The sequence below is a fragment of the Mycolicibacterium wolinskyi genome, assembly GCF_002101965.1.
GTDB classification, from domain to species: domain Bacteria; phylum Actinomycetota; class Actinomycetes; order Mycobacteriales; family Mycobacteriaceae; genus Mycobacterium; species Mycobacterium wolinskyi.
On the sequence record NZ_LQQA01000023.1, the window covers coordinates 113634 to 170015 of the forward strand.

General features: G+C 67.3%; 54 protein-coding genes and 1 pseudogene (2 of these 55 running past the window's edge). 31 read left to right on the forward strand and 24 right to left on the reverse strand.

The window, feature by feature from the left end:
* From AWC31_RS20450 to AWC31_RS20460, 3 genes are all read left to right on the forward strand, one after another.
* A protein-coding gene (locus AWC31_RS20450) for a magnesium transporter CorA family protein (RefSeq protein WP_157894391.1) crosses the window boundary here: on the forward strand, window positions 1-629 show its 3' portion. Its footprint begins 307 nt before the window's first position; 629 of the gene's 936 nt are visible here — the last part of the coding sequence; its start codon lies off the left edge, out of view; the stop codon is at window positions 627-629.
* A gap of 89 nt (window positions 630-718) precedes the next feature.
* Entirely contained in the window at window positions 719-1921 is a 1203-nt protein-coding gene (locus tag AWC31_RS20455) for an NAD(P)-dependent malic enzyme (RefSeq protein ID WP_067850868.1), read from the forward strand.
* Window positions 1922-1929: 8 nt separating this feature from the next.
* Window positions 1930-2763: a glycine betaine ABC transporter substrate-binding protein gene (locus tag AWC31_RS20460; protein ID WP_085145849.1), complete on the forward strand. Its 834-nt coding sequence runs from the start codon at window positions 1930-1932 to the stop codon at window positions 2761-2763.
* Between the two features lie 98 nt (window positions 2764-2861).
* Here AWC31_RS20460 and AWC31_RS20465 read toward each other — a convergent pair whose 3' ends face one another.
* The gene (locus AWC31_RS20465; RefSeq protein WP_085145850.1) at window positions 2862-3686 is read right to left on the reverse strand and encodes an SDR family NAD(P)-dependent oxidoreductase; all 825 of its coding nucleotides are present in this window, start codon (window positions 3684-3686) and stop codon (window positions 2862-2864) included.
* A gap of 85 nt (window positions 3687-3771) precedes the next feature.
* The gene (locus AWC31_RS20470) at window positions 3772-4038 is read right to left on the reverse strand and encodes a helix-turn-helix domain-containing protein (RefSeq protein ID WP_067850877.1); all 267 of its coding nucleotides are present in this window, start codon (window positions 4036-4038) and stop codon (window positions 3772-3774) included.
* Window positions 4039-4104: 66 nt separating this feature from the next.
* On the opposite strand from AWC31_RS20470, the gene map reads away from it, so the two are divergent.
* On the forward strand, window positions 4105-4866 hold the full coding sequence (map, locus tag AWC31_RS20475; protein WP_085145851.1) for a type I methionyl aminopeptidase: 762 nt from the start codon (window positions 4105-4107) through the stop codon (window positions 4864-4866).
* Here the strand turns inward: map and AWC31_RS20480 are convergent, their stop codons facing one another.
* From AWC31_RS20480 to AWC31_RS20490, 3 genes are all read right to left on the reverse strand, one after another.
* Entirely contained in the window at window positions 4867-6171 is a 1305-nt protein-coding gene (locus tag AWC31_RS20480; protein ID WP_085145852.1) for an MFS transporter, read from the reverse strand.
* Between the two features lie 139 nt (window positions 6172-6310).
* Window positions 6311-10012: a multifunctional oxoglutarate decarboxylase/oxoglutarate dehydrogenase thiamine pyrophosphate-binding subunit/dihydrolipoyllysine-residue succinyltransferase subunit gene (locus AWC31_RS20485; protein ID WP_085145853.1), complete on the reverse strand. Its 3702-nt coding sequence runs from the start codon at window positions 10010-10012 to the stop codon at window positions 6311-6313.
* A 172-nt stretch (window positions 10013-10184) separates the two neighbouring features.
* Window positions 10185-10943 (reverse strand): hypothetical protein, encoded by a 759-nt coding sequence (locus tag AWC31_RS20490; RefSeq protein WP_067850883.1) that lies wholly within the window; start codon window positions 10941-10943, stop codon window positions 10185-10187.
* A gap of 157 nt (window positions 10944-11100) precedes the next feature.
* Here AWC31_RS20490 and AWC31_RS20495 point away from each other — a divergent pair, with 157 nt between their 5' ends.
* Together AWC31_RS20495 and AWC31_RS20500 are read left to right on the forward strand one after the other, a co-directional pair.
* Window positions 11101-12390, forward strand: coding sequence for a multidrug effflux MFS transporter (locus tag AWC31_RS20495; protein WP_085145854.1), 1290 nt, complete (start codon window positions 11101-11103; stop codon window positions 12388-12390).
* A 103-nt stretch (window positions 12391-12493) separates the two neighbouring features.
* Window positions 12494-14341: an MFS transporter gene (locus tag AWC31_RS20500; RefSeq protein ID WP_085145855.1), complete on the forward strand. Its 1848-nt coding sequence runs from the start codon at window positions 12494-12496 to the stop codon at window positions 14339-14341.
* A gap of 19 nt (window positions 14342-14360) precedes the next feature.
* Here the strand turns inward: AWC31_RS20500 and AWC31_RS20505 are convergent, their stop codons facing one another.
* The 3 genes from AWC31_RS20505 to AWC31_RS20515 are packed head-to-tail and all read right to left on the reverse strand — an operon-like array spanning window position 14361 to window position 19713.
* Window positions 14361-15713, reverse strand: a complete 1353-nt coding sequence (locus AWC31_RS20505; protein WP_085145856.1) for an FAD-binding oxidoreductase — start codon at window positions 15711-15713, stop codon at window positions 14361-14363.
* Window positions 15710-19120, reverse strand: a complete 3411-nt coding sequence (locus AWC31_RS20510; RefSeq protein ID WP_085145857.1) for a TM0106 family RecB-like putative nuclease — start codon at window positions 19118-19120, stop codon at window positions 15710-15712. Before AWC31_RS20510 ends, AWC31_RS20505 begins: the two co-directional genes overlap by 4 nt.
* Window positions 19121-19179: 59 nt before the next feature.
* Window positions 19180-19713, reverse strand: coding sequence for an LppP/LprE family lipoprotein (locus AWC31_RS20515; RefSeq protein WP_085145960.1), 534 nt, complete (start codon window positions 19711-19713; stop codon window positions 19180-19182).
* Between the two features lie 160 nt (window positions 19714-19873).
* Between AWC31_RS20515 and AWC31_RS20520 the strand changes: the two genes are divergently transcribed.
* Genes AWC31_RS20520 through AWC31_RS20530 form a run of 3 tightly spaced genes read left to right on the forward strand, consistent with a single transcriptional unit; the run spans window position 19874 to window position 23544 of the window.
* The gene (locus AWC31_RS20520) at window positions 19874-21616 is read left to right on the forward strand and encodes a DEAD/DEAH box helicase (protein WP_085145858.1); all 1743 of its coding nucleotides are present in this window, start codon (window positions 19874-19876) and stop codon (window positions 21614-21616) included.
* Window positions 21613-22773 carry an acyltransferase family protein gene (locus AWC31_RS20525; protein ID WP_085145859.1) on the forward strand — a complete coding sequence of 387 codons (1161 nt, stop codon included), beginning with the start codon at window positions 21613-21615 and terminating at the stop codon, window positions 22771-22773. The genes AWC31_RS20520 and AWC31_RS20525 overlap by 4 nt, the downstream gene beginning before the upstream one ends.
* Window positions 22774-22833: 60 nt before the next feature.
* Window positions 22834-23544, forward strand: coding sequence for a siderophore-interacting protein (locus tag AWC31_RS20530; RefSeq protein ID WP_085145860.1), 711 nt, complete (start codon window positions 22834-22836; stop codon window positions 23542-23544).
* Here AWC31_RS20530 and AWC31_RS20535 read toward each other — a convergent pair.
* On the reverse strand, window positions 23529-24113 hold the full coding sequence (locus AWC31_RS20535; protein WP_085145861.1) for a TetR/AcrR family transcriptional regulator: 585 nt from the start codon (window positions 24111-24113) through the stop codon (window positions 23529-23531). The two genes, AWC31_RS20530 and AWC31_RS20535, sit on opposite strands and share 16 nt — an antisense overlap.
* Window positions 24113-25363 carry a cytochrome P450 gene (locus tag AWC31_RS20540; RefSeq protein ID WP_085145862.1) on the reverse strand — a complete coding sequence of 417 codons (1251 nt, stop codon included), beginning with the start codon at window positions 25361-25363 and terminating at the stop codon, window positions 24113-24115. Before AWC31_RS20540 ends, AWC31_RS20535 begins: the two co-directional genes overlap by 1 nt.
* A gap of 79 nt (window positions 25364-25442) precedes the next feature.
* Between AWC31_RS20540 and AWC31_RS20545 the strand changes: the two genes are divergently transcribed.
* A complete protein-coding gene (locus AWC31_RS20545; protein WP_234816930.1) occupies window positions 25443-26315 on the forward strand; it encodes a rhomboid family intramembrane serine protease in 873 nt (290 codons plus the stop codon).
* On the opposite strand, the gene AWC31_RS20550 is transcribed toward AWC31_RS20545, so the two are convergent.
* A complete protein-coding gene (locus tag AWC31_RS20550) occupies window positions 26312-27679 on the reverse strand; it encodes an FAD-binding oxidoreductase (RefSeq protein WP_085145863.1) in 1368 nt (455 codons plus the stop codon). The two genes, AWC31_RS20545 and AWC31_RS20550, sit on opposite strands and share 4 nt — an antisense overlap.
* Window positions 27680-27742: 63 nt before the next feature.
* On the opposite strand from AWC31_RS20550, the gene AWC31_RS20555 reads away from it, so the two are divergent.
* Entirely contained in the window at window positions 27743-29236 is a 1494-nt protein-coding gene (locus AWC31_RS20555; protein WP_085145864.1) for a CHAD domain-containing protein, read from the forward strand.
* Window positions 29233-29964 carry a ParA family protein gene (locus tag AWC31_RS20560; protein WP_085145865.1) on the forward strand — a complete coding sequence of 244 codons (732 nt, stop codon included), beginning with the start codon at window positions 29233-29235 and terminating at the stop codon, window positions 29962-29964. Before AWC31_RS20555 ends, AWC31_RS20560 begins: the two co-directional genes overlap by 4 nt.
* Here AWC31_RS20560 and tap read toward each other — a convergent pair.
* On the reverse strand, window positions 29961-31181 hold the full coding sequence (gene tap, locus AWC31_RS20565; protein ID WP_067850913.1) for a multidrug efflux MFS transporter Tap: 1221 nt from the start codon (window positions 31179-31181) through the stop codon (window positions 29961-29963). The two genes, AWC31_RS20560 and tap, sit on opposite strands and share 4 nt — an antisense overlap.
* A gap of 70 nt (window positions 31182-31251) precedes the next feature.
* On the opposite strand from tap, the gene AWC31_RS20570 reads away from it, so the two are divergent.
* Together AWC31_RS20570 and AWC31_RS20575 are read left to right on the forward strand one after the other, a co-directional pair.
* Entirely contained in the window at window positions 31252-32094 is an 843-nt protein-coding gene (locus AWC31_RS20570; RefSeq protein ID WP_085145866.1) for a uracil-DNA glycosylase, read from the forward strand.
* A 13-nt stretch (window positions 32095-32107) separates the two neighbouring features.
* On the forward strand, window positions 32108-33157 hold the full coding sequence (locus tag AWC31_RS20575; protein ID WP_067850917.1) for an LLM class flavin-dependent oxidoreductase: 1050 nt from the start codon (window positions 32108-32110) through the stop codon (window positions 33155-33157).
* Here the strand turns inward: AWC31_RS20575 and AWC31_RS20580 are convergent.
* Genes AWC31_RS20580 through AWC31_RS20590 form a run of 3 tightly spaced genes read right to left on the reverse strand, consistent with a single transcriptional unit; the run spans window position 33154 to window position 35088 of the window.
* Entirely contained in the window at window positions 33154-33597 is a 444-nt protein-coding gene (locus AWC31_RS20580; protein ID WP_067850919.1) for a nitroreductase family deazaflavin-dependent oxidoreductase, read from the reverse strand. The genes AWC31_RS20575 and AWC31_RS20580 overlap by 4 nt on opposite strands.
* Before the next feature lie 4 nt (window positions 33598-33601).
* Complete coding sequence (locus AWC31_RS20585; RefSeq protein ID WP_067850921.1) at window positions 33602-34039, reverse strand: HIT family protein; 438 nt, start codon at window positions 34037-34039, stop codon at window positions 33602-33604.
* Window positions 34040-34068: 29 nt separating this feature from the next.
* Window positions 34069-35088, reverse strand: a complete 1020-nt coding sequence (locus AWC31_RS20590; RefSeq protein ID WP_085145962.1) for a LacI family DNA-binding transcriptional regulator — start codon at window positions 35086-35088, stop codon at window positions 34069-34071.
* A 142-nt stretch (window positions 35089-35230) separates the two neighbouring features.
* Between AWC31_RS20590 and AWC31_RS20595 the strand changes: the two genes are divergently transcribed.
* The 5 genes from AWC31_RS20595 to AWC31_RS20615 are packed head-to-tail and all read left to right on the forward strand — an operon-like array spanning window position 35231 to window position 39180.
* Window positions 35231-35635 carry a RidA family protein gene (locus AWC31_RS20595; protein ID WP_067850924.1) on the forward strand — a complete coding sequence of 135 codons (405 nt, stop codon included), beginning with the start codon at window positions 35231-35233 and terminating at the stop codon, window positions 35633-35635.
* Window positions 35619-36866: an MFS transporter gene (locus tag AWC31_RS20600; protein WP_085145867.1), complete on the forward strand. Its 1248-nt coding sequence runs from the start codon at window positions 35619-35621 to the stop codon at window positions 36864-36866. Before AWC31_RS20595 ends, AWC31_RS20600 begins: the two co-directional genes overlap by 17 nt.
* Complete coding sequence (locus AWC31_RS20605; RefSeq protein WP_085145868.1) at window positions 36863-37558, forward strand: fumarylacetoacetate hydrolase family protein; 696 nt, start codon at window positions 36863-36865, stop codon at window positions 37556-37558. Before AWC31_RS20600 ends, AWC31_RS20605 begins: the two co-directional genes overlap by 4 nt.
* Before the next feature lie 10 nt (window positions 37559-37568).
* Complete coding sequence (locus AWC31_RS20610) at window positions 37569-38459, forward strand: polysaccharide deacetylase family protein (protein ID WP_085145869.1); 891 nt, start codon at window positions 37569-37571, stop codon at window positions 38457-38459.
* Window positions 38446-39180, forward strand: a complete 735-nt coding sequence (locus AWC31_RS20615) for a sulfite exporter TauE/SafE family protein (RefSeq protein ID WP_085145870.1) — start codon at window positions 38446-38448, stop codon at window positions 39178-39180. The genes AWC31_RS20610 and AWC31_RS20615 overlap by 14 nt, the downstream gene beginning before the upstream one ends.
* Here the strand turns inward: AWC31_RS20615 and AWC31_RS20620 are convergent.
* Complete coding sequence (locus tag AWC31_RS20620; protein WP_085145871.1) at window positions 39177-39644, reverse strand: VOC family protein; 468 nt, start codon at window positions 39642-39644, stop codon at window positions 39177-39179. The two genes, AWC31_RS20615 and AWC31_RS20620, sit on opposite strands and share 4 nt — an antisense overlap.
* 26 nt (window positions 39645-39670) lie before the next feature.
* Between AWC31_RS20620 and AWC31_RS20625 the strand changes: the two genes are divergently transcribed.
* Window positions 39671-40495: a helix-turn-helix domain-containing protein gene (locus AWC31_RS20625; RefSeq protein ID WP_085145872.1), complete on the forward strand. Its 825-nt coding sequence runs from the start codon at window positions 39671-39673 to the stop codon at window positions 40493-40495.
* 8 nt (window positions 40496-40503) lie between these two features.
* Here the strand turns inward: AWC31_RS20625 and AWC31_RS37195 are convergent, their stop codons facing one another.
* Both AWC31_RS37195 and AWC31_RS20630 read right to left on the reverse strand, forming a co-directional pair.
* Window positions 40504-40686, reverse strand: coding sequence for a hypothetical protein (locus AWC31_RS37195; RefSeq protein ID WP_133060195.1), 183 nt, complete (start codon window positions 40684-40686; stop codon window positions 40504-40506).
* Between the two features lie 126 nt (window positions 40687-40812).
* Window positions 40813-41229, reverse strand: a complete 417-nt coding sequence (locus AWC31_RS20630; RefSeq protein ID WP_085145873.1) for a DoxX family protein — start codon at window positions 41227-41229, stop codon at window positions 40813-40815.
* Window positions 41230-41491: 262 nt separating this feature from the next.
* Between AWC31_RS20630 and AWC31_RS20635 the strand changes: the two genes are divergently transcribed.
* Together AWC31_RS20635 and AWC31_RS20640 are read left to right on the forward strand one after the other, a co-directional pair.
* Window positions 41492-42205 carry a response regulator transcription factor gene (locus AWC31_RS20635; RefSeq protein ID WP_165766008.1) on the forward strand — a complete coding sequence of 238 codons (714 nt, stop codon included), beginning with the start codon at window positions 41492-41494 and terminating at the stop codon, window positions 42203-42205.
* 65 nt (window positions 42206-42270) lie between these two features.
* Window positions 42271-43746, forward strand: coding sequence for a sensor histidine kinase (locus AWC31_RS20640; RefSeq protein WP_165766009.1), 1476 nt, complete (start codon window positions 42271-42273; stop codon window positions 43744-43746).
* 137 nt (window positions 43747-43883) lie between these two features.
* Here AWC31_RS20640 and AWC31_RS37905 read toward each other — a convergent pair.
* A pseudogene (locus tag AWC31_RS37905) lies at window positions 43884-44366 on the reverse strand (transposase); the annotation flags it as partial.
* A gap of 204 nt (window positions 44367-44570) precedes the next feature.
* Between AWC31_RS37905 and AWC31_RS20645 the strand changes: the two are divergent.
* Together AWC31_RS20645 and AWC31_RS20650 are read left to right on the forward strand one after the other, a co-directional pair.
* Window positions 44571-44861 carry a hypothetical protein gene (locus tag AWC31_RS20645; protein WP_085145875.1) on the forward strand — a complete coding sequence of 97 codons (291 nt, stop codon included), beginning with the start codon at window positions 44571-44573 and terminating at the stop codon, window positions 44859-44861.
* A 32-nt stretch (window positions 44862-44893) separates the two neighbouring features.
* Window positions 44894-45160, forward strand: a complete 267-nt coding sequence (locus AWC31_RS20650; protein WP_085145876.1) for a ribosomal protein L7/L12 — start codon at window positions 44894-44896, stop codon at window positions 45158-45160.
* Here the strand turns inward: AWC31_RS20650 and AWC31_RS20655 are convergent.
* The 3 genes from AWC31_RS20655 to AWC31_RS20665 form a co-directional block, all read right to left on the reverse strand.
* The gene (locus AWC31_RS20655) at window positions 45157-45645 is read right to left on the reverse strand and encodes a DNA-deoxyinosine glycosylase (RefSeq protein WP_085145877.1); all 489 of its coding nucleotides are present in this window, start codon (window positions 45643-45645) and stop codon (window positions 45157-45159) included. The genes AWC31_RS20650 and AWC31_RS20655 overlap by 4 nt on opposite strands.
* Window positions 45638-46345: a polysaccharide deacetylase family protein gene (locus AWC31_RS20660; RefSeq protein ID WP_085145878.1), complete on the reverse strand. Its 708-nt coding sequence runs from the start codon at window positions 46343-46345 to the stop codon at window positions 45638-45640. The genes AWC31_RS20655 and AWC31_RS20660 overlap by 8 nt, the downstream gene beginning before the upstream one ends.
* A 285-nt stretch (window positions 46346-46630) precedes the next feature.
* On the reverse strand, window positions 46631-48460 hold the full coding sequence (locus AWC31_RS20665; RefSeq protein WP_085145879.1) for a flavin-containing monooxygenase: 1830 nt from the start codon (window positions 48458-48460) through the stop codon (window positions 46631-46633).
* Window positions 48461-48600: 140 nt separating this feature from the next.
* On the opposite strand from AWC31_RS20665, the gene AWC31_RS20670 reads away from it, so the two are divergent.
* The 5 genes from AWC31_RS20670 (at window position 48601) to AWC31_RS20690 (ending at window position 53611) form a co-directional block, all read left to right on the forward strand.
* Window positions 48601-49647, forward strand: a complete 1047-nt coding sequence (locus AWC31_RS20670) for a 2,3-butanediol dehydrogenase (RefSeq protein ID WP_085145880.1) — start codon at window positions 48601-48603, stop codon at window positions 49645-49647.
* Window positions 49648-49671: 24 nt separating this feature from the next.
* A complete protein-coding gene (locus tag AWC31_RS20675) occupies window positions 49672-50451 on the forward strand; it encodes an acetoin reductase (RefSeq protein ID WP_067850951.1) in 780 nt (259 codons plus the stop codon).
* A 44-nt stretch (window positions 50452-50495) separates the two neighbouring features.
* Complete coding sequence (locus AWC31_RS20680; RefSeq protein WP_165766010.1) at window positions 50496-51779, forward strand: GAF domain-containing protein; 1284 nt, start codon at window positions 50496-50498, stop codon at window positions 51777-51779.
* A 4-nt stretch (window positions 51780-51783) separates the two neighbouring features.
* On the forward strand, window positions 51784-52899 hold the full coding sequence (locus AWC31_RS20685) for an adenylate/guanylate cyclase domain-containing protein (RefSeq protein WP_085145882.1): 1116 nt from the start codon (window positions 51784-51786) through the stop codon (window positions 52897-52899).
* Between the two features lie 64 nt (window positions 52900-52963).
* A complete protein-coding gene (locus AWC31_RS20690; protein ID WP_085145883.1) occupies window positions 52964-53611 on the forward strand; it encodes a DUF305 domain-containing protein in 648 nt (215 codons plus the stop codon).
* Here AWC31_RS20690 and AWC31_RS20695 read toward each other — a convergent pair.
* Both AWC31_RS20695 and AWC31_RS20700 read right to left on the reverse strand, forming a co-directional pair.
* Complete coding sequence (locus tag AWC31_RS20695; RefSeq protein WP_085145884.1) at window positions 53608-54708, reverse strand: HAMP domain-containing sensor histidine kinase; 1101 nt, start codon at window positions 54706-54708, stop codon at window positions 53608-53610. The genes AWC31_RS20690 and AWC31_RS20695 overlap by 4 nt on opposite strands.
* Window positions 54705-55421, reverse strand: a complete 717-nt coding sequence (locus AWC31_RS20700; protein WP_067850961.1) for a response regulator — start codon at window positions 55419-55421, stop codon at window positions 54705-54707. The genes AWC31_RS20695 and AWC31_RS20700 overlap by 4 nt, the downstream gene beginning before the upstream one ends.
* A 75-nt stretch (window positions 55422-55496) precedes the next feature.
* Here AWC31_RS20700 and AWC31_RS20705 point away from each other — a divergent pair, with 75 nt between their 5' ends.
* Together AWC31_RS20705 and AWC31_RS20710 are read left to right on the forward strand one after the other, a co-directional pair.
* A complete protein-coding gene (locus tag AWC31_RS20705; RefSeq protein WP_067850963.1) occupies window positions 55497-55703 on the forward strand; it encodes a heavy-metal-associated domain-containing protein in 207 nt (68 codons plus the stop codon).
* Window positions 55704-55711: 8 nt separating this feature from the next.
* Window positions 55712-56382: the 5' portion of a DUF8832 domain-containing protein gene (locus tag AWC31_RS20710; RefSeq protein ID WP_085145885.1), read on the forward strand. Its footprint extends 211 nt past the window's final position; only the first 671 of its 882 coding nucleotides appear in the window; its start codon is at window positions 55712-55714; its stop codon lies beyond the right edge, outside the window.

The following is a 56382-nucleotide window of genomic DNA, read 5'->3' on the forward strand; positions in this document are numbered from 1 at the left end:
GGCGCCAGCCCGAGCTGGCCGAGTCCGCTTACGGGGTGATGTATGCGTTGCTGTGGGCGCTCAACGAAGCGTCCGAGCGGGTGATCGAGTACGCGAGCGATGCCCTCGAGGCGATGAACGACGAAATCGAAATGGCCACGGAAGGCTATGACGCCAAGGGGCGGGAGATCGGCGTCGGCGACATGCGCGGCGTCCTGTCACGCATGAACGAGGCCGAGGAGATCGTTTCGCGCACCCAGGAATCCCAGCTGTTGCTGGCTCGCGCGGCCCGGCACCTGATGGCCGAAACGCCGAAGGAGGCAACGAGCCTCGACGCGCTGATCGGCATTCTGTTGGCCGACATCGACGGGGTTAAGGAACATGCCGGATTCGAACACGACAAGGTCCGCTACCTCCAGCAGTCGGTCATGACGTGGCTCGACGTCAAGCAGAACCAGATCGTGAAGGTGTTCACCATCATCACGGCGGTTTTCTTGCCTCCCACGTTGATCGCGACGTTCTACGGGATGAACTTCACCTGGATGCCGGAACTGGAGTGGCAGCACGGTTTCCTGGTCACGACGCTGTTCACCTTGGTGGCGGCGGTGATCCCGCTCGCCTACATCAAGCAGAAGGGCTGGCTGCGCTGATTTGCCGAGGTCATGTCACGGGCGTAAAGCACCGCTCACCAACGGGGAACCCGCCCCTGTGAGATCTGGCCTTGAAGTACCCTGACGCCGTGTCGGAATCCACAGTCGCTTCCTCGCGTGAGCGCGAGTCAGAGGTGCGCACCCCGCAAGTAGTCGTCGAAGACGCCGAGATCTTCGCTGCTCACGAAGGCGGAAAACTCTCGGTCGAATTGAAGTCGCCGCTGGATACCCAGCGGGCATTGTCGATCGCCTACACACCCGGGGTCGCCCAGGTGAGCCGGGCCATCGCCACCGACCACACCCTGGCCGCCAAGTACACGTGGGCCAACCGCCTGGTGGCGGTGGTCAGTGACGGCAGCGCGGTGCTCGGCCTCGGCGACATCGGCGCGGCCGCGTCGCTGCCCGTCATGGAGGGCAAGAGCGCGCTGTTCAAGACGTTCGGCGGGCTGGACTCGATCCCGATCGTGCTCGACACCAAGGATCCCGACGAGATCGTCGAGACCCTCGTCCGGCTGCGGCCGACATTCGGTGCGGTGAACCTCGAGGACATCTCGGCACCGCGCTGCTTCGAGATCGAGCGCCGCGTCATCGAGGCGCTGGACTGCCCGGTCATGCATGACGACCAGCACGGCACCGCGATCGTCGTGCTCGCCGCGCTGCTCGGCGCCACCAAGGTGCTCAAGCGCGACATGCACGAGTTGCGGGTCGTGGTCTCTGGGGCCGGCGCGGCCGGCGTGGCGTGCACCAACATCCTCCTGGCCAAGGGCATCACCGACATCACGGTCTTGGATTCGCAGGGCATCGTGTCGACGGGCCGCGACGGCCTCAATCCGTTCAAGGCCGAGTTGGCGGGGCGGACCAATCCGCGCGGGCTGACCGGAGGCATGGCCGAGGCGCTCAAGGATGCCGACGTCTTCCTCGGGGTGTCGGCCGGTCTGGTGCCCGAGGAGCTCATCGCGACGATGGCGCCCAACTGCATCGTGTTCGCGCTGTCGAATCCGGATCCCGAGATCCACCCGGATGCGGCCCGCAAGTACGCGTCCGTCGTCGCGACCGGTCGCAGCGACTTCCCGAACCAGATCAACAATGTGCTGGCGTTCCCCGGGGTGTTCCGCGGTGCGCTCGACGCGGGTGCCCGCCGCATCACCGAGAAGATGAAAGTGGCCGCGGCCGAGGCGATCTTCTCGGTCGTCGGCGACGACCTGGCCGTCGATCACATCGTGCCGAGCGCGCTCGATCCCCGCGTCGGTCCGGCTGTCGCCGCCGCGGTCGCGGCGGCATCCGAATCCTGAGTCGGCGCATGCGCCGCACCCTGGCGTTGGCGCTGTTGGCGCTACTGATCTCGGGTTGCGGTGCAAATCCGGCCCCGGCCGCGATGGCGGTCGGGGCGGCCCCCGGCCCGGAGTCCGCCGTCATCGGCCATCTCTATGCGGCCGCACTTCGGTATTACGGAACCCCCGCCCAGGTCATCGACACCGACAAGGCGATGGGTGCCCTGGATTCCGGTTCGGTCACGGTGCTGCCCGGGTTCACCGGCCGGTTCCTGACGGCGTTGGATCCCGCGGCCACCGCGCGGGCCGACGAACAGGTGTACCGCGATCTGGTGTCGGCGCTGCCGGAAGGCATCGCGGCCGGTGACTACACCATGTCGGCACAGGACAAGCCCGCCGTCGTCGTGACCGAGGCGACCGCAGCGCAGTGGGACGGCACAGACCTCGCGGCGTTGCGGCGCAACTGTGCGGCGGTTCGCCCCGGCTCGGTCGCCGGTGCGCGGGTGCCCGCCTCCGTAGGCTCGTGCGAGCTGCCCAAGACGCGGGAATTCCCCGACGACGAGAGCCTGTTCGCCGCGCTGCGCGCCGGGAAGATCAACGCGGCCTGGTCGACCACGGCCGACCCGGCCATCCCCTCCGAGCTCGTGGTGCTCGCCGACGAGACCGCACTCATCCGGGCCGAGAACCTGGTGCCGCTCTACCGCCGCAACGAGCTCGACGAGCGCCAGATCCTGGCGCTCAACGAGATCGCCGGCGTGCTCGACACCGGATCCCTGGCCGACATGCGCCGCCAAGTCGCCGAGGGCGCCGACCCCGGCGCGGTCGCCGACGCGTTCCTACAGGCCAACCCGCTCGGCCACTGAGTCCCCTTGCACCGCGAGCGACCGTGTCTGTACGCCGACACGCCGCAAAACGTGTACGTCAGCGGTCGCTCGTCAGGCTTGAGGGACCCTGCGCGCTCCTAGCGCGGCATCGTCTTGCCGACGACGGACTGGAACAGCCGCTGGTAGCCCGATCCGGTGATCCGCACGATGACGTCGAGGACCTTGGCGTCCGGGCCCACGAGCACGCGTGCCTTGTTCTTGCGCACGCCGTCGAGAATGATCGTCGCGGCCCGCTGCGGGCTCGTATTGGCGAGTTTTTTGTCGAAGGTCTCTGCCAGTTCCTTGGGGTCGAGCCCCTCGGCGGCGGTGGCGTTGCGCGCGATCGCGGTCTTGATGCCGCCGGGATGCACGCAGGTCACCTTGACCGGGTGCTTGGCCAGTGCCATCTCCTGGCGCAGCGCTTCGGTGAAGCCGCGCACGGCGAACTTGGCCGAGTTGTAGGCGGCCTGACCGGGGACCGAGAAGATCCCGAACAGGCTGGAGACGTTGATGACATGGCCGTCGCCGGAGGCGATGAGATGCGGCAGGAACGCTTTCGTGCCGTTGACGACACCCCAGAAGTCGACGTCCATGACGCGCTCGATGTCCTTGAACTGACTGACCTCGACGTCGCCGGTGAACGCGATACCCGCGTTGTTGTAGATCTGGTTGACCTTGCCGAAGTGTTCCTTGACGGCGTCGGCGTAGAGCAGGAACGCCTCCCGCTCGGTGACATCGAGCCGGTCGGCCTTCACCGGGGCGCCGATCGCCTTGAGGCGCTCCTCGGTTGCCGCGAGCCCCTCGGTGTCGACGTCGCTGATGGCCACCTTCGCACCTGACCGGCCCAGCTCGATGGCCAGTGCCTGACCGATACCCGATCCAGCACCGGTGACGACGGCGACCTTTCCGGCGAAGCCCTCCATACCCACACTCCTCGTGTCCGTTGGTTGGCACCGAGATTAGCCGGTACCCGCGGTCTCGCGTACGGGGCCCTGCCTCAGCCGTCCGTTAGCTCGCGACCGCGGGTGCGCCCGCGTCGGACCAGGCGTCGGCGAGCGCCTGCAGGTCGATCCCGAGCGCCGCGCTGAGGCCGACCACCGTGCCGAACGCGGGGGAGGGCAGTCGCCCGGTCTCGATCTTGCGCAAGGTCTCCGGCGATATACCCGCCTGCGCGGCGACGTCGTCGAGGGTGCGCGATCCGCGGGCGTCCCGCAGCGTCTTGCCCAGTCGACGGCCTGCGGCGATCTGTTCGGGGGTGAGCGGGGTGCGGACCACGTGACCACCGTAGCCGTTGGTATATAAATACCGCTAGTGTTGGTATTTAAATACCGAGGAGGAAACGTGATCGAGCTGAAAACCGCCGACGAGATCGAACGCATGCGGGTGACCGGGGCATTCGTCGCCGAAGTGCTCACCGAACTGAGCGGCATCGCCGGCATCGGGGTGAATCTGCTCGACCTCGAACGGCACGCACGCGGCATGATCGAACGCCGCGGCGCGGTGTCCTGCTATTGGGATTACCACCCGTCGTTCGGCTCGGGCCCGTTCCGCAACGTCATCTGCCTTTCGGTGAACGACGCTGTGCTGCATGGCCTTCCGCACGACTATCAACTACGCGACGGGGACGTGTTGACGATGGACTTCGCGGTGTCGATCGACGGCTGGGTGGCCGACGCCGCCCGCACCGTCATCGTCGGAACCCCCGCGCCGGAAGACGCCCGGCTCGTGCGGGCCACCGAGGAGGCCTTGGCCGCGGGCACCGCGGCCGCGCAGCCCGGCGGCCGGCTCGGCGACATCTCGGCGGCGATCGGCGCCGTCGCCGCCGACTACGGATATCCCGTCAACCTCGAATTCGGCGGCCACGGCCTGGGCCGCACGATGCACGAGGACCCGCACGTGCCCAACAAGGGCCGCGCGGGCCGCGGCATGCGGTTACGTCCGGGTATGACGCTCGCGCTCGAACCGTGGTTCGCGCGCACGACCGACCGCATCGTGTTCGATCGGGACGGGTGGACGATCCGCTCGGCCGACGGATCGCGCACCGCCCACACTGAGAACACCGTCGCGATCACCGAGGGCGGCCCGCTGATCCTCACGCAGTGATCAATGCTCGGGGCGTAACAACAACGTCGCGACGACGCTGATCGCGGCGGTACCCGCCAGGTAGGCGCACGCGTACCACGGCGTGCCGCCGCCGGCGGCGATCAGCGCGGTCAGGATCAGCGGCGTCAGGCCCGACGCGTACACGCCCGACAACTGGTAGACCGTGGACAAACCCGTGTAGCGGCTGCGGGTGGGGAACAGCGATGCATACAGCGTGCCCTGGGCACCGTAGAACCACGCGTGAATCACGCCGAACGCCAACAGCATTCCGATGGCATAGGCCGCGATGCTGCCGGTGTTGAACAACGCGAACGCCGGAAACACGATCAGGCCGTAGGCCGCGATACCGGTCGCGTACACCGTTTTCGGGCTGAACCGATCGGCGAGCAGACCCGACACGGGCAGCAGTACCGCCATCAGCAACGCCGCGACGGTGACCACGACGAGCACCGGCACCTTGCCAAGATGCAGTGTGGCAGTGGCGTAGGAGATGGTGAACACGCCCCAGGTGTTGAACGCCGCACCCTCGCCCCAGCGCGACAACAGGCCGAGGACGGTCGAGCGCAGCACGGGCGGTTTGAAGATGTCACGCACCGGAACGGCTGACCTGTCGTCCTCTTGGCGGACCTTTTCGAACGCGGGCGTCTCGGCAACCCGGAAGCGCACGACCACACCGAAGATCACCAGTGCGATGCTGATCAGGAAGGCGATGCGCCAGCCGTAGGACTGAAAGTCCTCGGCGGACAACGCAAGTTGCAGCACCACGAACACGCCGGTGCCGAGTGCCAGGCCGAGCGCGAGCCCCACCTGCGGGATGCTGCCGAACAACCCGCGCCGGTTGCGGGGGCTGTGCTCGACGGCCAGCAGCACCGCGCCCGCCCACTCGCCGCCGAGCGCGAAGCCCTGCACGACGCGCAACAGCAGCAGCAGAATCGGTGCCAGCACGCCGATCTGGGCGGCCGTGGGTAGCACGCCCATCAACGCCGTCGCGGCGCCCATCAGCAGCATCGTGAGCGCGAGGGTTTTCTTGCGGCCGATTCGGTCACCGATGTGGCCGAACACGAAACCGCCGATGGGCCGCACGACGAAACCCACGGCGAACGTCGCGAACGCGAGCATGGTCCCGACGAACGAGCTCTGATCGGGGAAGAACGCGTGGTTGAAGACGAGGCTCGCGGCCGTCGCGTACAGGAAGAAGTCGTACCACTCGATCGTGGTGCCGACCAGGCTCGCCAGTACCGCGGTACGTACGGTCTTGTCCGACGTGGGTGTCGCCGCGGGTTCGGCGACCTGGGTCAAAGTCACCCTAAATGGGTAGCCGCCGAACCGTGACGTGCCCAGTATTGCGCGCGCGGTGATTCGAACCCGCGCCGCGAGCGACCGCTAAAAGCCCGATGTTGACGGCGTGTCGACGTACAGACACGGTCGCTCGCGGTGCAAGGGGTTAGGCGAACGCCTCGTCGATGATCTCCTGCTGTTCGACCGCGTGCACCTTCGACGAACCCGAGGACGGGGCGCTCATGGCGCGCCGTGAGATGCGCTTGATGCCCGTGAAGTAGTCGGGCAGCACCTCGGGCAGCGTGAGCCCGACGGACGGCCAGGCGCCCTGGTTGGCCGGCTCCTCCTGCACCCAGAACTTCTCGGTGACATTCGGGTACCGGTCCAGCGTCTCGGCGAGCCGGCGCCGCGGCAGCGGTGCGAGCTGTTCGATGCGGACGATCGCGATGTCCTCGCGGTTGTCCTTGGCCTTGCGGGCCGCGAGCTCGTAGTAGAGCTTGCCGCTGGTCAGCAGGAGCCGGGTGACCTTGTTGCGGTCGCCGTCGCCGTCGGTGTAGGTCGACTCCTCCAGGACTGACCGGAACTTGTTCTCGGTGAAGTCGCGGATGTCGGAGACCGCAGCCTTGTTGCGCAGCATGGACTTCGGCGTGAACACGATCAGCGGACGCTGGATGCCGTCGAGGCCGTGGCGGCGCAGCAGGTGGAAGTAGTTCGCCGGGGTCGACGGCACGGCGATGGTCATCGAGCCCTCGGCCCACAGCTGCAGGAAGCGCTCGATACGGCCCGACGTGTGGTCGGGGCCCTGCCCCTCATGGCCGTGCGGCAGCAACAGCACCACATCCGACAACTGGCCCCACTTGGCCTCACCCGAGCTGATGAACTCGTCGATGATCGACTGCGCACCGTTGACGAAGTCGCCGAACTGCGCCTCCCACAGCACCATGGCGTCGGGGTTGCCCACCGAGTAGCCGTACTCGAAGCCCACGGCCGCGAACTCCGACAACGCGGAGTTGTACACCAGGAACTTGCCACCGGTCGGCGTGCCGTCGGAGTTGGTGGCCAGCAGCTGCAGCGGGGTGAACTCCTCGCCGGTCTTGCGGTCGACGATCACGGCGTGGCGCTGCGTGAACGTGCCGCGCTGGGTGTCCTGACCGCTCAGCCGCACGAGCTTGCCCTCGGCCACGAGCGACCCGAGTGCCAGCAGTTCGGCGAACGCCCAGTCGATCTTGCCCTCGTAGGCCATCTCGCGACGCTTCTCCAGCACCGGCTTGACGCGCGGGTGCACCGTGAAGCCCTCGGGCAGCGCGAGATGCGCGTCGCCGATGCGAGCCAGCAGTGACTTGTCCACCGCGGTCGAGAGCCGTTGCGGGATCTGCTGATCGGCCTCGACCGATTCGCTCGGCTCGATCGCGTGCTTCTCCAGCTCACGAACCTCGTTGAACACCCGCTCGAGCTGACCCTGGTAGTCGCGCAGGGCGTCCTCGGCTTCCTTCATCGAGATGTCGCCACGGCCGATCAGCGCTTCGGTGTAGGCCTTGCGCGAGCCCCGCTTGGTGTCGATGACGTCGTACATGTACGGCTGGGTCATCGACGGGTCGTCGCCCTCGTTGTGTCCGCGGCGGCGGTAGCACAGCATGTCGATGATGACGTCCTTCTTGAACGCCTGACGGAAATCGACGGCGAGGCGGGCCACCCACGCGCACGCCTCGGGATCGTCACCGTTGACGTGGAAGATCGGCGCGCCGATCATCTTCGCCACGTCGGTGCAGTACTCGCTGGAGCGGGAATCCGTTGGCGCCGTGGTGAACCCGATCTGGTTGTTGACGACGATGTGGATCGTGCCGCCGGTGCGGTAGCCGTCGAGCAGCGCGAGGTTCAGCGTCTCGGCCACCACGCCCTGGCCCGCGAAGGCCGCGTCGCCGTGCAGCATGAGCGGCACCACGGAGAACTTGGGCGAGCCGCCGGCCTCTTCACCGGTGTCGAGCAGGTCCTGCTTGGCGCGGACGAGGCCCTCCAGCACCGGGTCGACGGCTTCCAGGTGCGACGGGTTGGCCGTCAGCGACACCTGAATGTCGTTGTCGCCGAACATCTGGATGTAATTGCCGGACGCCCCGAGGTGGTACTTCACGTCACCCGAGCCGTGCGCCTGCGACGGATTGAGGTTGCCCTCGAACTCCGAGAAGATCTGGCTGTAGGGCTTGCCGACGATGTTGGCCAGCACGTTCAACCGGCCGCGGTGCGGCATCGCGATGACGACCTCGTCGAGCGCGTGCTCGGCGCACTGGTCGATCACGGCGTCCATCATCGGGATGACGGTCTCCGCGCCTTCGAGCGAGAAACGCTTCTGCCCAACGTATTTCGTCTGCAGGAAGGTCTCGAACGCCTCGGCCGCATTGAGCTTGGACAGGATGTACTTCTGCTGTGCGACGGTCGGCTTGTCGTGCTTGACCTCGATCCGTTCCTGCAGCCACTTCTGCTGCTCGGGTTCGAGGATGTGGGTGTACTCGACGCCGACGTGGCGGCAGTATGCGTCGCGCAGCACCGACAGGACGTCGCGCAGCTTCTTGTACTCGGCGCCGGCGAACCCGTCGACCTTGAACTCGCGGTCGAGGTCCCACAGCGTCAGACCGTGCGTCAACACGTCGAGGTCGGGGTGGCTGCGGAACCGGGTGTTGTCGAGGCGCAGCGGGTCGATGTCGGCCATCAGGTGACCGCGGTTGCGGTATGCCGCAATCAGTTCGATGACGCGCGGGTTCTTGTGCTCGATCGAATCCGGGTTGTCGACGCGCCAGCGCACCGGCTCGTACGGGATGCCCAGTTCGCGGAAGATCTCGTCGAAGAATTCGTCGTCGAGCAGCAGCTGGTGGATGGTCCGCAGGAAGTCGCCCGACTCCGCTCCCTGGATGATCCGGTGGTCATAGGTCGAGGTCAGGGTGATGAGCTTGCCGATGCCGAGCTCGGCGATGCGCTCCTCGCTCGCGCCCTGGAACTCGGCCGGGTACTCCATGGCACCGGCGCCGATGATCGCGCCCTGGCCGGCCATGAGCCGCGGCACCGAGTGCACCGTGCCGAGCGTGCCGGGGTTGGTCAGCGAGATCGTCACGCCCGAGAAGTCCTCGGCGGTGAGCTTGCCGTCGCGGGCGCGCCGCACGATGTCCTCGTAGGCCGCGATGAACTGGCCGAAACGCATTGTCTCGCAACGCTTGATGGCCGCCACCACGAGTGAGCGGTTGCCGTCCTTGCCGGGCAGGTCGATCGCGAGGCCGAGGTTGGTGTGAGCCGGCGTGACGGCATTGGGCTTGCCGTTGATCTCGGCGAAGTGCCGGTTCATGTTCGGGAACTTCTTGACCGCCTGCACGATCGCGTAGCCGAGCAGGTGGGTGAAGCTGATCTTGCCGCCGCGCGTGCGCTTGAGGTGGTTGTTGATGACGACGCGGTTGTCGATCATCAACTTGGCCGGGATCGCGCGGACGCTCGTCGCGGTCGGCACCTCCAGCGACGCGTTCATGTTCTTGACGACGGCTGCCGCCGCACCACGCAGAACCTGGGATTCGTCGCCGTCGGCGGGCGCCGCGGCCGGTGCGGCCTTCGCTGCGGGCGCTGCCTGCTTGGCAGCGGGGGCTTGGGGCGCCGCGGGCTTGGCGGGTGCCGGCTTCTCAGGTGCGGGCGCGGGTGCCGGGGTGGGTGGCGCGACGGGCGCCGACGTCTGGCCGTTTGCGACGGCGTTGTCGGTCGTCGGTTCGGGGGAGTAGTCGACCAGAAATTCGTGCCAACTCGGATCCACCGAAGAGGGATCCTCGCGGAACTTGCGATACATCTCCTCGACCAGCCACTCGTTCTGTCCGAATGGGGAAGGTGAACTGCTCACGGCAGGCACTCGCCTCGATTCTTGTGTCCGGCAAGCCGTGACAAGGAGGCTCGCCGCTCTTGTTTTTCTGTTGGCGGTTTACCCCGCACGACCGCCGCATAAAGGCTATCGCCTTTCGGCGCGCGCCGACCACGGCACCACATTTAATGGGCTGGGAGGTTTGCGCGGGTCGTCAGGACTCAGCGGACGGCAGCACATGCAACGTTGCGGGCCACCGCGGCGGGGCTGCGCCGAACGCCTTGCGGGCGTTGGCGACGATCTTCTTACCCATCAAGCGGTTGCCGACACCACCGATGACAGCGCCGATGCCCACCGGCAGCATCTTGCCGAACATCATCGCGCCGCGCTTGAGCGTATACCTCTTGACGAAGTACTTGAGCAACCGGTTGTTGAGTTGTGACACGGCGGGCAGCGGAAGCGTCGCCGCGCCTTCGGACAGCCAGGCCCCGCTCGTCCGGCCCGAGCCGAGCAGGTCGGCGACGGCACGCTTGCTGTCGTCGCCGACGAGTACCGAAAGGACCAGTGCACGGCGCCGTTCGCGGTGTTCGGCGGGTATGCCGTGGACTTCGGCGACGGCGAGGACGAACACCGAGGTGGCTTCGAGGAACACCATGGTCTCGCCGGTGACCGCCGACAGCGCGACCAGGGTCCCGATGCCGGGGAACGCGGCAGCCGACCCGACCGCGGCGCCGCTCGCCATGACCGCGGCGAGGTAGTGCTTCTCCAGCTTGGTCACGATCTCGGCGGGGGTCGCGTCCGGTGAGTGACTGCGGAGCCGGTCCACATAGGCCTTGACCGCGGGCGCCTGGACGCGCGCGCTGCTCGCGATGATGGCCGACAGCACCTTGGCGGCGGTGCTTGGGTCGTCGGCCGCCCCGTTTGCACCGTTGACGGTGGCCGGCAAATGGCTTTTCGACCGAGCGCGCACTATCGGGCCTCTCTGTGTAGAACCCAGCGGTTGACTGTCAGGCTAACGCGTCACCTGGCGCCCAGAGAACGAACAGCGACCTGTCCTGAGTGCCCGACAGTGACGGCCATCACTGCCGCATCCGGGAACAAAATATTGATATGCGCAGCCAATAAATTCCATGGCATCATCGCCCGACGTGGGCCAGTCGAATTCCGCGAGCGTGCCAAGCCGCCTCAAGATGATCCTGGTGCTCGGCGCGCTGATCACGCTCGGCCCGCTCACCATCGACATGTATCTGCCGGCGTTGCCGAAGATCGGCGAGGAACTCTCCGTCTCGTCGTCGGTCGCACAGCTGACCCTCACCGGAACACTCGTCGGGCTTGCGCTCGGGCAGCTGATCGTGGGGCCGTTGTCCGACTCGCTGGGCCGTCGGCGTCCGCTGATGGTCGGCATCGTGCTGCACATGGCCGCGTCGGTGCTGTGCGCGCTGGCCCCCAACATCGTCGTGCTCGGCTTGGCGCGGGTGTTGCAGGGGGTGGGCGCGTCGGCCGCGGCGGTGGTGGCGGTCGCCGTCGTCGGTGACCTGTTCGCCGGTTCGGCCGCCGCGACCGTGATGTCGCGGCTCATGCTCGTCCTCGGTGTCGCCCCGGTCCTCGCGCCCTCGCTCGGCGCGGCGGTGCTGTTGAAGGGCTCGTGGCACTGGGTCTTCGTCGCGCTCGTGGTGCTGGCCGGCGCGCTGTTGGTGATGGGCGCGCTCGCCCTCCCCGAGACTCTGCCCGCGCCGCATCGCCGCCCGCTGAAGGTGCGCGGCATCGTCGCGACCTACGGCGAACTGCTGCGCGACTCGCGGTTCGTGATCCTCGTGCTCGTCGCGGCGCTCGGCATGTCGGGTCTGTTCGCCTACATCTCGGCGGCGCCGTTCGTGCTGCAGGGCGGCTACGGCCTCGATCAGCAGATGTTCGCGCTGGTGTTCGCCGCGGGTGCGATCGCGCTGATCGGTGCGACACAGTTCAACGTGGTGCTGCTACGGCGGTTCACCCCGCAGACCATCACCCTGACGGCACTGGCCGCGGCCTCGGTGGCCGGCGTCGTGTTCGTCGGGCTGACGGTCGCCCGGGTCGGCGGTCTGTTCGGCTTCCTCGTGCCGGTGTTGGCGATTCTCGCCGCGATGGGTCTCGTGATTCCCAACGCGCCCGCCGTCGCGTTGTCGCGGCACCCGGACGCCGCGGGGACAGCGGCCGCGCTGCTGGGCGCCGCACAGTTCGGCCTCGGGGCGTTGGTCGCGCCGCTGGTCGGTGCGCTCGGCAACGGTGCGCTCGCGCTGTCGGCGGTGATGACGGTAGGCATGATGATCGCGTTGGTGGCGCTGCTGCTCGTCGGGGTGCGCGGGGGTGGCGGCGATCGCGACGACGATTCGCAGGCCGGCGATGAGGAGCGGGTGTCCGAGGCGGTTGCCGAACCGGCCTGATGCGGTCGCACCACCCCGGACTTGTCCGGATAGCGGCGGGTCCGTAGCGTCGGCTGGGCAGTCGAAGCCGGCACTGCCCAATTGCTGTACCTACTGATTTGCCATGTTCTCATCGCTGACCGCCCGCATCGAGGCCCACAACCCGTGGCACGCGTTGTGGGCCATGATGGTCGGCTTTTTCATGATCCTCGTCGACGCCACCATCGTGGCCGTCGCCAACCCGACGATCATGGACCAGCTCGGCGCCGACTACGACGGCGTCATCTGGGTCACGAGCGCCTATCTGCTGGCCTACGCCGTCCCGCTGCTCGTCGCGGGCCGGCTCGGCGACATGTACGGGCCCAAGAATCTGTACCTGGCCGGGCTCGCGGTGTTCACCGCTGCGTCGTTGTGGTGCGGGCTGGCCGGCAGCATCGAGATGCTCATCGCGGCGCGCGTGGTGCAGGGCATCGGCGCGGCACTGCTGACTCCGCAGACGCTGTCGACCATCACGCGCATCTTCCCCGCCGACCGGCGCGGGGTCGCGATGAGCGTGTGGGGCGCCACCGCCGGGGTCGCGACGCTCGTCGGGCCGCTGGCAGGCGGCGTTCTGGTGGGCGGCCTTGGCTGGCAGTGGATCTTCATCGTCAACGTGCCGATCGGCATCGTCGGCCTCGCGCTTGCGGTCTGGTTGGTGCCGACGCTGCCCACCCGGCGTCACCACTTCGACTGGCCCGGGGTCGTGTTGTCGGGCGCGGGCATGTTCCTGATCGTGTTCGCGCTGCAGGAGGGCCAGTCGCGGCACTGGGCGCCCTGGGTCTGGGGGACCGGCGCGCTGGGCGTCGGACTCATGGCGGCGTTCGTCATCTGGCAGTCGGTCAACACCCGCGAGCCGCTGATACCGCTGCGCATCTTCAGTGACCGTGACTTCAGCCTCGCCAACCTCGGCGTCGCCACGATCGGGTTCGCGGTGACGGCGATGATCCTGCCGCTGATGTTCTACGCGCAGACCGTGTGTGGGCTGTCGCCCATCCGGTCGGCGCTGCTGACCGCGCCGACCGCGATCGCCAGCGGTGTGCTGGCGCCGCTGGTCGGGCGCATCGTCGACCGCGTGCATCCGATGCCGATCATCGGTTTCGGGTTCTCGGCCATGGCGATCGGGCTGACCTGGTTGTCGATCGACATGACCCCGACCACCCCGATCTGGCGACTGCTGTTGCCGCAGCTGCTGATGGGGATCGGCATGGCGTTCATCTGGTCGCCGCTGGCCGCGACCGCGACGCGCAATCTGCCGCCGGACCTCGCGGGCGCCGGTTCGGGCGTCTACAACACCACGCGCCAGGTCGGATCCGTGCTGGGCAGTGCCGGCATCGCGGCATTCATGACGTCGCGGATCGGTGCCGAGATGCCGGGTGGCGCAACCGAGATGCCGCGCGGTGAGGGAGCGGCCGCCGAGTTGCCGGACTTCCTGCACGAGCCGTTTGCCGCGGCCATGTCGCAGTCGATGTTGTTGCCCGCGTTCGTCGCCCTGTTCGGTGTGGTCGCCGCACTGTTCCTGCTGGGGTTCGGCGACGGGTCCGCCGCGCCCGACCCTGAGCCGGACGTCGACGACGACGCCGAGGAACAGACCGAGGCGCTGCGCGTCGTCGGTGAAGCCAACCGGTTCCTGCCGGCCTATCCCGACGACGACGAATATGTCGAGGTCCTGCTGGCCGGCCATGAGCCGCCGGACGAGGTCACCGAACCGTTGGCGCCCGCACCCACCACCGTGCGGGAGGATCGCTGGGAGCACATCCTCGCGCAGCTGATGGAAGAGCCGCCGAAGACGTCAGCTGAGCCGATCGGGCACGCCCACAACGGTTTTCACGTCGAACATCAGCGGCACTTCCGCAAACTCAACGGAAGCCTCTATGACGAGGATCCCGACGACAACCCGTCCTACGGCAAGCATTTCCGCCCCGGCGACGAATGACGCACGTTCAGACGCACGTTCAGCGGAAGAGCACCGCCGGATTGAGATATCCCGACGGGTCGAATGCGGCCTTGACCGAACGCATCGCCGCGATGTCGGTCTCGGTGCGTGACATCGAGAGGTAGTCGCGCTTGCGGCTGCCGACGCCGTGCTCGGAGCTGACGTTGCCGCCGCAGTCCGCGATCAGCGCCATCATCGCGGTGTACAGGCCGCGTTCGGCTTCCAGCGCGCAGCGCAGCACGTTGAGGTGCAGGTTGCCTTCGCCGATGTGGCCGAACAACACCGGGATCGCATCGGGGGCGTGCTCGGCCACGAGCTCGCCCGCCGCCGTCGCGAACCCCTGGATGGCCGACAACGGAAGCGACACATCGAATTTCAGCGGCGGCCCGAACAATCCGAGTACCTCGGCCACCGCTTCGCGCACCTGCCACAGCCGCTGCTGCGCGTTGACGTCCACGCCGACCGCCGGTTCACCACACAGCGCCGCCCCGTCGAGGGCGTCGGCGAGGCGTTCGGTCTGATCGGTGTCATCCGCGAGTTCGATCAGCAATTGCCAGGCTCCGTCGACGGGCGCGGGGACCCCCAGATGCTCCGCGGTGAGCGCGCTGGCCCTGGCGTCGATGAGCTCGAGTGCGGCGATGCCGCCGATGTCGCGGAACTCGCGGCCCGCCGCGACGAGCGCGTCCAGATCGGCGAACCCGCAGACCGCGGTCACGCGGTGGGTCGGAATGGGATGCAGCCGCAAGTCGAGTCCGGTGATCACCCCGAGCGTGCCCTCGGCGCCGACGAACAGTGAGGCGAGGTCGTAGCCGGTGTTGTCGCGGCGCACCTGGCTGTGCCGGTGCACGACCGACCCGTCGGGCAGCGCGACGTCGAGCCCGAGAACCTGCTCGCCCATGTTTCCGTACCGGACGGTGCGCAGGCCGCCGGCGTTAGTCGAGGCCATCCCACCCACGGTCGCCGAATCACGCGCCGCCAGATCCACGCCGAACAGCAGGCCTGCCGCCGATGCGGCCCGCTGTACGGCCGCGAGCGTCACGCCGGCACCCACCCTGATGCGGCGGTCGACGGTGTCGACCGCGCCGATCTCGGTGAGTCGCTCGGTCGACAGCAACACGTCGTCATTCTCGGGCACCGTCCCCGCGACCAGCGACGTCCGGCCGCCCTGCACGGTCACGTACGCCTGCGCGTCGCGGCAGGCCCGCAGCACGGCGGCCACCTCATCACTGTTTCCGGGCCGCACGAGCACGCTCGCGCGGCCGCGGTAGCGCCCGGTGTGGTCGACCGACCGGCCCGCGAGCACATCGGAATCGGTGGTGACGTAGCCGGCGCCGACGATTGCGGCGAGCCGTTCGGTAAGCGTTTCGGTCACACCGTGGGTGTATCACACGTCCGCAGGAACGCTCCGAGCTCGACCACGCCCGCCGGGGTGGTCGGCAGGTACTCGGTCAGCGTCGCCGACCGGACGATCACCGCCGCGTACTTGGCCCGGCTCACCGCGACATTGAGGCGATTCCTGTTCAGCAGGAACGAGATTCCGCGCGGTACATCGTCGATCGACGACGCCACCATGGAGATGAACACCACCGGTGCCTGCTGGCCCTGGAACTTGTCCACCGTGCCGGCCCGCACCTCGGTGAGCCCCGCCGCGTCCAGGCGCTGACGAACCGCCACGACCTGGGCGTTGTACGGCGTGACCACCAGGATGTGCTGTTGGGTCAACGGTGTGGTGCCGTGCTCGTCGGTCCACGGCGCGCCGAGGAGGCGGCCGATCTCGTCGACGATCACCTGCGCCTCTTCGGGGCTGTCGGTGGCGTTGCCGTCGTGGTCGACCAGCAGCACCCGCACGCCCGGCTCGTAGCCGTCGAGCCGGCGGGCGCCCGTCACCGCGTCGACCGAACGTAGTCGCCCGTCATAGGACAGCCGCGACACCGCCGAGCACACCGCGGGGTGCATGCGGTACGAGCAATCGAGGAAATAGCCCAGTTCGGCGGGCAGGGTGTGGCGGCCGTCCACGAGCCAGCCCAGCGCCGAGGTGTCCACCGGTTCCGGGTGCGTGCCCGCGCTGACCTGGGGCAGCTGCTGGGGGTCGCCGAGCAGCAGCAGATTGGCCGCGGCAGGCGCCACCGCGATCGTGTTGGCCAGGCTGTACTGCCAGGCCTCCTCGACCACCAGGAGGTCCAGGCTGCCCGGCTCCACTCGCGCGGGATTGGCGAAATCCCATGCGGTACCGCCGATCACGCACCCGGCGTGGTCCGAGATGAACGCCGGATAGTCCTTCTCGTCGAGTTCGGTCCAGCATGCGTCGGCGCCGTGCGGCTTCTTGGCCACGACGGCCGCGTCCACGCCGGCGGCGATGACATCGCGAAACAGGTTCTCCACCACCGCATGTGACTGCGCGACGACCCCGATGCGCCAACGGTGCTCGTTGACGAGGCGCGAGATCACGGCCGCCGAGGTGAAGGTCTTGCCGGTGCCCGGTGGCCCGTGTACCGCCAGGTACGACGAGTCCAGCTCCAAAAGCGCCGCGGTGATCAGGTCTTCGACGCGCTCGCCGCCGTGCGGCAACGGTCTCGCGCTGCGGGTGCGTGGCGGCCGGCGCAGCAGGATGTCGATGACGGCGGTGTCGGGCAGGCGGGGGAGCCCGGCCGCGATCTGGTTGGCGGTGGTCTCGATCGACGCGCGCAGCGCGGTCGTGCGGATCGGCGGACCGGGCGTCAACGCGAACGGCAACTGGTCGAACACCGTGCCGCCCTTGGGTTCCCGTTCGCAGATCAACACGTCGGTCGGCGCGGACGGGTCGTCGGCTTCGAGCACCTGAGCCGAGCCGAACGCCCGCCGCTCGGGATCGTCGCGCAGACCCTCCGGCGCGGGTGGCTCGTACAGCGCGTACATCTCGCGGCTCAGTTCGCCGGTGGCCAGCGCGCCGGTCAACCGCACCCGGCGTTGCGGTTTGCGGGCGCGCGGCGGCGTGTGCCAGTCGGTTTCGACGACGGCGGTGTCGGCGACGAACACACCGGTGCCGTCGGCCCATTCCTCGACGGGATGGTTGAGCCGGTCGAAGTGGCTCCACCAGAACGGTTTGTCCTCGCGGCGGTGATAGCCCCTTGCCGCCGCGATCATCGCGACCGCCTGCTGTTCGGGGCTGCGATCGGCGTCACCGACGAATCGGCGCAGCGTGCGCGCCAGTTGATCCTCGGGTTCCACCGCGACACTCGGGCCGACCGGTTGCGCGCCCAGCGGCGGGACGCTGCATTCGATGGCGCGGTTGATCAACCAGTCGCGCAGTTTGCGGGTCGACGTGCAGTCGTACCGGTTGTAGTCCTCGATCTCCTTGAGCACGATCGCGGCGTCGTCCTCGCGGCCCTCGGCGCGCAGCGCGCAGTACTGCGCGTACTGGGTGATGGAATCGGTCGCCGTGGTGACGTCGCCGCTGCGCAACTGCGCGCCCATGTAGAGCGGTTCGAGCGACTTCAGGCTGTAGTTCTCGGTGCCGACGCGAATGCTCTTGCGCACCAACGGATACAGGTCGACGAGGACGCCGTTGCGCAGGAGTTCGTCGACGGCGTCCTCACCCTCGCCATAACGCCCGGCCAGTCGCAGCAGGGCCGTTTTCTCGTAGGCGGCGTAGTGGTAGATGTGCATGTGGGGGTAACGCTTGCGCCGCTTGCGGACCATCGCCAGGAAATCGCGCAACGCCTGGCGCTCCTCGGGGCGGTTGTGTGCCCACAGCGGGTGAAAGTCGTCCTGTCCCTTCGTGCCCGTGCCGAGCACCCCGAACATGTACTCAAGGCCCCACTGCACGCCGTCGTCGGTCCACAGCGGGTCGCCCTCGAAGTCGAAGAACAGATCGCCCTTGTCGGGGTTCGGCAATCCCATGAGCGGCTGTGCGTCGATGACCTCGTACGGCGGCTTGCCGTCGATGCGCGGTGCGCGCTGCAGCCGGGCCTGCGCGGTCAGCCCGGTGAGGATGCGTGGATGCAGCCCGTCGACCGGGCCTTCGTGCGCGGTGAGCTCGTCGACCCGGGTGATCCCGGCGTCGATCAGCCGGGCGCGCTGGGTGACCCGCATTCCGGCCACCAACAGGAGATCGTCATGAGTGCGCACCTGGATGGTGCACTCGGGACAACGGAAACAGGCCCGCACGCCGGTGTCGGCCCAACTGACCGGCGCACCGGAGGCCAGATGGGTGTCGAGCAGCCGCTGCAGCGCCGCGCGCCGGGGCCGGTATACCGGCAGCAGTTCGTCGACGGGGTAGCTGGCGGTGGCGCCGTCGCCGAGCACGAGTTGCACCTCGGGCGCGACCGGCACACCCGCAGCCGCGAGGGTTTCGCTGTAGGCGGCCAGCTGCAGCAGAGCCTCGACCTTGACCGACCGGGCGAGCTTCGTGTCGCGAAGCGTGTAGCGCTCGCCGTCGTACACCAGGAAATCGGCGAAGCCGGCGAACCTGCCGTCGAACATCGCGGCCTGATAGATCACCGCTTCGCGGCGCTGCACGGCGGCCAGGGTTGCGTGCGCTGCCGCGGTCAACCCGGGCACGGTGTAGGCGGGCCTGCCGATCACCGTGATACCGGAGTCGGAGCGCAACTCGTCGAGATGACGTTGCTCATGCTCACCACCCAGTTGTGCGGTGCGGGCGAGCAATTCGTCTTCCGACGCCACGGCCGGGCCACGGCCGAGTTGAGCGTCGAACGAGCGCAACAGTGCGTACTCGCACCGGGCGGCCGCTGCGAGATCCGACGCGCTGTAGATCACAACGCCGTCGTCGGTGACGAACACGCTGCCACTGTAGGCGAGCGGCCCGACACTTTCGGCCTGCGAAACGGCCGCGGGGACGATCAGCCGGTATTGCCCATCAGCTCAACGCCGTTGCCGTTCCACCGGAACTTCACGACGCTGGCGAGGCCGTGGAAGCCGCCCGAGTACTGCAGGGCCACCGTGTCACCGGTGGTGGCGGACTTGTCGATGCCGTTGAAGCCGTACGTGTCGGGCACGCCGGTCGGGATGAACTTGCCGAGGTGGAACATCACGGCCCTGGTGTTGGGGTGTTCGGCATTGGTGTTGGCGCGCACGATCACCGCTGACAGCTGTGCGCATTCGTTGTAGTTGCCCGCGACCGGTTCGGGGCTCCAGGCTTGATTGCTGCGCGGGTCGCGGGGCAGCTCGGAGACGGCCCTGGCGATCTCGGGGGCGGCGAGGTTCACCGCGCACGGGTCGGCCTCGGGCGCCGCGGACGTCGGCGCGGCCACGGTCGGGGCCGCACTCGGGGTGGCCGCGGCCGGCGGATTCGCGGTGGCGTCGGGGGTCTTGGAGACGGTGGAATCGCCAGAGCCGCATCCGGTGAGCGTGACCAGAGCCGTTGAAACGGTCACGAAAATCAGTCCGACCTGTTTCACAACTGGGCAACCTACCGCGATCGGGTGCCGGGTCTGGGCAGGCGCGCGGCGGGGGTGCCGCGTATCGGCCCGGCGCGGGTGCCGCCTGTCGGCGTTGCGGGTTAACCGCCCGATTGGCACTAGACTGCAGATCCTGATGACCTCGCAAGAACCGGACTCGAGCCCGGAAAACAACTCGGATCCGGCCGACACCAACCCAACCTTTGCCGACCTGCAGATTCACCCCGCGGTGCTGCAGGCGGTCACCGACGTCGGATACGAGTCGCCGTCGGCGATCCAGGCCGCGACGATCCCGCCGATGCTGGCCGGCTCGGATGTGGTCGGGCTGGCCCAGACGGGTACCGGCAAGACCGCGGCGTTCGCGATCCCGATCCTGTCGAAGATCGACGTCACGAGCAAGGCCACGCAGGCTCTCGTGCTGGCCCCGACGCGGGAGCTGGCCCTGCAGGTCGCCGAGGCGTTCGGCCGCTACGGCACACATCTGCCCGAGGTCAATGTGCTGGCGATCTACGGCGGCGCGTCCTACGGACCGCAGCTGGCCGGGCTCAGGCGGGGCGCGCAGGTCGTCGTCGGGACGCCGGGCCGCGTGATCGACCATCTGGAAAAGGGCACCCTGGACCTGTCGAATCTCGACTACCTCGTGCTCGACGAGGCCGACGAGATGCTCACGATGGGCTTCGCCGAGGAGGTCGAGCGGATCCTCGCCGACACCCCGGAGTACAAGCAGGTGGCCCTGTTCTCGGCCACCATGCCGCCGGCCATCCGCAAGATCACGACCAAGTACCTGCATGATCCGGTCGAGGTCACGGTCAAGGCCAAGACGGCGACTGCCGAGAACATCACGCAGCGGTTCATCCAGGTGGCCGGCCCACGCAAGATGGATGCGCTGACGCGGGTTCTCGAGGTCGAGCAAGGCGACGCGATGATCGTGTTCGTCCGCACCAAGCAGGCCACCGAGGAGGTTGCCGAGCGGCTCAAGGCCCGTGGTTTCGCGGCGGCCGCCATCAACGGTGACATCCCGCAGGCGCAGCGCGAGCGCACGATCACCGCGCTCAAGGACGGCACGATCGACATCCTGATCGCCACCGACGTCGCCGCGCGCGGGCTCGACGTCGAGCGCATCTCGCATGTCCTCAATTACGACATCCCACACGACACCGAGTCGTATGTGCACCGCATCGGCCGCACCGGACGGGCCGGCCGGTCGGGCACGGCGCTGTTGTTCGTCACGCCGCGCGAACGCCATCTGCTCAAGTCGATCGAGAAGGCCACCCGGTCCAAGCTCGTCGAGGCCGAACTGCCGAGTGTCGAAGACGTGAATGCGCAGCGGGTGTCCAAGTTCCGCGATTCGATCTCCGAGACGCTCAACGCGCCCGGCATCGAGCTGTTCCGTCGCCTCATCGAGGACTACGAGCGCGACAACGACGTGCCGCTGGCCGACATCGCCGCGGCGCTTGCCCTGCAGTCGCGTAACGGCGAAGAGTTCTTGATGACCGAGCCGCCGCCGGACAAGCGTCGCGAGCGCGAGGACCGGGGGGAGCGCCCGCCGCGCAAGGAGCGGCCGCCGCGCGAGGGCATGGCGACCTACCGCATCGCGGTGGGCAAGCGGCACAAGGTCGGACCCGGCCACATCGTCGGCGCGATCGCCAACGAAGGCGGCCTGCATCGCAACGAGTTCGGCCACATCACCATCCGGCTCGACCATTCGCTGGTGGAGCTGCCGGAGAAGCTGCCGAAGAAGACGCTCAAAGCGTTGGAGAACACCCGTATCTCCGGCGTCCTGATCAATCTGCAACCGGATCGTGCGCCGCGGCGCGAGCGGCCGGAGCACCGGGACCGGACGGGTGGGTCGGGCAAGCCTCGCCGGAAGGCGAAGTGACGCTTTCGAAAGACGTGAACGAACCGCCCGTGCAGGGCGGCCTGGAATCAGCTGACGTACCGCGATCCCCGTCCGGCCGGGTCGCGTCTCTCACGGGCATCCGCGCGGTCGCGGCGCTGCTCGTGGTGCTGACGCACGCGGCCTACACCACGGGCAAATACCCGCAGGGCTATCTGGGTCTCGTGTACTCGCGCGCCGAGATCGGCGTGCCGATCTTCTTCGTGCTCAGCGGGTTTCTCTTGTTCCGGCCGTGGGTGAAGGCGTCCGCGACGGGCGGACCCGCACCGTCGGTGCGCCGCTACGCATGGCACCGCGTGCGACGGATCATGCCGGCCTACGTCGTCACGGTCCTGATCGCCTACCTCGTGTACCACTTCCGCACGGCGGGGCCCAATCCCGGGCACACGTGGGAGGGCTTGTTCCGCAACCTGACCCTGACGCAGATCTACGCCGACAACTACCTGTATTCGTTCCTGCACCAAGGGCTTACGCAGATGTGGAGCCTGGCCGTCGAGGCCGCCTTCTATGTGGTGCTGCCCCTGCTGGCGTATGTGCTTCTGGTCGTGTTGTGCCGGCGGAAGTGGCGGCCGTGGCTGCTGTTGACGGGCCTGGCCGCGACGGCTGCGGTGTCGCCGGTGTGGCTGATCATCGTGCACCACGCCACCGGGCTGCCCGACGGTGCACGCCTGTGGTTGCCCACCTATCTGGCGTGGTTCGTCGCGGGCATGGCGCTGACCGTGCTCGCACAGATGAAGGTGCGCGGGTACGCGATGGTGTGTGTGCCGCTGGCGGTCGTGAGTTACTTCATCGCCTCGACACCGATCGCGGGGGAGCCGACGACATCACCCGCGGTGCTGAGCGAGGCACTGGTCAAGACCGGCTTCTACGCGGTCATCGCGGCCCTGCTGGTGGCTCCGCCCGCGCTCGGCGACCGTGGCTGGTACACCCGCTTCCTGGCCAGCCGGCCCATGGTGTTCCTCGGCGAGATCTCGTACGAGATCTTCCTGATCCACCTGATCATCATGGAGCTCGTGATGGTCGAGGTGATGCGCACACCGGTCTACACCGGGTCGATCGTCAACCTGTTCCTGCTCACCATGGCGTTCACTCTTCCGGCGGCCTGGCTGCTGCACCGGTTCACGCGCGTTCGGTCCTGACCCCACCACCGTGAAGTTAGGGTAAGCTAACCTAAGAAACCGGTGAAAGGTTGTGAGGGTATGGCCGAGCAGAAGGCGTCGCGCGGGATCGAAGGTGCGCTCGTCAAGTTGTGGCGGGGTGGCGACTATCAGCTGACGGTCACCGGCCGCACCGAACTCACCCCGCACTACCTGCGACTGCACTTCAATGCTGAGCGGCTGCTCGCCGAGCAGCGTCTGCACCCGACGATGTGGGTGCGCGGGTGGTTTCCGGACGGAGCCAGGGCGCATCAGCGCGGCTACACGCTGGCCAACCCCGACCGGGAGGCGGGCACCGTCGACATCGATTTCGCGATGCACGACGGCGTGGCCACCCGCTGGGCGCGCGCAGCACAGCCTGGCGATGTCCTTGAGGTGACGGTGCTCGGCAGCAACTTCGCGCTGCCCGAGCCGCAACCCGCGGGCTACGTCATCGTCGGTGACACCGCATCGCTGCCCGCCATCAACTCGCTGCTCGACGCGATCGGGGATGCCCCGGCACGGGTGTTCCTGGAGGCCGGACACGACGACGATCGTGAGCTGCCGGTGGCTGCCGGCGCCGACATCACCTGGGTCGACCGCGACGACGAGGCACTCGTGGAAGCGGTCAGTTCATCGGCATTCGACGCCGCCGATCACTTCGGCTGGGTCGCGTGCAACAACCGCACCACCCGCGCAGTCGCCCGCGTGTTCCGCGAGCAGTACAACATCCCGCGCAAATCCATCAAGGCACAGGCCTACTGGGTGGCCTGAGCTGACGGCACCACGAGCGGTGCGACGAATTCCGAGAGCATCGCGCGTTCGTCGGCCTCGTCGCCGCCGGGAAACACGAGCAGCGACACCATGACCCGGACGAGCCACCGGGCCCGCCGGCCGATGCCGTCGTCGGTACCGTCGGCGCCGAGGGATCGGACGAACCCTTCCACGAGCGCCCTGATCACCTCAGAATGCTCGGCCATCTCACCGCCGATCGGCGGCTGGGCGGTCGCGAACCACGACGACAGCGCCGGGCTTTCGCGGACTGCCCGCAGGGCGGTGACGACACCTTCGATCAACCGCTGCGCGGGATCGGTCACGCCGCCGACCTGCTCGCTGACCTCCTGGTAGAGCCTGCGGGCCTCGCGGTGCACGTATGCGGTGTAGAGGGCTTCGCGGTTTTCGAAGTAGCGATAGAGAGTGGCCCTGGAACACCCTGCGGCGGAGGCGATTTCGTGCATCCCGACGGTCGCCGCGTCCTGGCGGGTGAACAGCTCGTCGGCCGCGTCGAGAATCGCGTCGGCGGCGACTTCGGTGCGCTTGGCGGCCAGCCAGTCGCGGGCCATCAGGTACCCGCCCGGAACGGGACGGACAACGGCCGCCGGACATAACTGCCGCCGGCCCACACGACAGCGTCCACATCGACCTCGAAATTTGGATAGCGCGACAACAATTCGGTCAAGGCTACCCGTGATTGCATGCGCGCGGCCGCGGCCCCCAGGCAGAAGTGGGCGCCGTGGCTGAAGGTGAGAATGTTGCGTGGCTTGCGGCGGACGTCGAGTTCGGCTGCGTCCTGGCCGAATTCGCGCTCGTCGCGATTGCCCGAGCCGTACAGCAGCAGGGTCTTGCGTCCGGCGGGAATCGTCGTGTCGCCGATCGTGACGTCGCGCGTGGTGGTGCGGGCCAGGCCCTGCACCGGGGAGGTCAGCCGCAGGAACTCGTCGACCGCATCGGTGATGAGCGTGGGATCGTCGACCAGAAGCTGCCGCTGATCGGGCCGCTGGTGCAGCAATTGCACTGCGCCGCCGAGCATTCCGGTGGTGGTGTCGTTTCCGCCGGTCACCATCGTGAAGGTGAACGCGAGGATCGACAGCACGCCCGCGATGTCACCGTCGGCCCCCACCCCGGCTGCCACCAGGTGCGAGATCGTGTCGTCCTGCGGTTCACGGCGGCGGCGCTCGATGAGCTCGGAGAAGTAGCCCATCATCGAGGCGACGGCTTCACCCGCAGTGCCCATCGCCGCCGTGATACCGCCGGAGGCGGTGTTGGCCGCGACGATCGCCTCGGTCCAGCCGTCGAACTGCGCGCGGTCCTCCTCGGGCACCCCGAGATAGTGCGCGACGACCATCGACGGCAGTGGCTTGAACAGCTCGGTGACGATGTCGCCGCCTCCGTTCGCCCGCAGCCGTTCGAGCCGCTCGACCACGAACTCGCGCACCTTGGGCTCGACCGCCTCCACCTGGCGCGGCGTGAAACCCCGTGACACCAACTTGCGGAACTGCGTATGCACCGGCGGGTCCTGCATGACGAACGGTGGATTGTCCGCGAGCCCGATCATCTCCAGCTCGCCGTAGGTGACCGTGAGGCCCTGGGCCGACGAGAAGGTCTCGTGATCACGCGCCGCGGCCCAGATGTCGGCGTGCCGGGACAGCACGTAATAGTCCCGATCGGGCTGCTCGGCCGGGACCACGTGATGCACGGGATCGTGGTCGCGCAGTGCGGCGTACATCGCCCACGGACTTGCCCAGGTGTCGGCGTTCGCGAGCTCGAACCTGGCGGGGGCGTCGGAGGCGGTGTGAGACAAATAAGCCGTCATGTCTTATTGCTACGACAGTCAGCGGTGGAGTGTCAATAGGGCAACGAGTTATTCGTGTCGTCGCATTAGGCTCGGGCCGGTGAGCTACCCGTACCCGCCGCAGTCACCTGCCGAGACGCCGACGTGTTACCGGCATCCCGACCGGCAGACCTTCGTCCGCTGCACGCGCTGCGGCCGCTACATCTGCCCGGAGTGCATGCGGGCGGCGGCCGTCGGCCACCAATGTGTGGAGTGCGTCAACGAGGGCGCCAAATCCGTGCGCGCGCCGCGCACGCAGTTCGGCGGAGTGCAGCGCTCCGGCGCGCCGCTGCTCACGTACGGCCTCATCGCGGTGAACGTCGTGATGTTCGTGCTGCAGATGGCCTCGGGCAACTTGGAGAGAGACTTCGCCCTGCAACCTGCGAGCGTTGCCGCTTACGACCAGTACTACCGCCTGGTGACGTCGATGTTCCTCCACTACGGCGCCATGCACCTGCTGTTCAACATGTGGGCGCTCTATGTCGTCGGACCACCGTTGGAGGCGTGGTTGGGCCGTCTGCGGTTCGGCGCCTTGTATGCGCTGAGCGGTCTTGGTGGCTCGGTGCTGGTCTACCTGCTGTCGCACCCGCTTTCCCAGACCGCGGGCGCGTCTGGCGCGATCTTCGGCCTGTTTGGGGCGATCTTCGTGGTGGCCCGCCGGCTCAACCTCGACGTTCGCATGATCGCAGCCGTGGTGGTGCTCAACCTGGTGTTCACGTTCGCCGGACCGGCGTTGGGAACCGGGGCGATCAGCTGGCAGGGCCATGTCGGCGGCCTGGTCACCGGTGCGTTGATCGCGGCGGCCTACGTATACGCCCCGGCTCAGCGTCGCAACGCCATACAGGCCGGGGTTTCGGTGGCCGTGCTGGTGGTCTTCGCAGCGTTGATCGCCTGGCGCACAAGCGCAGTGTTGTACTTGGTGGGCGTTACCTAGACCGCGGCGCCCGGATTGAGGATGTTGTCGGGATCGAGCGCGCGTTTGATCCGTTGGTTGAGTTCCATCGCGTCCGGGCCGATCTGACCCGCCAGCCACGGCCTCTTCAAGCGACCCACGCCGTGTTCGCCGGTGATCGTGCCGCCCAATCCGACGGCGAGATCCATGATTTCGCCGAACGCGAGCTGGGCGCGGTCGGCCATGTCGGCATCGGCCGGATCGAACACGATCAGCGGGTGGGTGTTGCCGTCGCCGGCATGCGCGATGACCGAGATGAGCAGATCCCGTTGTTCGGCGATCTTGGCCACTCCGCTCACCAGATCGGCCAATGCCGGCAGCGGTACACCGACGTCCTCGAGCAGTAGCGAGCCTTTGGCCTCGACTGCCGGGATGGCGAACCGTCGTGCCGCGACGAACGCTTCACCCTCATCCGGGTCGGATGTGGAAAACACCTCGGTGGCACCGCATTCGGTGAACACCTCGGCCATGAAAGCGGCGTCGTCGGCACCGGCGGCGCCGCGGTCGTCGGATGCGGCGACCATCATCGCGGCCGCGGTGCGGTCCAGCCCCATCCTGAGCTTGTCCTCGACGGCGTTGATCGCCACCGCGTCCATGAACTCCAGCATCGACGGCCGGATCCGGCCGGTGATCTTGACCACCGCACCGGCGGCGGCCTCGACGGAGTCGAACGTGGCCACCACCGTGCACGGCGAATGCTGAGGCGGCAGCAGCCGCAGCGTGACCTCGGTGACGACCCCGAGCGTCCCCTCGCTGCCGACGAACAACTTCGTCAGGCTCAGCCCCGCCACGTCCTTGAGTCGCGGCCCGCCGAGCCGGACAGCGGTGCCGTCGGCCAGCACGACCTGTAGGCCGAGGACGTAGTCGGTGGTGACCCCGTACTTGACGCAACACAGGCCACCCGCGTTGGTGGCGACATTGCCACCGATGCTGCAGATCTCGTACGACGACGGATCGGGCGGGTACCACAGGCCGTGTTCGGCCACGGCTTTCTTGACCTCGGCGTTGAGCAGCCCGGGCTGCACCACGGCGGTGCGCGTGACGGTGTCGACGGTGATGTCGCGCATCTTCTCGGTCGACAGCACGATGCCGCCGTCGAGGGCGGTCGCGCCACCGGACAGGCCGGTACCGGCGCCGCGCGGCACCACCGCGATCTGGTGCTTGCTCGCCCAGCGCAACACCGTCTGCACTTCTTCGGTCCGGCGCGGCCGGACCACCGCCAGGGGGGTGCCTGCGTCCGGGTCGGCGGCCCGGTCCTGCCGGTAGGAGGCGAGGATGTCGGGATCGGTGACGACGACGCCGTCGGGCAGTTGGGCGATCAGACCGGTTAATGCGTCGTTGCTCACCCCTCGATGCTACGAGCGTGAATGAACTGTTCGTTAACGAAGTATGTCTAGTATCTCTGCCCTATGGTCACGATCTCCCGTGCCTTCAGCACACAGGGCGCGGTCACAATCGACGCTGTCGCCGAGGCATTGCAGCCGAAGTACACGCTCAACGCCGAGCCCGCCCGGGCGGTTTCGCGCACGTGGATCGACACGTTCGACTGGCGATTGCACGATGCGGGTATCTCGCTGCGGTTCGTCGATGACCGCCCGCTGACCGCTCAACTACCGGATGGCACGCAACTGCAATGCCCGGTGGCACCGAAGTGGCCCGCGATGGCCGAGAACCTGCCCGCCGGACGGCTGCGTGAGGTGCTGTCGCCGATCATCGAGCCCCGAGCGCTGATACCGGTGGTCGCGGTACAGGGGACCGTGCAGGAGTGCCGCGTGCTCAATTCCGACGAAAAGACGGTCGCACGGCTGCTGATCGAACACAGCGACAACGGCGTGGGGTGGCTTCAGGTCCTGCCGTTACGCGGCTATGACAGCGACGGTGAGCGCATCGCCGCGGGGCTGTCGGCTGTCGACGGTCTCACCCCGGCGCAGTCGACGTCGTACGACGACGCGCTGGCCCACGCCGAGCGCAAACCGCAGAGCCGGGCCGAACAGTTCACGCCGGAAACTCCCGCGGCAGTGGCGGTTGCGGCCGTCCTGCAACGCTTCGCCGAGGCCATCGCCGACAACGTCGACGGCACCATCGCGGCCATCGACATCGAGTTCTTACACGACCTGCGGGTCGCGGTGCGGCGCACGCGGTCGATTCTCAAGCTCGTCGGCGATGTGCTTCCCGACGGATTGGCGGAACGGTTCGGGTCCGAGTTCAAGTGGCTCGGTGACCTCACCACCCCGGTGCGCGATCTCGACGTCTACCTGCACGATTTCGATCGGATGGCGGCCGGCCTCACCTCGGCCGATCCGGCTGATCTCGCGCCGTTCCGAACGTTCTTGCGCAAGCACCGCACGGCCGAGCGCCGAATCCTCGTGCGGGGGCTGCGTTCCCGTCGGTTCGAGCGGCTGATGCAGGACTGGCAAGCCGAGTTGGCCCGGGTGGCCGAGGAAACGGCTTCCGGCCAGACCGTTTCGGACCTGGCACGGGAACGTGTCGGCAAGGTGTTTCACAAAGTCGCCAAGCGCGGCGAGGCCATCACCGCCGAATCGCCGAGCGAGGACGTGCATTCGCTGCGCAAGCGGTGCAAGGAGCTGCGATACCTGCTCGAGGTTTTCCGGCCGCTGCACGCCGAGGAACCGCATCGGCGGCTCGTGAAAGAGCTCAAGGCGCTGCAGGACACGCTCGGGGATTTTCAGGACGGCGAGGTGCAGCGCGAGGCGGTCCGCGAGTTCGCGGCCGCCATGATGGACGAAGGCTCGGCGCCTCCGGCCACCGTACTGGCGATGGGCGAGTTGGCCGCTCAGCTCGATGCGCATCAACTGCGCGCGCGGTCGGCCTTGGTGGGCCGGCTGCAGCCATTCCTGGCAAGAGAGAACAGAGACCGAGTGAAAGCGCTGATCCGCCGGTGAAAATCTACGCGACGTACAACATCAAGGGCGGCGTCGGCAAGACATCGGCTGCGGTGAACCTGGCGCATCTGTCGGGGCGCGAGGGTAACCGCACGCTGCTGTGGGATCTCGATCCGCAGGGTGCGGCGACGTACCTGTTCCGGATCCGGCCGAAGGTCAAGGGCGGCAGCAAGGCGCTGGTGCGGGGGACCAGAAGTCTCGACGAGGCCATCAAGGCAACGGATTTCGATCTGCTCGACCTCGTTCCCGCGGATTTCACGTACCGCAACATGGACGTGCAACTGGACAGCGCCAAGCGGCCGACGCGCCGGATCCGGCAGTTGCTCGCGCCACTCGAAGACGAGTACGACGTCGTGTTCCTCGACTGCCCGCCGAGCATCTCGCTGGTGTCCGAGAACGTCCTTCATGCGGTGGACACGCTGCTCGTCCCGATGATCCCGGCGACGCTCTCGGTGCGTACGTTCGACCAATTGGTGGACTTCGTGGGCGATTTCGACGGCAGGCAGCCGGCAGTCAAGGCGTTCTTCTCGATGGTGGACCGGCGCAAGAAGCTCCACCGCGACGTCGTCGCGCAACTGTCGCAGGAACGCCAGGGGATCTTGAGCACCGACATCCCGGCGCTTTCGGTCATCGAGCAGATGGCCGAAAAACGGGCTCCGGTCACCGCTTTCGCGCCGCAGAGCTCGGCTGCCCAGCAGTACGAAGCGCTCTGGAACGAGATCCGCTAGGTCCGGTCGAGCTGACGCAACGCGGGCAGCCCGACGGCGACCAGGCCGAGCACCAGCATGGGCAGCGACAGCGCGAGGAACGTCGCGTGCAGACCGACCGAGTCGGCGAGCGGGCCCGCCACGATCAGACCGAGCGGGCCCGCGGCGTAGGCCAGTGAGCCCATCACGCCAACCACGCGCCCTCGCAGATGCTGCGGGGCCTTGGTCTGCATCACGTAGTTGTAGATCGGGGCGATCGGTCCGTACACGAAACCGACCACCGCGCAGAGCAACAGGATCAGGGGCAGCGGCGGCAGGAACGCGATGACCGTCATCGCCACGCCCAAGGTCAGCAGCGCCGTCAGCATCGTCGCGCGCCGGCTCATGTACTTGCTCATCACGGCGTAGCCTAGTGCACCCAGCAGGCCGCCGATGCTGAGCGCCATCAGCACCCAGCCCAGTTCCTGCGGCTCATCGCGATCGGTGAAGTACTTCGGGAACAGCACGCTCTCCATGGGCATGTACAGTCCGGTCGCCACCAGATCGACGATCGCCAGCGTGCGCAGCACCGGTGTGCGCCAGACGAATTGCAGGCCTTCGACGATGCCCGACCACACGCCTTCTGGCAGTTCGGTGCGATCGGGCTTACCGGCGCCTTCCAGTCGCAGCACCGAGATCGCCGCGATCGAGAACAGGAACGCGAGCGCGGTCACCCACATGGTGTTGATCCCGCCGACCGTGGCGATCAGCAGGCCACCGATTCCGGGCCCGACGATGTAGGCGAGGTTGAACACCGCCTCGTACACGCTGTTGGCGTGGTCGAGGGTCCAGCCCGCGCGTCCGGCCGCTTCCGGGAGCATGGTCTCGCGCGCTGTCATCCCGGCCGGATCGAAGAACGCGCCGAGCGCGGCCAAGACCGCCAGCACCGCGACGTTGACCGCGTCGACGCCGAACGTCAGGGCCAGCACCGGCACGGCGGCCACCGACAGCGCCGACAACAGATCCGAGATCATCGACACGCGTCGGCGGCCCAGATAGTCGACTGCGGCGCCCGCGATCACGGTCGCGACGAGCAGCGGCAGCGTGCCCGCCATCGCGACGATCGAGGCGTCGAGCGCGGATCCGTTGCGCTGCAACACCAACCACGGAAAGGCGACGATCGAGATACCGTTTCCGGCGCCTGCCATCAACGCGGCGAACAGAATCAGCAGCAGTGGGCCGCGTTTGGTGTTGGTCATGGGGTATCGCGGCCGAATGTAACAGCGCACCTACGCGTCTTGCGACGGATTTTCGGGCAGAGTGGACGGGATGCAGCTGGCTCACCCCCGGACCGGGGACTTGTTCACCTCGCCGGTTCCGCCCGGCAGCGGCTGGCCAGGTGATCCGGCGAGCCCAGCCACACCGCAGGCGAAGACGGCCGCCCAGGTGCGCCGCCTGGCCGCCCGGGCGAACTCGGTCGACGAACTCGATGCCCTGGTCTCGGTGTGCCGGGCCTGCCCGCGGCTGGTCGGCTGGCGCGAGGAGGTCGCGGTGGCCAAGCGCAAGTCCTTCGCCGACCAGCCGTACTGGGGTAGGCCGGCGCCCGGGTTCGGAGCCGAGGCGCCCCGCATCATGATCGTCGGCCTGGCCCCGGCCGCGCACGGTGCCAACCGCACCGGACGCGTCTTCACCGGCGACCGGTCGGGTGACTTCCTGTTCGCCGCGCTGCACCGGGCGGGGCTCGCGAACCAGGCGGTGTGCGTCGACGCCGCCGACGGAATGCAGTTGATCGGCACCCGGATGGCGGCCGCGGTGCGCTGCGCCCCGCCGGCCAATGCGCCCAACCCGGCCGAGCGCACCACGTGCGCGCCGTGGATGGCGGCCGAATGGCGTCTCGTCGGGCCGTCGGTGGCGGTCGTCATCGCGCTCGGAACCTTCGCGTGGCGGGCCGCACTGGACCTGATTGCCGACCGTCCGAAGCCCGCGCCCAAATTCGGTCACGGGGCCACCGCGACGTTGACCACGGCCCATGGCGAGGTCACGCTGCTGGGCTGTTACCACCCCAGCCAGCAGAACACCTTCACCGGCCGGCTCACCGAGGCGATGCTCGACGACATCTTCACCACGGCCAAATCGCTCGGCAGCCTCGGGAACGAACCCGGCGGGCGATGACGTTGACGCTGTCATGCGGCTTTCTGTCCTCGACCTCGTCCCGGTGCGTACCGACCAGACCACCGCCGACGCCCTGACCGCCACGACACACCTCGCGCAGACCGCTGACCGGCTCGGATACACCCGGTACTGGATCGCCGAACACCACAACATGCCCGCGGTCGCGGCCACCAGCCCGCCCGTCGTGATCGCACATCTGGCCGCGCACACCGACCAGCTGCGGCTCGGTTCGGGTGGCGTCATGCTGCCCAATCACGCGCCGCTGGCGGTGGCCGAGCAGTTCGCGCTGCTCGAGGCCGCGCATCCGGGGCGCATCGACCTCGGCATCGGGCGGGCACCGGGGTCGGATCCGGTCACGTCGCTGGCCCTGCGCGGGGCCGCAGGCCGTGACGATCGCGATATCGAGGCGTTTCCGCAGTATCTCGACGATGTGCGCGCGCTCATGAGCGCGCGTGGTGTGCGGGTGCCGCTGCCGCGTGACCTGCTGCGGGAGAACTATGTGCTCAAGGCCACTCCGGTCGCGGTCACCGAACCGCGGCTGTGGCTGCTCGGCTCGTCGATGTACTCCGCTCACCTCGCGGCGGCGAAGGGCCTGCCGTACGTGTTCGCCCACCACTTCTCGGGGCACGGCACGGCCGAGGCGCTGGCCGTGTACCGCGACGAGTTTCAGCCGAGCGACCTGGCGGCCGAGCCCGTCACGTTCCTGACCGTCAACGCGGTCGTGGCCGAAACCAGCGAGGAAGCCAAGGCGCTACTGCTGCCGCAGTTGCAGATGATGGGCCGGCTGCGCACCGGGCAACCGCTCGGCGCGCTCGACCTCGTCGAGGACGCCGAGGCGACCACCATGACGCCGCAGGCGCAGGCCGTCGTGCAGGCAGGCCTGCAACGGGCCGTCGTCGGTTCGCCGACCGAGGCCGCCGATCAGGTGCGGGCCCTGGCCGAGGAATTCGACGTCGACGAGGTCATGGTCAACCCCGTCGCGTCAGCTCGGCGCGGTGCCGACCCGGCCACCGCGACCGCGCGTGACACCACGCTCGAGCTGTTGGCCAAAGAGCTGTTCTAAGGCGTCAGCACCACGATCGGGATCGGCCGCGAGGTCTTCTTCTGATACGCCTCATAGCGGTGGGAGTTGTTCTCGTTGACGATCCTCCACAGCCGCGCGTAATCCGGATCGTCCGGAAGGATCGGCTTCGCGGTGACCTTCAAACGCTTTGTGCCCACATTGATTTCGATATTGGGATTCGCTTTGAGGTTGTGATACCAGCCCGGTGACCGGGGTGCGCCGCCCATCGACGCCACGACGACGTAGTTCTCGCCATCGCGTGCGTAACTCAGCGTGTTGATGCGCGCCTGGCCGGTCTTGGCGCCCGTCGTGTGCAACAGCAGACTCGGCGGCACCCCGGGCATCCGATGCCCGATGCGCCCGCCGGTCTTCTGATAGATCAGATCGTGGATGTGCAATAACCGGAGGCCGACGAACTCGACCTGGGACCGAAGGCTCATGGGCTCAATCCTGCTCGGCGCTGTCGAGTTGTGCCAGCGCCGCCCGCAGCAGGCGCCCGGACTCTTCGCGGTCGGGGTCGCGCCGCAGCACCATGCCCTTCGCGAATGAGAACTTGTCACCAGCGCGCCGCGGCACCACGTGCAGGTGGATGTGGAACACGCTCTGGAACGCGGATTTGCCGTCGTTGATCACGATGTTGTTGCCGTCGGCATGCAGACCCGACGTGCGGGCGGCGCGGGCGATGCGTTGGCCGATCGCGGCCATGTCGGCGACGGTGGCCGCGGGCGTGTCGGTCAGATCGACCGTGTGCTGCTTCGGAATCACCAGGGTGTGGCCACGCGTGAACGGCCTGATGTCGAGGATCCCCAGATAGTCGTCGTCTTCATACACCCGGATCGCCGGAGCCTCACCGGACACGATGGCGCAGAACACACATGACATTCCGTCACGTTAGCCGTTGGCGCCGGCGGTTAAACCGGTGGAGCGGTCGAACCCCGAATGCTCAGTGACACGGGTAGCAGGATGGTCCGGGGCAGGCGCTCGCTGTCGTCCATGCCCGCGAGGAACAACCGGGCACCCTCGCGGCCGATGTCGAATTGCGGAACGGCGACGCTGGTCAGCGGTGGAGCCAACCGGTCCATCATCGGCATGTCGTTGTAACCGGCAACGCTGAGGTCGGCCGGGCAGGACAGGCCGCGTTCGGTCATGGCGTCGTAACAGCCGAGTGCGATCAGATCGGTTGCCGCGACGACGGCGGTGAACGGGATGTTCTCGTCGAGCGCCGACGCGAGCTGGATGGCGCCCTGTTCGGTCGTCCACGATTCGCAGATCCGGATGAGCTTCTGGTCTCGGTCCAGCCCGCGCGATTCGACCGCGGAGCGAAATCCGCGCAATCGCGCCACACCGGTGGAGGTGTCTTGTGGGCCGGCCAGGCAGAGGATGCGCTCATGGCCCAATTCGGCGAGATGGCTTATGACCAAGCCCATTCCGGTTTCGTCGTCGGCCGTCACGGAGTCGAGATCCCGTCCACCCATGCGCCGGTTGATCATCACGATCCGGGTGCCCTGATCGGCGAGCTGCTCGAACGTCGGGTCGTTCAGCCGCGCCGTCGCGACGATGAGGCCGTCGACCTGTCTGGCCAGAAGCGCCGAGATGGCCGCGGCTTCGCGCTGGGGGTCGTAGTCGGTGCTGACGATGAGCGGGCTGAATCCGCGGCTGTCGAGCACTGATTGGATGCCGCGGATCATCGGCGGAAACAGTGGGTTGGTGAGGTCGGGGATGACCACGCCGACGGTGTTCGACGTCGCGGTCCGAAGGCTGCGGGCGATGGGATTGGGGACATAGCCGAGCTCGCGCACGGCCTTGTCGATGCGGCGAAGGGTGTCTGCGCTGACGCGGTCCCTGGTCGCCTCGTTGAGTGCGCGCGACACGGTGCCGGTGTGGACGCCTGCGGCGCGTGCCACGTCCTGCATCGTCACGTTCGGCGTCATCGTCACCTGCCCCTCCTTGGCGTTCGATTGCATAGATCGTGGCATTTCACTGCCCGCGGTTCAAGTATCCACCCCTATTGACGTGCTGTGTGACCCGCCTTACGATCTCTGCAATCGATTGCACAAGGAGGTTGTGAAAGCCATGGAATTCATCACCGCGGGAGCGGACCCGGCCGAAATGCCGTTCATGCCGGCGATCGTCACGAGCGGCGGGCGCCACATCTGGCTGTCGGGCGCCACCGCCTTTCCGCTCGTGCACAAGCACCCGCACGACGAGGACGAGCTGCGCGTGCCCGATGGCATCGCCGATCAGACCCGGGCCTGCCTGAAGAACCTGAAGATCGCGCTGGAGGCCGCCGGTGGCACTGTCACCGACATCGTCGAGGTGACGATCTACAACACCGACATGGACGCGCAGGACGCGGTCAACGAGGCGTACATGGAGTTCTTCGGCGACCACCGGCCGTGCCGGACGCACATCGGCGTCAACCGCCTGGTCGGTTCCCAGTTGAAGATCGAGATCAGCGCACATGCCGTCATCGCCTAGAACCGGAACACGTTGGGCCGTCGCGATGTTCGCGGCGCTGCTGGCCGCCTACACCGTGAACGCCATGGACCGCATGGTTTTCCCGGTCTTGTTGCTCGACGTTCGCGCTGAGTACGGGTTCACCCTGGGCGAGGCAGGTCTGCAGTCCACGCTCTTCGCACTCGGCATGGGGCTCACCGGGATCCCGGCCGGACTGCTCGTCGAGCGGATGCGCCGGAAGGACGTCGTGGTGCTCGGCACGGTGATCTTCTCCGCGGCGACACTACTCACCGTCGTGTCGGTCGGCTTTGCCGACATGTTGGTGTGGCGCGTCCTGTCAGGCGTCGGTGAAGCACTGCAGCTCACGGCGATATTCGCCATCGCGGCAAGCGCATTCACCCGGCACCGGGGTGCTGCCGTCGGCTGCGTCAACATGGCCTTCGCGATGGGCTCGTTGATCGGGCCGACCCTCGGCAGTGCCCTCGTGTCGCACTACGAGACGTGGCGTGCGCCGATGATCGCCTTCGGCCTGATCGGCCTCGCATTGGCAGCCCTGGTGATCGTCGCCGTCCGGCCGTGGTTCAGCGAAGCGGTCACCGCTGTCGGTGCGGCCGCCACCCAGGTCGGCGGTGCGACGCGGCTGCTGAGCCGAAACCCGATGGTGCTCATGGTCATCACGATCCTTTTCGGACTGGCGGACTTCGGATTCATCGGCATGTACGCCAGCTATCTGCGTGACCAGCTCGCCTACACCACCGGTGCGGCTGGGCTGGTCGTCGGATTGTCCGGCCTCGCGGCCTTCGCCTCGATCGTCGGCGGTCACCTGGTCGACCGGATCGATCCCCGCTTGGCGATCGGCGGCGCGCAGACGCTCGTCGCCATCTGCGCCGTCGCTCTGTTCGTAGGGCCGGATCAGCTGTGGTGGCATGCCGTCTGGGCATTCTTGTTCGGTCTGTTCGCCAGTGCGGGCAGCTATGTCATCCTCGCCGGCTGCCTGGTGAAGTCGGTGGATGTACGGCACGCCAGCCGGGCGGCCGGGCTCTTCGTGTCGGCCGTCTACGTACCGGCAGGCCTCGCGGGTTACGTGTTCAGCGTGCTGGTCGAGGTCACCGGCTGGCAGGGTGCCGGCCTCATCCAGCTCGCCGCGCTGTCGCTGATCGGCGCGGCGCTCGCCTTCCTGCTGCGGCCGAAAGAATTCAGCCGCCCAGCCGATTCCGCATTCGTCCACCAACCACAGGAAGCCACGACATGACCATTCCCACCGCCCCGACCAGTCACCCCGTACAGATCCCCGTGGCTGGGCAGCCCACGTCGTTGCCGGTGCGTCGGATCTACTGCGTGGGACGCAATTACGTCGACCACATCAGGGAGATGAAAGAAGGGGACGAACGGGACGCACCGTTCTTCTTCCAGAAACCGACCGACGCCGTCGTCGGCGACGGCACGGCGGTGAGCTACCCGTCCGCCACGAGTGACTTTCAATACGAAGGTGAGCTCGTGATCGTGATCGGCGAAGGCGGACAGGACATTCCAGTGGAGGCGGCAGTCGACCACATCTTCGGGTTCGCGGTCGGCATCGATCTCACCCGCCGCGACCTGCAACGCGAGCTGGCCCGTGCCGGGCGGCCGTGGGAGGCCGGGAAATCGTTCGATCAGTCCGCGCCGGTGGGGACCGTGACCAGGCTGGCCGACCTGTCGGCCCCGCTGGTGACCGACGGCGAACTGTCGCTCTGGGTCAACGACGAGCTGCGCCAGCACTGCCGGTTCGCCCAAATGATCTGGAAGGTACCGGAAATCGTGTCGAACCTGTCCGCTCAGTACCGGCTGGAATTCGGCGATCTGATCTACACCGGAACCCCGGCCGGCGTCGGCCCGCTGGTACCCGGGGACCGCGTGCGGGCTGCGATCACCGGCCTGCATGACCTGACCATCACGATTGTCTGAGGAGTACACCATGTTGCCCAACGAACGAATCGACTACAGCGCCATCACCGACCGGCCACGCCTTCAACTGCCCGGCGGAGCCCGGCTCGCCGTGTGGATCATCGTCAACGTCGAGGAATGGTCGCCGCTCGAACCGATGCCCCGCACGGTTCTGACCCCCCCGGCCGGGGGCACGCCGACGCCCGACGTGCCCAACTGGGCGTGGCACGAATACGGCAACCGCGTGGGCTTCTGGCGGCTGCTGCAGGCGATCGACGCGCACGAGGTCCCCGCGGCCCTGGCGATCAACGGCAGCGCGATCGCGAGTTATCCCGAGATCACACAGGTCGCGATCGCACGCAAGTGGGAGCCGATCGGCCACGGCTACACACAGAAGAACATGCAGAAGGTGACCGACGAGCGCGTCGACATCCAGCTCACGACACAGGCCATCGAACGTGCGTGGGGCCGCCCGCCGCGCGGTTGGCTGGGGCCCGGTCTCACCGAAACGTGGGAAACACCAGAGCTTCTCGTCGACGCCGGCTATAGCTATGTGTGCGATTGGGTGCTCGACGACCAGCCGGTGGAGCTACGTACCGAGCGCGGTCCGCTCGTCAACATTCCCTACACGCAGGAGTGCAACGACGTCGCGATGATGCTCATCCAGCATCATCCCGCACAGGAGTACTACCAACGGGCCATCGATCAATTCGATCAGCTCTACGCCGACAGCGCCGACTCGGCGCGGGTGATGGCGTTGGTGGTGCACCCGTACATCATGGGAGTCCCGCACCGCGCCAAGTACTTCGCCGACGCACTCGCGTACATGCGCCGCCGTGACGACGTTGTGTTCTGGACCGGCGAGCAGATCCTCGACTGGCACCTCGAGAGCCGCAGACCCGTCTCACATGCAGGCAGCTGACCTTGTGGTGGTGGCCGCTGCGGTGGTGGCCGGTGCCGTCAACGCGGCGGCCGGGTCAGGCTCGCTCGTCACTTTTCCCGCACTGGTGGCGGCCGGGCTGCCACCCGTCGGCGCGAACATGCTCAACACCGTCGGTCTCGCACCCGGGATGATGCTCGCCGCGTGGACTGACCGCCGCGTGCTTCGCGACATCGCCGGCCTGGTGTGGCTACTGCCGATCGGTGTCCTCGGGGCGGTGTGCGGTGCGGGCTTGCTGCGGGTCGCCCCGCCGGACCTGTTCCACGCCGCCGTGCCGTACCTCATCGGTGGCGCCGCGTTTCTGGTGGCCGCCCAACCCGTGCTGGTGAAACGGCTGCGCCGCACCGGAAATGGCGGGTGGCTTTATCCGTGCGTGTTCGCGGTGAGCGTGTACGGCGGCTTTTTCAGTGCGGCACAAGGCATTCTGCTGCTGGCAGTGGTGGGCCTGTGCCTCGACACCTCCGTGCCCGAGCAGAACGCGATCAAGAACGTGATGCAGGGTCTCGTCAGCCTGGTGGCGGGCATCTTCTTCCTGGTGACGTCGGCAATCGACTGGAAGACCGCGCTGATCCTCGCCGCCGGCTCCGCCGCCGGTACTCCGCTCGGCATCCGGCTGGTGCGCCACATCTCGCCGAACGTCTTCCGCATCGGCGTGGCGGCATTCGGCGCGACGGCGGCCGTCGTGTTCTTGTTCAGGGGCTAAGCGTTCGAGGACGCCCATTCGGCCACGCGGCGTTCCCGCTCCTCGGCTGACAGATCTTCGACGCGGGTCATCACGGTCCAGCGCTGGCCGAACGGGTCGAGGATCGATGCGAAGCGGTCACCGGTGACAAAGGTCTGGGCCGGCTCACGGATCGTCGCACCCGCCTGTTCGGCCCGCGTGACGACGTCATCGACGTCCGGGCAGTACAGGCCGATCGAGTGTGTCGCGGCGGCACCCGGGGTGGGTGCGGCGATCTGGAATGCCTCCTGGGGGTCGCCGAGCTGCAGGCGGCCCGCGCCGAAGTCCAGTTCGGCGTGCGCGACCGTGCCGTCGGGACCGTCCATCCGTTCGACGACCTTCGCGCCGAACACCCGCTCGTAGAACTCGATGGCCGCGGCGGCCCCGTCGACGCAGATGAATGGGGTCAGGCTCGTGTAGCCCTCCGGAATCGGTTTAACGCTCATGTGGCCAGTTTCGTAGCCTTGATCTCGTGGCCGCTTGGAAAAACGCGCCAGTGCGCGGCGTGGTGGGCCGCGCGGGCAGCACGTCGGCGTTCGACCTGCACCGCTGGTTGCCGTCGGAGGACAGTGCCCGGTTCGTCGAGCATTTCTGGTCGGTCAGTTGGGACCGCCGCGAGGACGGTCCGTTCGACAGCAGCGTCATCACCTTCCCTTCGGTACATCTCACCCGCGAGTGGGGTGATGACGACGCGCGCCACGGCCATCCACTGCCGAACACGCTTGTGCACGGCGTGGTGCCACGGGTATTCCGGACCACCATCAGTCAACGCGGCACCGTCGTGGGCGCCCGGTTTCTGCCGGGCGGTTATACGGCCCGGTTCGGGAGGGACGCCGGTGCCATCACTGGACTCGTCGTGCCCGTCGACGACGAGTTGTTCGGGGCGCCAATTCCTCTAGGAGAGGACGTGACCACGGTCGGAGCGCGACTCGACGCCGCGATCGCGGCCTACTCCGGCCCGACGGATGAGGTCTTTGATCGGCTGACCCCGTTGATCGAGCGCATGCGCGACGACGGCACCCTGCATCGCGTCGAGCAGGTCATGGACCATTCGCCGTGGAGCGTCCGTACCACGCAGCGCGTGTTCTGCCGTTACGTCGGCGTGCCGGTTAAGTGGGTGTTGTGCCGATACCGGTTGCAGCAGGCGGCGTTGGAGATCGAAAGCAACTCCGATGTCGACTTCGCCGACCTGGCGGTGCGTCTGGGCTGGTATGACCAGGCGCATTTCATCAACGACTTCCGGTCCATGTTGGGCTGGACGCCGGGAGAGTACGCCACCAGGCACGGGCCTGACTGAACAGTTCGTCATGGGCCTGACCGCGCGCGGATGGCCGCCACGATGTCGTCGGCTGCCGGGTCGGCGCCCAGGGCTGGTACTCGCGGCTCTGCACCTGCGCCCCACGTCGGAACCACCAGCCCGTCGCAGATCGGGCATCCGCGCTTGACGCGGTCGCGATGGCGGCGCGTCGCCACAGCTGACCTCGACATCGAACGACCATGCACGAGCCTTGACGGCCACGTCCGTCCACGCCTCCCGAGTGATCTGGATAGGGTTTACTCTGTCGAGGATCACGGTGTGCCCGGCATGCAACAAGGATCCCTCCAGAGGCCGAATCACCGCCTGGACTGCGGAATCCCGGTTACGGCAGGGACGCCCGGCCCGGTGAAGACCAGAAGCAGGAATGCGAAGCAGTACAGCACGGCGCTCTCACCCCCGTTGACGCTAGGCCAGAAGCCATCTGGAAAATGCACCCAGAAGTAGGCGACGGCCATGATGCCGGACGCGATGAAGGCCGCCACCCGGGTACCCAAGCCGAGCGTGACCAGGCTACCGAGCACGACTTCGAGCACGCCGGCCCACCACATCGGCCAGGCGCCCAGCGCCGCGGCAGTGCCATCGGGCCAGCCAAACAGCTTCATCGTCCCGTGCATCCCGAACGACAGCCCGATGACGATGCGAAAGACACCGATGCCGACCTGCGACTGTGAACGCAGGCGCTGCTCGATCTGCGGGACGGACAATGCGGGCATAAGGCACACCTTTCCGGGCGCTGTCGTTGAACTGCTCGTCGTGCTCCATCATCGGGAGCAACGATGACCGGATCACGCTTTCCATAGCGATTACACAACTTCGCTCATGTGCCGAATCTGTGAAATTGTTATGTGTTCGGTTCCCGACCTGCCTGTGGACGTTCAGACTGGTCGCGTGACCGCGTTGTTGGAAGGGACCGCAGTGCCTGTTGAGGATGGCGGTTCTGCACGCCGCAGGGCGATTGTGGGACAGCTGCCGAAGATGACGAGACCAGACGGGACGCCCATCCGGGTCTTGCTGGTCGATGACGAACGGGCCCTGACCGGTTTGGTCAGCCGGGCGCTGCACTACGAGGGCTGGCAGATCGAGACGGCGCACGACGCGCGTGACGCTCTGGCGAAGTACCAGGAGCACGCCCCCGACGTCATCGTGCTCGACATCATGATGCCAGGAGCGGACGGCTTCAGCGTGCTCGACCAGATCCGCGCTCCGGCCGAATCATGCCGCTACACACCGGTGTTGTTCTTGACGGCACGGGATTCCGTCGCCGACCGGGTCGCCGGGCTCACCGCGGGCGGTGATGACTACCTGACCAAGCCGTTCAGCCTCGAGGAGTTGGTCGCCCGGTTACGGGGTCTGCTCCGCCGGATCGCGTATACGACGCCGGAGGCCGACGAAATCTTGTTTGTCGGCGACCTCGAGCTGCGGGCCGCGAGCCGTGAGGTTCTGCGCGACGGCACGCCGCTGTCGTTGACCTCGACCGAATTCGACCTGCTGCGCTACATGATGCGCAACCCGTACCGAGCGCTCAGCCGCGAGGAATTGCTGCAGCGCGTGTGGGGATTTGATGTCGCGGCCCGCTCCAGCGTAGTTGAACTGTACGTTTCGTATCTGCGCAAGAAGATCGACGCGGGCCGCGCTCCGATGATCCAGACGGTGCGCGGCGCCGGGTACCTGATTCGGCCGGCGCAGTGAACCGCGTGCTGCGCCGGTGGCGCACCTGGACCCTACGCAGGCAACTCGTCGTCGCTGTCACAACTATGGTGCTCTCGGTCGTCGCCGTCGTCGGGGTGCTGTCGACGACCACGCTCTGCAAGACGGTCGACGGCATGGTGGACAGTCAACTCGACGCCGCCGCAGATGGTTTCGGCGCGTCGGTGGTCAAGTTCCGGTCCAATCCGACTCCGTCGGGGTCACTGCCCGCACCAGGGACCATGAAGCCGCTCACCCAGCTGGTGGGCCAGGCCCCGGGCAACATTGTCGCGTTGATCCGCGACGGCGTGGTGGTGGATTCCGCGCTCTTCGGCGATGGCGAGGCGCAACGCGCACCAGGCTCGGCGACCGACGTCATCGGTGACCGGGCCTGGAACGGTGGCGGCCCCACCACCGTCCACCTGCCCGGGCTCGGCAACTACCGGATGGATGCCCGTGCCGGCGACGCCGGCGAACTACTGGTCACCGGAGTGTCGAACCGCGCCGCCGAACGCGCCATCACCCAGCAGAACATCATCGTCTACACGCTCACCGCGCTGACGCTTCTGATCACAGGACTCGGTACCTTCGTGATCGTCCGGCATGCGCTGCGCCCGCTGGGACGCGTCACCGCGACAGCGGCCGAGGTCGTGAAGCTGCCGTTGGACCGCGACAACTACGCCATCACCGTGCGTGTCCCCGCGGAAGCAGCCGACCCGGGCACCGAAGTCGGGCTGCTCGGGCATACGCTCAATACTCTGCTGGCCCACGTCGGCGGAGCCCTGGCCGAGGTCGCAGCCTCGGACCGGCGGATGCGGCGGTTCATCACCGACGCCAGTCACGAGTTGCGTACGCCGTTGGCCGCTGTTCTCGGCCACGCGGAGCTGACGCGCCAGGACAGCGCAACGCTTCCCGAGACCACCGAGTACGCACTGGCCCGCATCGAGTCCGAATCCAAGCGGATGAACGCACTGGTGTCCGATTTGCTGCTACTTGCGCGCCTCGACGAAGGCCACGACATCGACGACACCTTGGTGGATGTGGCCGATATCGTGCGCGACGCGGTCAACGATGCCGCCGTCATCGCGCCGTCACACCGTTGGCAGAGCCAGATTCCCGACGGGCCACTGTGGTGCCGTGGCGACCAAGCCCAATTGCATCAGACCCTCGCAAACCTGTTGTCCAACGCCCGCACCCACACCCCGCCGGGTACCGCCGTCGTGGTCGGAGCGCGCGCGGTCTCCGACGACAACGGATCGCGTCGCGTGGAGCTCACCGTCACCGATGACGGCCCCGGAATCGCGGGTGACCTGGTACCTCACTTGTTCGAGCGGTTCGTGCGGGCCGACACATCGCGCTCCCGCCAGGCCGGCAGCACCGGTCTCGGCCTGGCCATCGTCGCCTCCATCGTCGAGGCTCACCATGGCACCGTAACCGCCGAATCTTGGCCCGGTGTTACTACATTCCGCATCCAGCTGCCGGAGGCGACCGGACCGCAGGCGGCCGACACCCGCGACGTAGCACGACCGCTCGCGGCCGTCTAGGAGTCTGCTGGATTAGAGGGTTGTGGGGCGGGGTCTGAAGCACTGAGGTCGGATCTGGAGGTCGACACGGTCGAGATCACTCCGCCGGTATTGAGCGTGGCTTCTGGCCTCAGAGCGTGGCAAGGCTCGGCTTATGGTCAGGCGATGAACCCGGCGGTGCCGGTGTCGCGGAGTCCCACGGCGAGCAGGCAACGCAAGTTGAGGGCGGCGCTGCGATGGTGTAGTCAGTGGTCGTTGCGGCGGACGCCGCGGTAACGGACTGTGTGGTTGCCTCGGGTCAGCCAGGCGATGGTGCGTTCCACCATCATCGGTATCAGTATCGGCGGTATTCGTTGCGCCAGGCGGGTTTTCGCTATCTCTTGCGGGCGGCGCGTTGGAGTGCTTCGTGGGGTTCGATCTTGAGGGGTTCTACCGTCCATGCTAGCGGTGCACTGCGCGCGCAGCGGGCTGCCGCGACACGCAGTCCCGAAGATGACGTTTCCACGTTCGCTGATGGTGCGCGTGACGCCTGTGGGGCCGCTGACGCAACGGTCGCGGTGATCGACCGGCGAAGTCGTCGATGGTGAACCCGCCGGGCACCGGCGGGGAGGAAGGGGCGCGGATTTGACCCGATCGCGATGACCGCGATGACTTGAGGTGGGCAACTCAGCAGACTCCCCGCGGAGGTTCTCGGCCGCCTACCCGACCCAAATTTGTGAAGTTTCTATCGAATATATGCATTCCCTATCGGTGAATACCCAACGGGCGCAACTGATCTTAGCGTTAAGAGGGTAATCGTCAACACGCCCGCCCACTTCGCGGGCATCTTTCAGGGAGTAGCCGTCATGAAGTATCACATCGCACTCGGTGTCGCCGTCGCAGCAGCTCTCACCGTGGGAACGGCGACGGCCAATGCCGCCCCCACTGGTCCGTCCTCGGTGGACCGGACCGTCAACGATCTCAAGGCTCAGGGTTACAACGTCATCGTCAACCGGGTGGGCGGTGCGCAAAGCGAAGACTGCGCGGTGCAACGGGTGCGGGCCGGACAGCGGCACGAGACGCGTGACTCGCGCGGAGGGGGTTCGATCAACACCACGGTGATATCGGAGACCGTCTACGTCGATGTGGCGTGCTGAACCGATCGGCGTCCTGATGTCACACTGGCAGCATGGGAATCTTGGGAAGCTCTGACGCCGATTTGCAGCGACGCATCGAGGATTTGGAGCGTCGGGTCGCAGCGTTGGAGCGCGCCGCGTCCGCGTCGGGTCATCCGGTTACGCCGACGCCGGTCGGCAGTCCCGGTGAGATTGTGGCCAGTGCGATTGTCCGCCAGTTGGCACTGCAGGGCAATAAGATCGCCGCGATCAAGCTGCTGCGTGACGAGACCGGGTTAGGCCTCAAGGAAGCGAAGGACGTCGTCGACGGCCTCGCCTAAAGACTGAGCGCGGCGTGCCAGGCGGCCAGCTTGTCCGCATACCGCATGGTCTGAGCTGGGCTTGTCGACGGAACCCGCACTGTCGGCATCGGCGGCTCGGCCACCAGGCGACGAAAGTTCGCCTCGGCGGCGGCGCCGTTGAACAGCAGACGGGCGATCCCGTCGTGCGCCGCGAAGAACGCGTCAAAGTCATTGGGCGCCATGCTGTCCCGCTCGACCGCCGAGTCCAGACTGCCGACCCGCCGGCAGGATCGCAGGACATCCCAGACGGCGACGCCGTGGTCCTGCAACGCCGCAACCCGTTCGAGATATGGGGCCTGGTGATCGAATCCGAGGATCTCGGCGGTGATCCGCCAGAACGCGTTGCGCGGGTTGCCGTAGTACTGCTGACTGGCCAGCGACATCGCACTCGGCATGTTGCCGAGGATCAGCACGCGCGATCGCGCGTCGGCAATGGGCGCCAGCCCGTACAGAGTCTCAGCCACCGGACTTCAGCAGTTCGGATACAGTGACGAATCGGTAACCGTCGGAGCGTAATTCGTCAACGATGCGGGGAATCGCGGCTCGCGAGGCTTCGCGGCTGTCGTACATGACGTGCAGCAGGATGATCGACCCGGGCCGAACCTCGTCGAGTGTCTCCGCCACGATCGCATCCGCGTCAGCGCCGGTTGCCGAATCGGGTTCGACGTCCCACGTCACCGAAATGCGATTGCGCTCGGACAGGTAATGCGGTAGCGCCCAGAGCTTTTTGCCATACGGCGGGCGGAATGTGATCGGGCCTTGGTAGCCGGTGGCCCGGATCGCGGCATCGGTGCGTTCGACTTCGTCTGCCACGGTGTCCGGTGACATCAACACCATGCGCCAGTGCGAATAGCTGTGATTGCCGATCTCGTGGCCGGCGGCAGCGATGGCTTTGCCCTGCGCGGGTGCTGCTTCCAATTCACGGCCGGTGAGATAGAACGTCGCAGGTACATGGGCGTCGGCAAGGATCTTCAACACCTCGGCTGTCAGATCTGTTGGGCCGTCATCAAGCGTCAGCGCCACCACCTTGTCCGTCGTCTCGACTCGGTCCACCAGTCGGCCGGCCAATTGGAACGTCCGCGCATTCGAAACCCAATACCCGCCCGCCGCCGCCGCGATGATCACGACCAGAACCGCGGACACACCCCACAACCAACGTCGCACCTTGTCTGTATACCCGGGCGCGCGTTTGTCACGTTGGAGTGGCGGTGGGCTGTGATTGCCACGCTGGTGTGACAGTGGGCGGTGTGGCGGGGGTTTGGCTGTGGGTGTGGTGCGCGCTTGTCACGTTGGAGTGGCGGTGGGCTGTGATTGCCACGCTGGCGTGACAACGCGCGCCCGACACTCAGCGGCCAAACACACTCGGCAACCAACCACACCCACCACACACACGCGGGCGCCCCGAACGGAGTGGGGGTGTCACGTCCGGGGCGCCATGTCGTGTGGTCGTCAGCTCAGGTGATGGACCTCCTGCAGGCCGTACACCGGCGTCGCGAGCCCTTCATGGCGGGCCTTTAGCTGCAACGCCAAATACAGTGAATAGTGGCGTGATTGGTGGAGGTTGCCGCCGTGGAACCACAGGTTTTCCTGTTGGGTCGGCTTCCACATGTTGCGTTGTTCGCCTTCCCAGGGGCCGGGATCCTTGGTGGTCCCGGAGCCGAGCCCCCAGACCTTGCCGACCTTATCGGCCACGTCTTGACCGATAAGGTCGGCGGCCCAGCCGTTCATCGAGCCGAACCCCGTCGCGTAGACGACGACGTCGGCAGGCAGTTCGGTGCCGTCGGCGAGGATCACCGAGTTCTCGGTGAGCCGGTCCACCTGCCCGTGCGCCAGTTTGATGCTGCCGTCGGCGATCAGGTCCGAGGCGCCGACGTCGATGTAGTAGCCCGAGCCGCGGCGCAGGTATTTCATGAACAGCCCGGAGTCGTCGTCACCGAAATCGAGATCGAAGCCGGCGGCTTCCAAGCGTGCGTAGAAGTCCTTGTCACGCTGGCGAATTGCATCGTAGATCGGCCGTTGGAAGTCGGCCATGATGCGGTAGGGCAGTGACGCGAACGTGAGATCGGCCTTCTCGGTGGTCATCCCGGCAGCCACTGCGCGCTCCGAGTACAGATCGCCGAGGCCGATTTCCATCAGCGAGTCCGACTTGACGATGTGTGTCGAGGACCGCTGCACCATCGTGACGTCGACGTCGTTCTCGTAGAGCGCCTTGCAGATGTCGTGTGCGGAGTTGTTGGAGCCGATCACGACGGCGCGCTTGCCCACGTACCGATCGGGACCCGGGTGGTGGCTCGAATGGTGCTGATCGCCGCGGAACAGCTCTTGCCCCGGCAGCACCGGGATGTTCGGCTTGCCCGACATGCCGGTCGCGAGCACAAGGTGGACGGGCCGCAGCGTGACGCGTTCGCCCTTGCGGTCGACCTCGACCGTCCAGCGCTGCTCTTTCTCGTCGTAGGACGCGGACAGGCACGTCGTGGAGTTCCAGTACGGCACCTCCATGACGCGCGTGTAGAACTCCAGCCAGTCGCCGATCTTGTCTTTCGGCGCGAACACCGGCCAGTTGGCCGGGAACGGCAGATACGGGAGGTGGTCGTACCAGACCGGGTCGTGCAGGCACAGCGACTTGTAGCGCTTGCGCCACTGGTCGCCGGGCCGTTCGTGCTTGTCGACGACGATCGCAGGCACGCCGAGCTGGCGAAGCCGAGCGCCGAGCGCGATACCGCCCTGGCCGCCGCCGATCACCACGATGTAGGGCTGCTCGGTGTAGCCGAGGGTCAGCTCCTCATCGAGCCGCTTCTCGGCCCACGACCGGGTGTCGGGGTCGGAGCCGTGCACGGCGCCCAGCGGGCGGGTGGCGCCCTTGCGCTCCTCGTGACCCTTGAGTTCCTGCAGCGTCGTCAGCAGGGTCCAGGCCTTGTCGTCGCGGAGCCGCAGGTGCCCGTTGCCACGGCCGGTCGCCGTCTCGAACTCGATGAACGCCGACGTGATGACGGCGTCGCCGTCGAAATCCTCGGTCGGGGTCTCCCTGGTGCGAAAGCCCGACGGGTCGGTGTCGTGCAGGCGTGCCGTCAGCATGTCGCCGATGCCCTCGTGTCCCTCGACCGTCTTGATGTTCCAGGTGAACGCGACGAGGTCCCGCCAGAAGCTGTCGGTGGCGAACTTGTCGAGGACACGGTCGATGTCCCGCGCGGCGAGCGCGGCCTCGAATTCGGCCAGCCAGGCGTCGACCCGCTCTTGCGGTGACAGTGTGGCCAGCGGTGCAACGGTGGTCTGAGTCATGTGGCCTAGCGCACACTGCGCGGCAAGGTTGCGACAAGGGTTGCACGGGGTTGCAGGGAGGCGTCTGTTTGCTTGCGGAAACAAGGCGCAACGGGTTGCAACTCTTACGCCATGTGTTGCCGGTCACCTAGAACAGCCACATGAAAGCAGCCGTGTACTACGGACCGAACAAGGTCGAGGTCGCCGACGTTCCCGAGCCGCAACCGAGGCCGGGCACCGTCAAACTCAAGGTCGGATTCAACGGGATTTGCGGCACTGACCTGCATGAATACTATGCGGGCCCGATCTTTGTGCCGACGGAGCCGCATCCACTGACCGGCCAGCAGTTGCCGCTGACCATGGGTCACGAGTTCTCGGGCACCGTCACTGACGTCGGCCCGGGCGTCACCGACTTCGCGCCGGGCGACCGGGTCGCCGTCGAACCGATCTACCGGTGCGGAAAGTGTGCTCCCTGCCGGGCCGGCACATACAACATCTGCCAGCAGATCGGCTTTCACGGGCTCATGTCCGACGGCGGCATGGCCGAATACACCGTCGTGCCCACCAACATGCTGCACCGGTTGCCGGACAACGTGTCGTTGGAGCTCGGTGCGCTCGTGGAACCGATGTCGGTGGCCTATCACGCGGCCACCCTCGGCGAGGTGGGTCCGCTGCACACCGCGGTCATCTTCGGTGCGGGCCCGATCGGCATCGGTCTGTGGTTCGCACTGCGCGGCAAAGGTCTCGACTCGGTGTTCGTGTCCGAGCCGTCGCCCACCCGGCGTGCGGCGATCGAGGCGCTGGGCGCCAAGACCCTCGATCCCACCCAGATCGACGTCCCCGCCTTCATCGCCGACCACACCGAGGGCCGCGGGGCCGACGCCGCGTTCGACGCCGCCGGGGTCGCGCCGGCCATCGAGGCGGCGACGGCCAGTGTGGGTGCCCGCAAGCCCACGATCAGCGTGGCGATCTACGAGAAGCCGCTCACGACGCCGCTGCTGAACCTGGTGATGAACGAGTCCCGGATCCAGGGCTCGCTGTGTTACACATCCGCCGACTTCGAAGCCGTCATCGAGCTGATGTCGCAAGGCGTGTACGACACCACGGGCTGGGTGACGCCGATCGGCATCGACGATGTCATCGACGAAGGGTTCGAGGCCCTGCATGCGGGAACCAAGATGAAGGTTCTCGTCGATCCCGCCAACTGATCCAGAAACCAAGTAGGAGAACACATGTCACTTGAAGGCAAGGTCGCGCTGGTCACCGGCGCGGGCCGGGGTATCGGACGCGGGATCGCGCTGCGGCTGGCTCGGGACGGCGCCGACGTCGCGCTGGTCGACGTGGCGAGCGACGGCATCGATGCGGTGGCCGACGAGGTATCTGCGATCGGTTCCAAGGCGACGACGTTCGTCGCCGACGTCAGCGACCGCGACGCCGTGTATGCCGCGGTCGAGCACGCCGCGAACGCACTCGGCGGGTTCGACGTGATGGTGAACAACGCCGGCATCGCCCTGGTCGGGCCGATCGCCGATGTCACGCCCGCCGAGGTCGCGCGCGTGTGGTCGATCAACGTCGACGGCGTGCTGTGGGGCATCCAGGCGGCCGCGGCGAAGTTCATCGAGCTCGGCCGACCCGGCCGCATCATCAACGCGTCATCGATCGCCGGTCACGACGGTTTCGGGATGCTCGGCGTGTACAGCGCGAGCAAGTTCGCGGTGCGCGGGCTGACCCAGGCCGCGGCCAAGGAGTACGCGTCGGCGGGTATCACTGTGAACGCGTACTGCCCGGGCATCGTCGGCACCGACATGTGGGTGGAGATCGACAAGAGGTTCGCCGAACTGACCGGAGCCGAGGTCGGCGAGACGTTCAAGCAGTACGTCGGCGGCATCGCGCTCGGCCGGCCGGAAACCCCCGATGACGTCGCCGGATTCGTCTCCTACCTGGCCGGGCCCGATGCGGCGTACATGACCGGGCAGGCCGGGTTGATCGACGGCGGCCTGGTGTATCGGTAGGGCGAGTCGGCATTAACTTGTGACGTGGAGCACAATCGTGGGTGATGGCCGGTTCGTCAGTACCTGAGCCCGCGGTCGCGCCCGGCGACGACCCGCGGCGCTACGCCATGCTGCTGTCGGAGGTCTACGACGCCACCATGTCGGGCGCCCGGGCACCGGCGCGGCCGCGCGCGTTGATCGCCGACTCGTGGAATCGGCTGCTGGGCAAGGGTATTCATCCCGAGCATCATTTTCCGCCGGATATCGACACGAGCGGGCTGGACATGCTGCGGCAGTCCTCGGGGTTGCTGACGGTCCTCGACGACGTTTCGCGCGGGCTGGAGTCTGTGATCGAGGAGGGTGACAACATCCTGGTCATGGCGGATGCCAGGGGCCGGGTGCTGTGGCGTTCCGGCTCGCCGCGCGTGCTCAATTTCGCCGACCGGCTCGGCTTCATCGAGGGCGCGTCGTGGAGTGAGAGCTCGGTCGGTACCAATGGCATCGGAACGGCGCTGGCCTCCCACCGCGCGGTGCAGATCTTTTCCGCCGAGCATTTCCTGCGCAGCCACCACCCCTGGACGTGCGCGGGTGCGCCGATCCGCGATCCGCGCACCGGTCATGTGATCGGGATCGTCGACGTGTCCGGCCCCGCCGCGACAGTGCACCCGACGACGGTCGCACTCGTCGATCTGGTGGCCCGGCTCGCCGAGTCGAAACTGCGTGAAGCACACGACCGCACCCTCAACCGGTTGCGTACGGTGTCGGCGCCAATCCTCGCCCGGATGGGCAGTCCCGCGCTCGCGGTCGATCCGCACGGGTGGGTCGCGGCGGTGGACTCACTACCGCTGCACAACCGAATCCTCTTGCCGGAGAACGGAATGCCGGGACGGGTGTGGATCCCGCCGCTGGGCATGTGTGACGTGGAGTCGCTGCCGGACGGCTGGCTGGTGCGGGTCACCAGTGACGCCGAATCCAGCCCCATGGTGTCGCGGGTGACCCTCGATCTACGGGACGGGAACGAACCGTCGCTGGAGATGGTGGGCCAGTTCGGCAGCTGGCGGCGGGGCATCTCCACGCGACACGCCGAGATCCTGCTGGTGCTGGCCACCTGTCCGCAAGGGCGGTCGGCGCCCGAACTCGCCGAAGACCTCTACGGTGACCGGTCGCGGGTGGTGACGGTCCGCGCCGAGATGTCGCGCCTGCGTAAGCAGTTCGTCGGTCTGGTGGCAGGCAAGCCGTACCGCTTCGGGGATTCGGTGGCCGTCGACGTGCGGTATCCCCAAGACTTGTCAACGCTTCTCACCTCTTCGACGGCGCCGGCCGTGCGGGCGGCCCGCGGGATACCGTGACGGGGTGTCTGAACAGACCGAGCTCGATACGGCGGGGCTCCTCGACGGCCTGGAGGGCGACGCGCGTGCCGAACGCGCCGAGCTGATCGACTGGCTTCTGGCCCGCGGCATATGCGCCGACCAGATCCGCGACGCCATCAACCCGATGCTGCTGGCATCGCGACGCGTCGCAGGCGATGACGGGAGCTATGTCTCGGCGCGCGAGATCAGCGAGCAGAGCGGCATCGACCTCGAACTGTTGCAGCGGCTGCAGCGGGCGATGGGATTACCGACGGTCGAGGATCCGGACGCCGCGGTGTTGTTGCGTGCGGACGCGGAGGCGGTGGCCTTCGCGCAGCGATTCATCGAGCTCGGGATCGACCCGGACCAGATCGTCCTGATCAACCGCGTGCTCTCCGAAGGGCTCAGCCGTGCGGCCGAGGTGATGCGTTATGCCGCGCTGGCAGCCGTGCTGGAGCCGGGGGCCACGGAGTTGGAGACCGCGCAGGCGTCGGAAGCCCTGGTGGCCGAGGCGGCTCCGCTGCTGGGGCCGATGATTCAGGACCTGCTGTTCGTCCAGCTGCGCCACGCGATGGAGACCGAGGCCGTCAACGCGACCGAGCGTGAGGAGGGCGTGCCGCTGCCCGGCGCCCGGCTGGTCACGGTCGCGTTCGCCGACATCGTCGGGTTCACGCGGCTCGGCGAGGTGGTCCCGCCGGAAGACCTTGAGCGACTGGCCAATCGGCTGGCAGAGGCCGCGCGGGAGGTTGCCGTGCCGCCGGTGCGGTTGATCAAGACGATCGGGGATGCCGTCATGCTCGTGAGCCCCGATCCGGCCGCGCTGCTCGATGCCGTGCTGGCGCTCGTAGCCGCCACCGAAACCGACGAGGATTTCCCGCGGCTGCGCGTGGGTGTGGCATCCGGGCTCGCGGTGAGCCGGGCCGGCGACTGGTTCGGCAGCCCGGTGAACCTGGCCAGCCGCGTCACGGGCGTGGCCCGGCCCGGCACGGTGCTGGTGGCCGAGTCCACGCGCGAAGCAATCGGCGATCCGGACCGCTTCACCTGGTCTTTCGCCGGCGCGCGCCATCTGAAAGGCATCAAGGGCGACGTCAAGCTCTTCCGCGCGCGATCGCAGAGCTGAGCCTTTATCGAATCTTCACAGAACGACGAGGGCAGCCACATCGACAGTCGGCAGGCTCGGAGTCATGTGGAAACGAACAACTTTGGTCGGCGCAGGCGCACTCGTCGCGGTCGCCGTGGCAGCCGGCTGTAGCAACACCAGCGAAACCCAACCGACGGCGGCCGGTCCCTCGGCATCGGTCACCGCGTCCAGCGAGGTCAGCGCCCAGTCCCAGGCGCACAACGACGCCGACGTGATGTTCGCCCAGCACATGATTCCGCATCACCAGCAGGCCGTCGAGATGAGCGACATGCTGCTGGCCAAGCAGGGCATCGACCCGCGGGTGACCGACCTGGCGACCCAGATCAAGGGCGCGCAGGGTCCCGAGATCGAGCAGATGCAGCGCTGGCTCGACCAGTGGGGTAACCCGCCGATGCCGCCCATGACCGGCGGCCACGGGAACATGGACCACGGCAACATGTCCGGGGGAATGGCCGGCATGCAGGGGATGATGTCGGAGGCCGACATGACCGCGTTGCGGAACGCGCAGGGTGTCGAAGCCGCCAAGCTGTTCCTCACCCAGATGATCGCGCACCATGAAGGGGCGATCACCATGGCGCAGGACGAAATCGACGGCGGTCAGTTCCCGGATGCCGTCGAGATGGCTCGCACGATCGTCACCACGCAGCAGCAGGAGATCGACGCCATGCGTGGCCTGCTCGGCTCGCTTTAACCATCGGCGGGCAGGGTGATGGTGAATGTGGTTCCAGCACCCGTGCTTTCGACGCTGATGCGGCCACGGTGGGCTTCGACGAGCGCCTTGGCGATGGCCAGGCCGATGCCGGAGCCGCCGTGGTCGCGGTCGCGTGCGGTGTCCGTCCGGTAGAACCGCTCGAAGATGTGTGGGAGGTGTTCGGCGGGTATGCCTTCGCCGGTGTCGGCGACGCTGAGCGTGACGGTGCCGTCGTGGCCGCGGGCTTCGATCGAGACGCGGCCGCCGGGCGGGGTGTGCCGCAGGGCGTTGTCGAGCAGATTGCCCAGCACCTGCCCGAGCCGATGTGGATCTGCCCACAGCCGTGGCACTTCCGGTGCGATGTGAGACTCGAGTGTCACGCCCTTGGTGTCGAACCGGTCATGTGCTGCGGTCACCGCACTGTCCACCACGCTGTGTACCGAAACCGCGACGGGGGTGAAGGTGGCCTGGCTCTCCTCGGCGTGCGCGAGCGCGGCGGCATCGTCGGCGAATCGGACCAGTCGGTGGGTTTGTGCCCGCAGCATCGAAACGGTTTCGGGGTCAAGCGTTCTCACCCCGTCTTCGACCGCTTCGAAGTAAGCCTCCAAAACCGAGATGGGAGTGCGTATCTCGTGCGCCAGATCGCTGAACAGTTGGCGACGGCCGGCATCGACCGCTTCGAGGCGGCCGGCCATCTGGTTGAACGCACGCGCCAGGGTGTCGAAGTCGTCGCCGAGGTGTGGGGGTGGTACCCGCGAGTCGTAGTGCCCGTCGGCCACGGCGGTCGCCGCGCGTGCCACGTCGGTGACCGACCGTTGCAGCCGCCGACTGAAGTACCAGGTGACGACGAGCGCGGCGAGCACCGATACGCACAGGGCGGCGCCGACCGAGATCAGCGTGGCGTAGACGTAGGCCTCTTCGGCGTGCATCTGCTCGGCGGACGGCCCCGACACACCGGCCCGGTGCAGGTGTTCACGGAACAGCGGCGGCCCGACGATCGCGGCCACGAGCCCGATCGTCGCGGCACCGATGGCCAGCACCAGCGCCTGCGCGAGCAACAGTCGCGCACCGAGGCCGGGGCGGTGTCTGGCGGTCATTGCCCGCTACCCATGCGGTACCCGACGCCACGGACCGTCGTCACGAAACGCGGCGCGGCCGGATCGTCGCCGAGTTTGCGGCGCAGGTGACCGATATGCACATCGACGAGGTGCTCGTTGCCGACATAGGTGGGTTCCCAGACGGTTTCGAGGAGTTGACGACGGCTGAGCACCACGCCGGGCCGGGCCGACAACGCGGCAAGCACATCGAACTCGGTGCGCGTCAACATGATCGGCTCGTCGTCGATGAACACCTGACGCCCGGCCACGTCGATGCGCAGGGGTCCGAACACGCGGGCGTCGGCGGCCGGGGTCGTGGTGCGGGGCCGGCGCAGCATCGCGCGGATGCGGGCGACGAGCTCACGCGGGCTGAACGGTTTGGTCATATAGTCGTCGGCGCCGACCGACAGGCCCACGATCGTGTCCATCTCGGTATCGCGCGCGGTCAGCATCACCACATAGGCGTCGGAGAACGTGCGCAGTTGGCGGCAGGCTTCGACGCCGTCGACGCCGGGCAGGCCGAGGTCGAGCACCACGACGTCAGGGTCGACTTCGCGCGCCAGCCGCACGGCGTCATGTCCGTTGTGGGCGATGCTGACCTCGAACTGTTCGCGCGTGAGGTAGCTCGCGATGACTCCGGCGAGCGGGACCTCGTCGTCGACGACGAGGGCACGGTAGCCGCCCGGTATTCGATCCACTCCCTTATGGTGCATGAGAGCCCACGTTAATACCCTAGGGGGGTATAGTATGAATTGGACAACGAAGATCGGACTGTAGAAGGGAACCGCATGAGCACCCAGACCGTCACCGTCACCGGCATGACCTGCGGACATTGCGCGAGCTCGGTGCGTGAAGAGGTCGGCAGCATCCCCGGCGTGACCACGGTCGACGTCGACCTCGCAACCGGCCTCGTGACCATCGCCAGCGACACCGAGCTGGACGAAGGTGCGATCGCCGAGGCCGTCGCCGAAGCCGGTTACCAGGTAGCGAGCTGAGTCACGCCATGAACGCGCCCCAGAAGATCGCCGCGTACACCGCGGCCCTCGCGGTGGTGTTCGCCGTCGCACTCGGGCTCGGGACGCTGTGGGGGCCGGTCGACGCACCGGTGAGCGCACCGGCCGATCACCCCGAGCCGGCGGCCACCGACGAGCAAGATGCCTACACGCTGGAACTCGCGCAACCGCTCGTGCAGGCGGGCAAGCAGGTGCCGGTGCGGTTCCGGATCGTCGACGGCTCGAACGCCGCGGTGACCGAATACGTCGAAAGCCATGAAAAACAACTGCACCTCATCGTGGTGCGACGCGACCTCGCCGGGTATCAACACGTACACCCGACCATGGATGACACCGGTATCTGGAGCATCCCATTGAACTTTTCCGAGGCCGGCGACTATCGCGTATTCGCCGATTTCGTCCCGCGGGGCGGCGACGCGACGACCCTCGGTGCCGATCTGCGTGTCGCAGGCGACTATCGGCCGCGTCCGCTGCCGCCTCCGGCCACGACAACGACCGTCGACGGCTATACCGTGGCCCTCGCCGGTGCGCCGACGGCGGGCGAGTCGTCCGAACTCACGCTCTCGGTCAGTCGTGACGGAAAGCCCGTCACCGACCTGCAGCCGTATCTCGGTGCGTACGGTCACCTCGTCGCGCTGCGCGCCGCAGACCTCGACTACCT

What these genes read in the sequence shown, in the direction of transcription:
- AWC31_RS20460 (WP_085145849.1), top strand. Translation starts at nt 1,930, where the DNA reads ATGCGCCGCACCCTGGCGTTGGCGCTGTTGGCGCTACTGATCTCGGGT.
- AWC31_RS20465 (WP_085145850.1), bottom strand. Translation starts at nt 3,686, where the DNA reads ATGGAGGGCTTCGCCGGAAAGGTCGCCGTCGTCACCGGTGCTGGATCG.
- AWC31_RS20495 (WP_085145854.1), top strand. Translation starts at nt 11,101, where the DNA reads ATGGCATCATCGCCCGACGTGGGCCAGTCGAATTCCGCGAGCGTGCCA.
- AWC31_RS20500 (WP_085145855.1), top strand. Translation starts at nt 12,494, where the DNA reads ATGTTCTCATCGCTGACCGCCCGCATCGAGGCCCACAACCCGTGGCAC.
- AWC31_RS20520 (WP_085145858.1), top strand. Translation starts at nt 19,874, where the DNA reads ATGACCTCGCAAGAACCGGACTCGAGCCCGGAAAACAACTCGGATCCG.
- AWC31_RS20530 (WP_085145860.1), top strand. Translation starts at nt 22,834, where the DNA reads ATGGCCGAGCAGAAGGCGTCGCGCGGGATCGAAGGTGCGCTCGTCAAG.
- AWC31_RS20535 (WP_085145861.1), bottom strand. Translation starts at nt 24,113, where the DNA reads ATGGCCCGCGACTGGCTGGCCGCCAAGCGCACCGAAGTCGCCGCCGAC.
- AWC31_RS20540 (WP_085145862.1), bottom strand. Translation starts at nt 25,363, where the DNA reads ATGACGGCTTATTTGTCTCACACCGCCTCCGACGCCCCCGCCAGGTTC.
- AWC31_RS20555 (WP_085145864.1), top strand. Translation starts at nt 27,743, where the DNA reads ATGGTCACGATCTCCCGTGCCTTCAGCACACAGGGCGCGGTCACAATC.
- tap (WP_067850913.1), bottom strand. Translation starts at nt 31,181, where the DNA reads ATGACCAACACCAAACGCGGCCCACTGCTGCTGATTCTGTTCGCCGCG.
- AWC31_RS20570 (WP_085145866.1), top strand. Translation starts at nt 31,252, where the DNA reads ATGCAGCTGGCTCACCCCCGGACCGGGGACTTGTTCACCTCGCCGGTT.
- AWC31_RS20575 (WP_067850917.1), top strand. Translation starts at nt 32,108, where the DNA reads ATGCGGCTTTCTGTCCTCGACCTCGTCCCGGTGCGTACCGACCAGACC.
- AWC31_RS20580 (WP_067850919.1), bottom strand. Translation starts at nt 33,597, where the DNA reads ATGAGCCTTCGGTCCCAGGTCGAGTTCGTCGGCCTCCGGTTATTGCAC.
- AWC31_RS20585 (WP_067850921.1), bottom strand. Translation starts at nt 34,039, where the DNA reads ATGTCATGTGTGTTCTGCGCCATCGTGTCCGGTGAGGCTCCGGCGATC.
- AWC31_RS20590 (WP_085145962.1), bottom strand. Translation starts at nt 35,088, where the DNA reads ATGACGCCGAACGTGACGATGCAGGACGTGGCACGCGCCGCAGGCGTC.
- AWC31_RS20595 (WP_067850924.1), top strand. Translation starts at nt 35,231, where the DNA reads ATGGAATTCATCACCGCGGGAGCGGACCCGGCCGAAATGCCGTTCATG.
- AWC31_RS20600 (WP_085145867.1), top strand. Translation starts at nt 35,619, where the DNA reads ATGCCGTCATCGCCTAGAACCGGAACACGTTGGGCCGTCGCGATGTTC.
- AWC31_RS20605 (WP_085145868.1), top strand. Translation starts at nt 36,863, where the DNA reads ATGACCATTCCCACCGCCCCGACCAGTCACCCCGTACAGATCCCCGTG.
- AWC31_RS20610 (WP_085145869.1), top strand. Translation starts at nt 37,569, where the DNA reads ATGTTGCCCAACGAACGAATCGACTACAGCGCCATCACCGACCGGCCA.
- AWC31_RS20615 (WP_085145870.1), top strand. Translation starts at nt 38,446, where the DNA reads ATGCAGGCAGCTGACCTTGTGGTGGTGGCCGCTGCGGTGGTGGCCGGT.
- AWC31_RS20620 (WP_085145871.1), bottom strand. Translation starts at nt 39,644, where the DNA reads ATGAGCGTTAAACCGATTCCGGAGGGCTACACGAGCCTGACCCCATTC.
- AWC31_RS37195 (WP_133060195.1), bottom strand. Translation starts at nt 40,686, where the DNA reads ATGTCGAGGTCAGCTGTGGCGACGCGCCGCCATCGCGACCGCGTCAAG.
- AWC31_RS20630 (WP_085145873.1), bottom strand. Translation starts at nt 41,229, where the DNA reads ATGCCCGCATTGTCCGTCCCGCAGATCGAGCAGCGCCTGCGTTCACAG.
- AWC31_RS20635 (WP_165766008.1), top strand. Translation starts at nt 41,492, where the DNA reads ATGACGAGACCAGACGGGACGCCCATCCGGGTCTTGCTGGTCGATGAC.
- AWC31_RS20640 (WP_165766009.1), top strand. Translation starts at nt 42,271, where the DNA reads ATGGTGCTCTCGGTCGTCGCCGTCGTCGGGGTGCTGTCGACGACCACG.
- AWC31_RS20645 (WP_085145875.1), top strand. Translation starts at nt 44,571, where the DNA reads ATGAAGTATCACATCGCACTCGGTGTCGCCGTCGCAGCAGCTCTCACC.
- AWC31_RS20650 (WP_085145876.1), top strand. Translation starts at nt 44,894, where the DNA reads ATGGGAATCTTGGGAAGCTCTGACGCCGATTTGCAGCGACGCATCGAG.
- AWC31_RS20665 (WP_085145879.1), bottom strand. Translation starts at nt 48,460, where the DNA reads ATGACTCAGACCACCGTTGCACCGCTGGCCACACTGTCACCGCAAGAG.
- AWC31_RS20670 (WP_085145880.1), top strand. Translation starts at nt 48,601, where the DNA reads ATGAAAGCAGCCGTGTACTACGGACCGAACAAGGTCGAGGTCGCCGAC.
- AWC31_RS20675 (WP_067850951.1), top strand. Translation starts at nt 49,672, where the DNA reads ATGTCACTTGAAGGCAAGGTCGCGCTGGTCACCGGCGCGGGCCGGGGT.
- AWC31_RS20680 (WP_165766010.1), top strand. Translation starts at nt 50,496, where the DNA reads ATGGCCGGTTCGTCAGTACCTGAGCCCGCGGTCGCGCCCGGCGACGAC.
- AWC31_RS20690 (WP_085145883.1), top strand. Translation starts at nt 52,964, where the DNA reads ATGTGGAAACGAACAACTTTGGTCGGCGCAGGCGCACTCGTCGCGGTC.
- AWC31_RS20695 (WP_085145884.1), bottom strand. Translation starts at nt 54,708, where the DNA reads ATGACCGCCAGACACCGCCCCGGCCTCGGTGCGCGACTGTTGCTCGCG.
- AWC31_RS20700 (WP_067850961.1), bottom strand. Translation starts at nt 55,421, where the DNA reads ATGCACCATAAGGGAGTGGATCGAATACCGGGCGGCTACCGTGCCCTC.
- AWC31_RS20705 (WP_067850963.1), top strand. Translation starts at nt 55,497, where the DNA reads ATGAGCACCCAGACCGTCACCGTCACCGGCATGACCTGCGGACATTGC.